The following is a 57,671-nucleotide window of genomic DNA, read 5'->3' as shown; positions in this document are numbered from 1 at the left end:
CGTCGAGCCTCTCGTCCGCGAGGCGGTCGGCGACCCGGTCGGCCTGCTCCCGTCCCTCGGGGGCGAGCTCGGGGTCGGCCTGGCCGTCCACGAGCGGGAACGGCCGGTCGGCGCGGGCCGGGGCCGAGGCGCCGTGCCTGATGAGAAGAAGCTCGGTCGCGCCGTTCGGCGCCTTGTACCGCGTCTGCCGGTACTCGACCGGCTCATCCCGCTCGTCCACGGACGGCACCCTAGACGACCGATCCGGCGCCGCGTCGAACGGGCCTCGCCTTACCGCGCAAGCCCACGGGAGGACGGCGCCCGCTACGCCAGGCGGTGGGCGAGATCGGCGAACGCGTTGCGCACGTCGGCGGTGGTGAGGAGCGTGAGGTCGTCGGCGGTGGCCCGGTCGCCGAGCTCGGCCGCCCGCAGCGCACGGCACGCGCACGCCTTCTCATACATGGAGCGGGCGAAGCGGCCGTTGCCGAACTCGTCGATCCGGCCCGTCCCGCAGACGCGCTGGAAGACGAGGGCGAGGTCGTCCAGGGCGTCGTCCTCCCAGCGGTCGCCGCCGTGCTCGGCGACGAGCTGGGCGATGCGGAGCAGTTCGTCCGGGCCGTAGGACGGGAAGCCGACGCGCACGTCGAACCGGGAGGCGAGCCCCGGGTTGGACGCGAGGAACCGGTCCATGTCGGCGTCATAGCCGGCGAGGACGACCACGAGCCGGTCACGGTCGTCCTCCGCTCGCTTGAGCAGCGTCTGCACCGCCTCCGCGCCGAACGCGTCGCCGCCGGAGTAGCCCTGGTTGCTCAGCGCGTACGCCTCGTCCACGAACAGGACGCCGCCGAGCGCCGAATCGACGACCTTGTTCGTCTTCAGGGCCGTCGCCCCGAGGTGCTCACCGACGAGGTCGGCGCGCTGTGCCTCGACCACCTCGGGACGGGCGAGGAGCCCCGCCGCGGCGAAGATGCGGCCGAGTACGCGCGCGACGGTGGTCTTGCCCGTCCCGGGCGGCCCGGTGAAGACGAAGTGGCGTGTCGGCGGGCGGGTGACGAGGCCCTGCTCCTGCCGCATCCGGGCCACCTGGAGCTGCGCGGCGATCTCCCTGACCTGCCGCTTCACCGGATCCAGCCCGATCATCGCGTCGAGCGAGCCGAGCGCCTCGTCCAGCGTCGGCGTCTCGGCGTAGCCGCGGTACCGCTCGGTGACCTCGGCGAACGCGGCCTCCACGTCCTCCGCGCGGAGGGTGACGAGGTCGTCGGCGCTGGGCGTGCCCGGCGTGCCTGACGCCGCGTCGACGACACGGACGTCCCGCGCGCGCGCCGCCGCCTCGGTCAGGGTCCGGACGAACCGTCCGTTCCCCAGTTCGTCGATGATGCCGCGCCGCTCGACCTCCTCGAAGCGCGCGGCGAGCCGCCGCCGGGCCTCCGGGTCGAGGCGGTCCTCGCGGAGCCCCGTGTGGTAGTCGGCGATCTGCAGCAGCTCGGACGGCCGGTACGACGGGAAGTGCACGCGCGTGCCGAACCGCGAGGCCAGCCCGGGGTTGGAGTCGAGGAACTCGGCCATCTGGACGTCGTAGCCGGCGAGGATGACGACCAGGTTGTCGCGGTCGTCCTCGGCGCGCTTGAGCAGCGTCTGGACGGCCTCGTCGCCGAAGCGGTCGGGCTGCCCCTCGGCGGAGTTGACCAGGGCGTACGCTTCGTCGATGAAGAGGACGCCGCCCAAGGCGGAGTCGACGAGCCGGTTGGTCTTGAGGGCCGTGGCGCCGAGGAACTCACCGACGAGGTCCGCGCGGTGGGCCTCGACCAAGGCCGGCTCCGGCAGCAGCCCGAACGCGTAGAAGATCTTGGCGAGGACGCGCGCGACGGTGGTCTTGCCCGTCCCCGAGGGGCCGACGAAGACGAAGTGCCGCATGGGCTTCTCGGTGGGCACGCCGGCGGCGGCGCGCAGGTGCGCGGCCTCGATGGACGCGGCGATCGAGCGGACCTGCCGCTTGACCGGCTCCAGCCCGATCATGTGCTCCAGTTCGGCGAGCGCGTCGGCGACGGAGATGTCGGGTGCCGCGGCGGTCCGGCGCTCGGGGGGAGCCTGGCGGTCCGGGGCCGGTGCGGACTCGGCCGCCTGCGCGGCGGCGCGCTGCTCGTGGGCCGGCTGGGCCGCCGCGGCGGCGGGCTCGTCGCCCGGTCCGCGCCGGTCGGGCCTGGTCGGCTTCCTGTCCGGCTTATCGAGACCGGGCGGGTTCTTGCGCGGGCCCGGCGGCATCGCGTCCCCCTTCGGGCTCGCCTGTTCCTGCACCCAGCCGGTCTCGTACGCCTCGGCGGGCACCGTGCGGCGCGCCCGGTCCCAGCGGTAGGCGAGGACGGCCAGGGCCGCCGCCCAGCCGGGCGCCGCGTTCGCCTCCGGCAGCAGCCGGGCGGTCGCCGCCGTCGCCACCCCCGCGGAGGCCAGGGCGAGCAGGGTGGTGCTCCACGGCGCGTACCCGCGCAGGCGGAAGGCGGCCACCGCCACGGGCAGTGCGAGCACGGCCAGGAGCACCGTCGGACTCAGGTACGACAGGTCGCCGCCGTCCGGGTAGAGCCTGCCCAGGGGCACCGACAGCGCGAGCCAGGACGCGATGACCGCGACGACCGCCATGCTCGTGGGCGAGCGCAGCGTCAGGTGGACCACGACCAGCACGACGACCGTGCCCACCGCCGCACCCGCGATCGGCCCATCGAGGACGACCGCCGCGGCGAGGGCGAGCGCGATCAGCACCAGCCCGGCCAAGAACCTCAGCCCCGGCGTGATGTGGAAGTAGCGCACCCGCAGGCGCTCGAAAAGATCCCGCGCCGCGGCGTCCTTAGCCGGGCGGGAACGGGACCTGTCGAACAAAGCCATCAAGGCGAGTAAAGCGCAGGACCGCCCGGAACGGGACTCCCCGCGCCCGGTTCCTTGGCGCCCGCCCACCCTGCCTGGGGCGGGGCCGGCCGCGCCCTGATCCCGAGACCAGGACATTTGTACTGTCCAGAAGTGGAGGTTCGAATCTGCTGCCGGGACCGGCCGAATCCGTAACGTCCGAGTCATGGAAGTCAGAACTGCGGAAACGGCCGTGCTCTTCACGGGTGCGGCCAAGAGTTACGGGACGGTGCGGGCCGTGGACGGCCTCGACCTGGGCATCGGCCGGGGGACGTCCGTGGCGCTGCTCGGCCCGAACGGGGCGGGCAAGTCCACGACGATCGCGATGCTGCTCGGCCTGGTCCCGCCCGACGCGGGGACGGTGCGGGTGCTGGGCACGGCACCGCAGCGGGCCGTGCGGGACGGCCGCGTCGGCGCGATGCCGCAGACGGGGCGGCTGATCGGCGGGGTGACCGTCCGGGAGCTGCTCGGCTTCGTCCGCCGCGCGTACGCGGCGAAGTCCGGCGGCCGGGACGTCCCGTCGCTCGCCGAGCTGATGGAGACCGCGCGCGTCACGGACCTGGCCGGGCGGCGGGCCGACCAGCTGTCGGGCGGGCAGGCGCAGCGCGTCAGGTTCGCGATCGCTGTGGCGGGCGCGCCCGACCTCCTCGTCCTGGACGAGCCCACCACCGGACTGGACATCGAGGCAAGGCGCGAGCTGTGGGCGAGCGTCCGCTCCTATGCCGAGCATGGGCGGACGATCCTGTTCTCCACCCACTACCTGGAGGAGGCCGACGACTACGCGGACCGGATCATCGTGTTCGACCGGGGCCGGGTCATCGCCGACGGGACCAGCGAGGACATCAAGCGGCGGGTCCCCGGCCGCACCGTCGGCTTCGACCTGGACGGGTCGGTGGCGGCGCTGGACGGCCTGCCGGGCGTGGTCGGCAGCGAGGTGCGCGGGCACCGTGTCCGGCTGCACACCACCGACTCGGACGCGACGGTCCTGGCACTGGCCCGGGCCGGCATGGTCCGCAACTTGGAAGTGACGGGGGCGGGCCTGGAGGAGGCGTTCCTCGCCCTGACCGAACGGAAGGAGGCAGTGCGATGATCCTGCATTACATCCGGCTGGAAATGGTGCGGCTGCTGCGCGACCCCGGTTATCTCGTGATGAGCCTGATATCGCCGCTCACGATGTACCTGGTGTTCACCAACCTCGATCTGACCGGTCGGTCCGGGCAGGCGGGAGCCGTCTACGCGATGGTGGGCATGGCGGGGTTCGGCGCAGTCGGGGCCGTGCTGAACAACGGCGTGTCCATCGCCGAGGACAAGCCGCTCGGCTGGATACGGCAGCTCCGGCTGCTGCCCCTGCGTCCGTCCGAGGTCGTCGTGGGCCGGACGCTGTGCGCGATGGCCGTCACCCTCCCGCCGATCCTCTCGATCTGCCTGGCGGGCGCCCTGGTGAACGGGGTGTCGCTCGGCGCCGCCCAGTGGGCGGCCGTGGTCGTGCTGCTCTGGGCGGGCATCGCGCCCATGGCGGTCCTCGGGATCGGCCTCGGGTACCTGCTCACCGCGCAGCAGGCGCAGATGGCGGCGCTGACCTGCTACATGGGCCTGTCCCTGCTGGGCGGCCTGTGGGTGCCGATCGCGAGGTTCCCCGGGTGGCTCCGGCACATCGCGGCGGCGACGCCGATCAACCGCTACGGGGAGCTGTCCTGGCGTGCCACGGACGGCCACGCCCCGACGCTGACCGGCGTCGTGCTCCTGGCGGCGTGGGCCGCCGCCTTCGTGGCCTTCGCCGCCTACGGCTACCGGCGCTCCGCCCGCACGCTGTGAACGGCGGCGTGGGCATACCGTGGCTTCGTGGACGCGGAGAACGGCGGTTGATCCCCTGGAAGGGCACTCCGCAGCGGCGTGTTCCCGACCTCGACCTGGAGAGTGTGGACCGCGACGGGCCCGGCGGCCACGCCTTCGTGTTCTGGCTCATCGTCCTGGTGTGGCCGCTCTGGGATCTGGCGCAGGGCCGCACCCATCCCGTGTGGCTCGCCGTCACGGCCCTGCTGGTGTTCGCGTTCCTCCACCTCGGCGTCATCCGCACCTCGTTCGACGGACGGTTCCCGCTGCGGGTCCCGACCGCGCTGCTGGTCGCCCAGGCGGGCGTCGCGTCCGCCGCGTCCCTGGGCTTCCAGGGCCGGTGGTACACGATGTTCCCGCTTCTCGGGCTCTCGGCCGGCGTCCTCGTCGGGCACCTGCCGCGGCGCGGGAGCGGCCCGGAGCTGCCGATGCTCCTCGGCATCGGCGGCGTGTCGACGCTGAGCGTCCTGGTGGGCTGGGCGGGCGGGGAGGACGGCGGCGCCCTCGCCGCGAACTGGTACGGCACCGCGACGGCGGGCGTGGTGACCGCGGTCATCCTGCGGCTGTTCACCGTCATCGGCCTGCTCCGGGACGCGCGGGAGGAGCTCGCCGAGGCGGCCGTGGCGCGCGAGCGGCTGCGCTTCTCCCGCGACCTGCACGACCTGCTCGGCCACACGCTGTCGCTGATGGTGGTGAAGGCGCAGGCCGTCCGGCTGATCGCCGAGCGCGACCCGGCGGTGGCCGCGCGGCAGGCCGCCGACATCGAGACCGTGGGGCGGCGGGCCCTGAACGAGGTGCGGCAGGCCGTCAGCGGGTACCGGGGCCGCGGCCTGGCCGCCGAGCTGGACGCCGCGCGGCTGGCGCTGGCGGACGCGGGGGTGGACGCCGCGATCCGCCGCACGGGCCCGCCGCCACCGGCCGGAACGGACGCGCTGCTCGGCTGGGCGGTCCGCGAGGGGGTCACCAACGTGATCCGGCACAGCGGGGCCGCGCACTGCGACATCACGGTCCGCGTAGACGAGGACGAGGCCGTCCTCCAGGTGAAGGACGACGGCGTGGGCGGAGCCGGTAATGACGGAGCCGTCGAAGGATCTGGTGGTCACGGGCTGCGCGGGCTGTCCGAACGGGTGGGGGCGGCCGACGGCACGGTCCAGGCGGGCCCCGCACCCGGCGGCGGATTCCTGCTCACCGTCACCGTCCCCGGCGGAGCGGCGCAGGGCGCGGGTGGACAATGAGGGACGTGATCAAGGTTCTGCTCGCCGAGGACCAGGGCATGATGCGCGGCGCGCTCGCGCTGCTGCTCGGGCTCGAGGAGGACATCGAGGTCGTCGCCGAGGTCGGCGACGGCGCGCGGGTGCTGCCGGAGGCGCTGCGGACCGTCCCGGACGTCGCCGTGCTCGACATCGAGATGCCCGGCCGCAGCGGCCTGGACGTGGCCGCCGACCTGCGCCGCGAGCTGCCCGCGTGCAGGGTGCTGATCGTCACCACGTTCGGGCGGCCCGGCTACCTGCGCCGCGCCATGGAGGCCGGGGCGAGCGGGTTCCTGGTCAAGGACGGCCCCATCGAGGACCTCGTCACGGCACTGCGGCGCGTCCTGGCCGGGGAGCGGGTGGTCGACCCCGCGCTGGCGACGGCGGCGCTGTCGGTGGGCCCGAACCCGCTGACCGACCGGGAACGGGACGTGCTGGCGGCCGCGGCCGACGGGTCACCCGTCTCCGACATCGCGGGACGACTGCATCTGTCGGAGAGCACCGTCCGCAACTACCTGTCGTCCGCGATCGGCAAGACGGGGGCGCGCAACCGCATCGAGGCGGTGGGCGCGGCGCGGCACAACGGCTGGCTCTGACCCGCGCCGTGGTTCCCTGCAGGACGGGGGCCACTGCAATGACAGGGGCCGCCACCACGACGGGGCCGCTGCCATGATGGGCGGATGCGGATCCTGCGTACCCCCGACGAACGCTTCGACGGCCTCCCGGACTTCCCCTACGAACCGCGCTACGCCGACGTCCCCACCCAGGACGGTGACGGCACGCTGCGCATGGCCTATGTCGAGGCAGGCCCGTCCGACGGTCCCGTGGTCCTGTGCCTGCACGGTGAGCCGAGCTGGTCGTTCCTCTACCGGCATGTCATGCGCGTCTTGGCGGACGCGGGGCTGCGCGTGGTCGTGCCCGACCTGGTCGGTTTCGGCCGCTCGGACAAACCCGCCGAGATGACCGACCACACCTACGCGCGCCACATCGAGTGGACGCGCTCGCTGGTGTTCGACGCCCTCGGCCTGCGGGACGTGACCCTCGTCGGGCAGGACTGGGGCGGCCTCATCGGCCTGCGCCTGGTGACCGCCCACCAGGACCGGTTCTCCCGTGTCGTCGCCGCCAACACCGGCCTCCCCACGGGCGACTTCCCGATGCCGGAGACATGGCTCAAGTTCCGCCAGTCCGTCCGCACGGCGGCCGAGTTCGACATCGCCCGCAACATCGCCTCCGGCTGCCGCACCGCGCTGTCCGACGACGTCCGCGCCGCCTACGACGCACCGTTCCCGGACGAGGCGTTCAAGGCGGGGCCGCGCGCGATGCCCGCGCTCGTCCCCGCCGAACCCGACGACCCGGAGGCGCAGCCCAACCGCGACGCGTGGGACGTCCTGCGCGCGTGGGACAAGCCGTTCCTCGTGGCCTTCAGCGACAAGGACCCCATCACCGGGGCGATGGCGCCGCTGTTCAAGCAGCTGGTTCCCGGCGCGCAGGGCATCGGGCACCCTACGATCGACGGCGCTGGCCACTTCCTCCAGGAGGACGACGGGGAACGGCTCGGCCACGCGATCGCGGCATTCGTGCGTTCTTGAGGAGCCTCCTTGACCGACCCCACCGGCGACGCCCTGCCCGGGTTCGACTCCGCCCCCTCCGGCTCCAGAGGGCTGCCCCGTGCCGCGGGCTACGGGATCGAGGACGAACTCCGGGCCGCGCGTCCGGTCACGATCGCCGGGGTCGACGAGGTCGGCCGCGGCGCCTGGGCCGGCCCCGTCGTGGTGTGCGCCGCGGTCACCGACCTGAGCGCGCCGCCCGTCCTGCCGGGCCGCGGCAAGAAGACCATCGCGCTCACCGACTCCAAGCTCCTCACCCAGGCGCACCGCGAGTCGTTCGCCGGCCTGCTGCCCGGCTGGCTCGCCGGGCACGCCATCGGCGCGTCGTCCCCCGAGGAGATCGACGAGGCCGGCATGACGGAGGCGCTGCGGCGGGCCGCCGTCCGCGCGCTGGAGTCACTGCCCGTCCGGCCCGACGTGGTCATCCTGGACGGCAAGCACGACTTTCTGGGCCGGCCCTGGCGGGTCCGCTGCGAGGTCAAGGCCGACCTCAGGTCGGTCACGGTCGCCGCCGCCTCCGTCTTGGCGAAGGTCCACCGTGACCGGCTGATGGCGGAGCTGGACGGCGAGTTCCCCGGTTACGGGTTCGCGGACAGTGCCGGGTACCCGTCGCCCGTCCACCAGAGGGCGCTCGAGGAGCACGGGCCCACACCGCACCACCGGATGTCCTGGTCCTACCTGGACGACCTCCCGCGCTGGCGGCACCTGAAGAAGCACCGGGACCCGCTCGCCGGCGAAGGACAGCTCAGCCTCCTGTGAGTCATCCCCCGCCGGCCGGGTAGGCGCCATCCACGGGAGGTACATGCCATGGATGCCGTCGTGAAGAAGCTGCTGCACGAGTCCGGCCGGACGTTCGCCGAGGAGGCCGGCATAACGCTGAAGGACCAGCCGGCGGCCTTGTTCAAGCTGCTCGTCCTGGCCAACCTGCTGAGCGCGCGCATCTCGTCGGACATCGCGGTCTCCGCCGCCCGCGAACTGTTCGAGGCCGGCGGCGGGACCGCGCGCGGGATGGGCAGGCTGTCGTGGCAGGACCGGGTGGACGCGCTCGGACGCGGCCACTACGTCCGCTACGACGAGTCCACCGCGTCCCGCCTGGGCGACACCGCCGAGATGGTCCAGGACAAGTACAAGGGCGATCTGCGGCGCCTCGCCATCGAGGCCGAACGCGACCCCGAGAAGGCGGCCGGCCTGCTGCAGGAGTTCCCCGGCATCGGCCCGACCGGCGTCGACATCTTCTGCCGCGAGGCCCAGGCCATCTGGCCCTGGCTTCGCCCCCACATCGACGACCAGGTGAAGAAGGGCGCCGAACGGCTCGGCCTGCCCACCGACCCCGGCCAGCTCGCCGGGAAGGTGCCGGAGAAGGAACTGGCCCGATTCACCGCCGCGCTCGTGCGCGTCGCCCACGACAAGAAGCTGGCGGACCAGCTGAAAGCCGCGTGACCACGCGCTCGCGGGCAAGGACGGCCGGTCAGTCTTTACCGCGCGAGGCGACCCACTCCAGGTTCCAGGCGTAGGCCTGGTCGACGGCCATCTTGCCCCAGCGCGCGCGGCCGGGCGGCGGCAGGATGAACCGCCCCTCGCGGCGGACGACCAGCTCGCCGTTCACGTTCTCGATGAGCGCCAGGACGGCGTCGCGGGACGCGTCCACGCAGTCGTCCATCCGCATGTCGATCGGCGGCGCACCCACCGGGAACAGCGTGGCGATCGCGTCCAGGCCGCGGAAGTCGTCGGCGCCGTCGTAGATCTCGGCGAACACCAGGATCCGCTTGAAGTCCTTGGTGTGGTCGAGGTTGATGTGGAGGTTCTCGCCCGACTCGATGGCCCCGGTGCGGTCGTCCTTGTCGAGCTTGATGAACGGCGCGCGTTCCAGCGCGCCCATGTCGCCGATCGCGTGGATGATGCCCTTGCGGCCGTCCTGCAGCTCCCAGAGGCAGCACAGGTCCAGGTCGAGGTCGACGCCGCGGCGGCGCTTGCCGAGCCGTCCCTTCGCGACGCCCTCGCGCGCGGTCCAGTTGAGGTTGACGCGCATGTGGCCGCCCGTCGCGCCGTGCTTGGTGAGCGACACCGACGGGGCGTTCTTCGTCAGGGAGATCTTGCCGCCCTGCTGCTGCGGCTGCGGCGGCCCGGGCGGGGGCGCGTACTGGCCGAGCGGCGGCGCGTACTGGCCGGGCGGGGGCGGCGGCGCGTACTGGCCCCCCGGCGGGGGCGGCGGGGGTGCGTACTGGCCGGGGGCCGGCGGCGGTGGGGGCGGTGGGGGCGGTACGTACTGGCCGCCGGGCGGCGGCGGGGGCGGGGCGTACTGCTGCTGCGGCGCCGGCGGAGCGGGCGGCTGCACCGGCTGCGGGGGCGCGGGCGGGGGTGCCGCCTGGCCGGGGTCGTCGACCGAGATGCCGTAGTCGGTGGCGAGGCCCGCGAGACCCGAGTCGTAGCCCTGGCCGACCGCGCGGAACTTCCATGCGCCCTGCCGCCGGTACAGCTCACCGAGGACGAAGGCCGTCTCCGTGGTGGCGCCCTGGCTGTCGAACCGCGCGACCTCCGTGCCGCCGGCCGCGTCGACCACCCGCACGTACAGGCCCTGGAACCGGCCGAACGTCCCGCCGTCCGAGGACGCCGCGATGACGACCTTCTCGATGGCGGGCTCGACCCGGTTCAGGTCCACCACCAGGACGTCCAGGACCGTCGGCCCCTGCTGCTTGCCCTCGTGCCGCACCGCGCCGGAGGCGTGCGCCGGCTGGTTGTAGAAGACGAAGTCGGCGTCCGAGCGGACCCGGCCGCTCTCGGTCACCAGGAGCGCCGACGCGTCCGCGTCCGGCACGCCGGGACCGGCCTGCCAGCCCAGCTCGATCCGCACCGAGGGAACCGGCACCGCGGTGTTGGCGCCCTTCTGCATCGACATGAACGCTCCTCATCATCTGGCCGACGTCACCAACCTATGGCGTGCCGCCCGCCCCCGCGACCTGCCATGAGAGGAGGACGCACGGCGGCGCCCCAGGGTTCCGCCGCACCGCGCCGGACGTCAGGGGATGCGGGCCGTCCACTCCGGTGTGCCGAACTTGTCGGTGACGTACTTGCGGGCCAGCCGCAGCTCGTCCTCACCCACCCGGTCGCCGGCGAGCCCGTAGCGGGTCCGGAAGTGCCCGATCATGCGGTCGATGATCTCCTCGCGGGGCAGCCCGGTCTGCCGCCGCAGCGGATCCACCCGCTTCACCGCGCTGACGATGCCCTTGTCGGAGATCTTCTCGCGGCCGATCCGCAGCACCTGCAGCATCTTCTCCGCGTCGATGTCGTAGGCCATCGTCACGTGGTGCAGCACCGCGCCAGACGCGAGCCGCTTCTGCGCCGCGCCGGCGATCTTGCCGTTGTCGGACGTGATGTCGTTCAGCGGCTGGTACCAGGCCTTGATCCCGAGTTCGCCGAGCGCGCCCAGCACCCAGTCGTCCAGGAAGGCGTAGCTCTCCGCGAACGACATGCCCGCCACCAGCGTCTCCGGCGCGTACAGCGAGTACGTGATCGTGTTGCCGGGCTCGATGAACATCGCGCCGCCGCCGCTGATGCGCCGCACGACCTCGACCCCGTGCCGCTCGGCCGCCGCGGCGTCGACCTCGTTGCGCAGCGACTGGAAGCTGCCGATGACCACCGCGGGCGACGCCCACTCCCACACCCGCAGCGTGGGCGGGCGGCGCCCCGCGCCGACCTCCTCGGCGAGCACCTGGTCGATCGCCATGTGGAGGGCGGGTTCCTGCGGCGGCTCGTGGATCAGCCGCCAGCCGTGGTCGCGCCAGTCCGACGCCCGGGTGATGGCCCGCCGCACCGCGATCCCCACGGCCTCGGCGGTGATGCCGAGCATCACCGTGCCGCGGGGCAGCCCCGCCTGGACGCGGACGCCGATCGCCTTGGCGTCCAGCGCGGCGGGCAGCCCGTCGAGAACGCCGTTGATCGCGTCCAGGGCCGCGTCAGGTTCGAGGAAGAAGTCGCCGCTGATCCTGGGGTTGCGCAGGAGACCGTCAACGACGTCGATATCCGCGACCACGAGCTTGCCACCGGGGACCTTGTACTCACCGTGCATCACATACACGTGAACCCGCCGGCCGCATGCACCATTCCGTGGGTTCAACGGCGCAGGCCGTAGGGCATCGTTAAGGGACGGCATTGCAGGGAGGGACGGTTCTGGTGAGCAACCTCGATGTCCGGCCCAAGCCGGTCCAGTGCGGCGGGCGCGACGACGTTGCGGGAGGGCCCGTCCACGAGCTGCTGCCGCCGCGGCGGGTCCCGCTGGGCGAGAGCACGGTCGTCCGGAGGCTGCTGCCCAGCCTGGGACGGCGGATGGTCGGCGCATGGTGCTTCGTCGACCACTACGGGCCGGACGACATCACCGACCAGCCCGGCATGCAGGTACCGCCGCATCCGCACATCGGACTGCAGACGGTGAGCTGGCTGCACTGCGGCGAGGTCCTGCACCGCGACAGCCTCGGCAGCCTGCAGACCATCCGTCCGAGGGAACTCGGGCTGATGACGGCGGGGCGGGCCATCTCCCACTCGGAGGAGTCGCCGCGCGCGCACTCCCCGATCCTGCACGGAGCCCAGCTGTGGGTCGCGCTCCCGGACGTCCACCGGCACACGGAACCCAACTGGGAGTACCACGCCGACCTGCCCGTGGTCAGCGCCCCCGGCTTCGCCGCCACCCTCCTCTTGGGCGAACTCGACGGCGCCACCTCTCCGGGCACGACGTTCACCCCCATCATGGGTGCGGACATCGCCTTGGAGGACGGCGCCGCCGTGCGCCTACCGGTCGAACCCGACTTCGAGTACGCGGCACTCACCATGTCCGGCGTCCTCGACATCGACGGCGAGCAGGTGGAGCCGGGCTCGATGCTCTACCTCGGCTGCGGCCGCCGCGAGCTGCCGGTGCGGGCCGCCGACGGACCGGGCGGCTTCGTGCTGCTGGGCGGCGAGCCCTTCGAGGAGAAGCTCGTGATGTGGTGGAACTTCATCGCGCGCGCCGGCGAGGAGATCGCCCAGGCCCGGGAGGACTGGATGACGGGCGGCCGCTTCGGCACAGTGGAGGGCTACCACGGCGCCCGCCTCGCGGCGCCCGCCATGCCGCCGACGCGCCTGAAGCCCCGCGGCCGGACGCGCTGACCTACGGCAGGCCCGCCTCATGGCGGACGGGGAAGTTCACCGAGTTCGCGATGAAGCACATCTCGTGGGCCTTCTCATGCAGTTCGGCGGCCCGGCTCGCCTGCCCGGGGTCGGCCAGCGTCACCCGGGGACGCAGGACGACCTCCTCGAACCGTCCGCCGCCGTCCGCCGTTTCGACCATCACGCCGCGCGGCCGGTCCTCGTACCCGGTCACCACGACCTTCTCGACGGCGCACAGATGGAGAAACCACAGCATGTGGCACTGCGCCAGCGAGGCGACGAGCAGTTCCTCGGGATTCCACCGCGCCGGGTCGCCCCGGAAACCGGGGTCCGAACTGCCCGCGATCGGCGGCTTGCCGTCCGCACGAACCTCGTGCGCCCGCTCATAGTCCCGGTATGAACTCGTCCCCGACCCGGTGTTCCCCGTCCAGGTCACCGACACTTCGTACTGATGGCTTCTCACCCGCCGACAATAGCCCCCACCTGCGACGTTAGCGATATGTCGGGGCAGGCCGTCATACTCTCCGTCTGACCGGGCCCCCGTTCCCCGCGCTGAAGGAGTCGACCGCATGCGCTCTCGGCCGCTCTACGACGTTGTGGCAGTCCTCGCGCGGCTCGGCGTGGGCATCATCTTCATGGCGCACGGCTGGCAGAAGATCGAGGCGGGCATCACCGCGACCGGCCGCTCGTTCGACGACCTCGGCGTGCCGCTCCCCACCGCCGCCGCCGTCTACTCCGCGTTCGTCGAACTGCTCGGCGGCGCTGCCCTCATCGCCGGACTCGGCCTGCCCGTCACCGGCGCCCTGCTGTTCATCGACATGGCGGGCGCGTTCATCTTCGTCCACGGCGACCAGGGCCTGTTCGTGGTGGACGGCGGAACGTTCCGCAACGGCTACGAACTCGTCGTGGCCCTCGGCATGGCCAGCCTCGTCTTCGCCGCGGGCGGCGGCGGCCGCCTCACCGCCGACCAGTGGATCATCGGCAAGCGCAGGCATGCCTCGGACACCGCCGACGACGAGGAGGACGCCGCGAGCTTCGTGGAATCCCTCCGCCAGGCCGAGTCGAAGCCCCCGAAAAAGCCCCGCCGCGCCGCGAAGCCCTCCGTACCCGAACCAGCCGAGCCCCAGGAGAAGCCAGCCGCCGAAGGCTTTGGCGACGACCTCCTGGTGGCAGGCCGCCGCAAGACCGGCCAACGCCGCCGCTCTTCGACCACCCAGCCGATCAAATCCCCCGCCGACGAGAAACCCGCATCCCCCTGACGCACGTCCGCAGCCGCGCACCCCGGCGAGGGCGAGCGAACCGGGTGGCGAGCGCCCGCCGCCGCCGAACCGGTCGGAGGACGCCCAGCGAGTCACTTCTCCACGATGCCCTTACGCCAGGTGGGGTGTGCCGGCTTCCAGCCCAGTTCGCGCTTGGCCTTGGCGTTGGACGCACCGCGCAGTTCGGTCATGAGCACGACGCCCGCCTCTCCGGCGGCCAGCCGTCCGACGAACCGCGGCACGCGCATCGGCTTCTTGGCGCCCAGCATCTCCGCCAGTTCCGGCAGCCATTCGGCGACCGGGGCGGGGTCGTCATCGGCGATGTTGTAGACGCCGCGGTCGCCGTTCTCCACCGCTGCGACCGTGGCCTCCGCGGCGTCGGCGACGTGGACGAACGACCACACCCCGCCTCCGTCGCCGACGACCGGGAACTTGCGCTTGCGGATCATCTCGATTTGCTCGGAGTCCGGCGCCATGGAGGTGCCGGGTCCGTAGAACGCGCCGTAGCGCAGCACGATCCCTTCGATCCAGGAGGCGTCCAGCACGGCCTTCTCCAGATGCTGGACCGCGGCGATCATCGAGGCCATCGGGGCGACCGGTGAGGGGTCCAGGGGATCTTCTTCGTTCTTGACCTTCCCGCCGGTCCGGGTGTACGTGAACGCGCCGTTGCTCTGGGCGACGAACCGTCGCACTCCGGCGGCGCGCGCGGCCGCGAGCAGGTTGTCGGTGCCCTCGATCCGCAGCTTGTCGGTTGCGGCGAAGCTGCGTTCGAAATGGCGGGTGTCCACGTGCCCGATGGCGGTCAACTGGTTGACGATCACCTCTGGGGCCGCCTGGCGCACGGCCTCCTCGACCTGGGCGCGATCGAGCACATCGGCGGTGACCGGCACCGCGCCCAGCCCCTCCGCCGTGGACTTGGCGGAATCGCTGCGGACCATGGCGAACACCTCGTGTCCCGCCTCGATCAGACGAGGCAGGAGTTCCCTGCCAATCGCTCCGGTCGCTCCTGCCACCAGCACTTTCATTGTCGGCTTCCTTGCTCTCGGGTTCGAGTTCGCCACTTGAACCGGATGGCACGCCGATTGCTGACAGGAGTCGGACATGACGTACGTCACACCATGAAGAGAGGCTCCCCACGGTCGGCCGCCGCCCACTGCCCGGTCGCGCGTTCGAGCTTGTCAGGGTTCGCCTGGGTACGGCAGGCGGCGATGCCCTCAGCTGTGACCTCCAGGCACATGACGGCGACGACCCGGCCCTCCACCACGGCCACAACGGCGGGTTCGCCATTGGCGACCCAGGCGTATATCGCGGACGAGCCGCCGACAATCGCGCGCTTGGCCTCGGCGGGCTTGAAAAGGCCCCTCACGAACTTCGCCACCGCGACGGCTCCCTCGAACGCCTTGGTGCGTGCCGGGACCTTCCCACCGCCATCGCCGATGGAGATGGCGTCCTTGGTGAGCAGGCGTACGAGCTCATCGGTCCGACCGCTGGTGGCCGCCGCGAGGAACTCCTCCACAATCCGATGGGCGGCGGCCTTGTCGATTTCGTTGCGGACCTTGCCGTACGCGACACGCTTCTTGGCACGGTGGAAGATCTGCTGGCTCGCGGCCTCGGTGATGTCGAGGATCTCGGCGATCTCCCGGTGCGGATAGTCGAAGGCCTGCCGCAACACGTAGACGGCCCGTTCGTTGGGCGACAGCCGCCCCATGAGGGTGAGGACCGCGTACGACACCGATTCGCGCTGCTCGGCGGTGTCGGCCGGGCCGAGCATCGGGTCCCCTGCGAGCAGCGGCTCCGGGAGCCATCGCCCCACATAGGTCTCGCGGCGTGCCCGCGCGGAGGCGAGCTGGTTGAGGCACAGGTTCGTGAGTACCTTCGTCAGCCAAGCCTCGGGGACCTCGACGCGGTCGACGTCGGCGGCCTGCCAGCGCAGGAACGTGTCCTGCACGACGTCCTGCGCCTCGTCCGCGGAGCCGAGGAGACGGTAGGCGATGGCCTCCAGACGGGGCCTCGCCGACTCGAACCGGTCGACGTCATCCACCGTCAAAGGCATAGCCTGATCATAGTCTTCCGCAGCACCTCCGGCTGGTCAGGGCCCTTCTCACGGACCGAGACCATCCGGACGACCACCATGCCCAAGGGGAACCGACCATGGCCGGTTCCCCTTAGGCATCTGGCAGTTCAGCCGGAGTCGATCAGACCGCTATTTCAGCGGACAAGGACTCGCTGGTTCTCAGCTGCAGCCGCTGGTGGAGCCGCAGCCTTCGCAGACGTAGCAACTGCCCGCCGGCCGCATCTTGGTGCCGCAGGTGAGGCAGAGCGGAGCGTCGGCGGTGCGGCCCTGGCGGCTCTCGATCGCCTCCATGGACGAGTGCGCCTCGGGCGCGGGGGCCGGTGCCGGGGCGGCCGGCCTGGTGATCGCGGCGGACTGGGCGAGCGACTCGTGGTCGACCTCGTCCTCGGCGTGCAGGGCGGCCGGGTCCTCGCCGTTGGCCTGCATCGCGCGCTCCCCGGCGGTGAAGATGCCGAGTTCCGCGCGGTCCTCGTACGGGAGGTGGTCGAGCGCCAGGCGGCGGAAGATGTAGTCCATCACCGAGGTCGCCATGCGGATGTCGGGGTCGTCGGTCATGCCGGCGGGCTCGAACCGCATGTTGGTGAACTTCTCCACCCACGTCTCCAGCGGGACGCCGTACTGCAGGCTGATGGAGATCGCCATGGAGAAGGCGTCCATCACGCCGGCGAGCGTGGAGCCCTGCTTGCCGAGCTTAAGGAAGACCTCGCCGACGCCGTCGTCCGGGTAGGACGAGGCGGTCATGTAGCCCTCGGCGCCGGCCACGGAGAACCGGGTGACGGTCGCGGGACGCTGCTTCGGCAGCCGCCGGCGGACGGGACGGGGGGCCAGCGTCTCCGCCGGCTCCTCCTTCTCCTTCTTGCCGGCGACGGAGAGGGGCTGGCCGACCTTGCAGTTGTCGCGGTAGATCGCCAGGGCCTTCAGGCCGAGCCGCCAGCCCTCGAAGTACACCTTCTCGATGTCCTCGATGGTGGCCTTCTCCGGCATGTTGACCGTCTTGGAGATCGCGCCGGACAGGAACGGCTGGACGGCCGCCATCATCCGGACGTGACCCATCGGGCTGATCGCCCGCTCGCCCATCGCGCAGTCGAACACCTCGTAGTGCTCGGGACGCAGGCCGGGGGCGTCCACCACGTGGCCGTGCTCGGCGATGTACTCGACGATCGCCTCGATCTGCTCCTGCTGGTAGCCGAGCTTCTCCAGCGCGCGCGGCACCGTGTGGTTGACGATCTGCATGGACCCGCCGCCGACGAGCTTCTTGAACTTCATCAGCGCGAGGTCGGGCTCGATGCCGGTGGTGTCGCAGTCCATCATCAACCCGATAGTTCCAGTGGGCGCGAGTAGCGAGGACTGGGCATTGCGGTAGCCGTACTTCTCGCCGGCCTTGAGGCAGTCCGCCCACTGCTTGGCGGCGGCGGCGTGGAGGGCCTTGTCCGTCTCGTCCAGCGGGCGGATGCCGTCGTTGGCGGCGGCGTGCTTGCGCATCACCCGCTTGTGCGCCTCGGCGTTGCGGGCGTAGCCCGCGTACGGGCCGACGACGCCGGCGATCTCCGCCGACCGCTTGTAGGCGACGCCCGTCATCAGCGACGTGATCGCGGCGGCGATGGAGCGGCCGCCCTCGGAGTCATAGGCGTGCCCCGTCGCCATCAGCAGCGCGCCCAGGTTGGCGTAGCCGATGCCGAGCTGCCGGTAGTCGCGCGTCGTCTCGGCGATCTTCTCCGTCGGGAAGTCGGCGAAGGTGATCGAGATGTCCATCGCCGTGATGATCAGCTCGGTGAGCTTCACGAACTTGGCGATGTCGAACGTGCCCGCGTCGGTGAGGAACTTCAGCAGGTTGATGCTCGCGAGGTTGCAGGACGAATTGTCCAGACTCATGTACTCCGAGCAGTTCGCGACCACGAACCCGCTCACGATGTAGGAGTGGTTGCGGGGCTCGGTGAGGTTGTAGGTGGTCTCGAAGCCCTGGGACTCGCGGGACACCATGCGGACCGAGAGGTCTTTCTTGTAGCGCTTCGTCGTGTCGAGGATGCCGAGCAGCGCGTCCTGCTTGGCCTGCAGGCCGAACCCGACCACCGCTGCGAACTCCACCATGCCCTGGCCACTGACCCGCAGGTCGAAGCTCGGCCCATTCGACCCGTAGGTCGCCTCGCTTCCGTCCTTACGGGTGTAGCGGAAGCTCTCCTTCTTGAGCCCCGTCCGGTAGATCCGCCCGGAGATGCCCAGCGACGCGAGCAGTTCCTGGACGCCGAGGAGCAGTTCCTCGGACCGGCTGCCGAGCCCGACGTACCGGGTGCCGTTCTCCATGCTGACGACGCACCCGTCCGCGTCGAAGAGTCCCTGGAGAAATGCCACGAGTTCCGCTTCCGGCGCCTCGTAGACAGCGGCCGGGACGATCTTCTCGGGGGCCTTTCCGTCCGAGACGCCGAGAGCGCGGAGGAAGGCGCGGAATGCCTCGTGACCCACGCGAAGCTGCTGCGTACCGTTCGCCTGGACGCTGGGCTTGCGCTCGCTACCGGTGATGCGACGCAGGAGCGCCTCATGCCTCGGCATCACGGTCTCCTGCTCCCGCTCAGTGCCGTAGACCGTGATCGCGCTGACATCGGTGACACACCCGTCACCTGTCAGCCACCCAAGGTAGTGGGCGAATTCCTCATCCCACTTCTCCGGCAGTTCCAGCGCGTGCCGGGACGCTGCCGCCTGCGCCGCATGGAGCGCGGCCACGGGCATCTCACCCGTCGCCCCCGTCCGGCTCGCGCGGTGGAAGGACCGGACGACCCGGTCGGCCCCGGTCAACTCCTCAGCGTGCACCCAGCCTCGGTTGGCCGTCCAGACACGGTGACCCGGGGTGCAACGCAGCCGCGAGCCGTCCGAGAACCGCAGTTCGAGGATCTCGTTGGTGCCGGTCACCATGTAGCGCACCGGGTCCGTCGCGACGATACGGTCCTGCGCGTCGGACTCGGAGGTCACGTCGTTGGTGTAGATCCCGTAGGTCTCCCCGATCGCGGCGCGGCGCACCATGTCGCCGATGCGGACCAGGCCCTTGTCGGTGACCACCCGCTGGTCTGCGGGGAAGCACGGGTTGGACGCGGTGATACGTCCGGTTTCGGGGTTGGTGTGCCAGTCGTTGATCGTGTCGTCGTACTGGATGCCGGGGTCGGCGCACTCCCAGGCGGCCTTCGCCATGAGGCGGAACAGGTCCTTGGCCTTGACGGTCTCGATGACCTCGCCGGTCATGCGGGCGCGCAGCCCGAACTCGCCGCCGGACTCGACCGCCTGCATGAACTCGTCCGAGACGCGGACGGAATTGTTGGCGTTCTGGTACTGGACGCTGCCGATGTCCTTGCCGCCGAGGTCCATGTCGAACCCGGCGTCCCGCAGCGCGCGGATCTTGTCCTCCTCGCGCGCCTTGGTCTGGATGAACTCCAGGACGTCGGGGTGGTCGACGTCCAGCACGACCATCTTCGCGGCGCGGCGGGTCGCGCCGCCCGACTTGATCGTCCCTGCGGAGGCGTCGGCCCCGCGCATGAAGGAGACCGGGCCGCTGGCGGTGCCGCCGGAGGAGAGCAGCTCCTTGCTGGAGCGGATGCGGGAAAGGTTCAGGCCGGCGCCGGAGCCGCCCTTGAAGATGACCCCTTCTTCCTTGTACCAGTCGAGAATCGACTCCATCGTGTCGTCCACCGACAGGATGAAACACGCGCTCACCTGCTGCGGGGACTTCGTGCCCACGTTGAACCAGACAGGGGAGTTGAAGCTGAAGAGCTGGTGGACCAGGGCGTACTTCAGTTCGTGGTCGAAGATCTCGGCGTCCTCTTCGGAGGCGAAGTAGCCCTCCCTGACGCCGGTCTCGGTGTAGACCCGCACCACGCGGTCGACGAGTTGCTTCAGGCTCCATTCCCGCTGCGCGGTGCCCACCGCGCCGCGGAAGTACTTGGACGTGACGATGTTGACGGCGTTCAGCGACCAGAAGTCGGGGAACTCGACGCCGCGCTGCTCGAAGTTCACCGAGCCGTCGCGCCAGTTGGTCATGACGACGTCACGACGCTCCCAGCGCATCTCGTCGTACGGATGCACGCCGGGCGTGGTGAAAATGCGCTCGACCTTCAGCCCTTTGCGGCCCCCCTTGCCGCGCCGCGCCGCCGAGCCGCTCACCGTCTCCGTCATGGCCTTCCCCCTTCTCGGGCCCTCCCGCCGGACCCTGCTCAGGAACAACTCCGCCGCCGCACGGGTCATGCCCGCGCGGAGGCGCCTCCAATGTGCTGATGTGTGGTGCCGGAACCGTCCCTTACCGGGACGGGCCGGGCTCCCCCGAGGAACCGGCCTTCCGCAGTGCTTCGATCTCCTTGGCGAAGTCGTCCAGCGACTCGAAGCTCCGGTAGACCGAGGCGAATCGCAGATAGGCGACCTCGTCGAGTTCGCCGAGCGGCCCCAGGATGGCGAGGCCGATCTCGTGCGAGGGGATTTCCGCGGATCCGGACGATCTGATCGCCTCTTCGACCCGCTGTCCCAGCTTCGCGAGCGCATCCTCGTCGACCGGGCGGCCCTGGCAGGCCCTGCGCACCCCGGCGATGATCTTTTCCCGGGAGAACGGCTCGGTGACCCCGCTGCGCTTGGCCACCATCACGAGCACATTCTCCTGTGTCGTGAATCGCTTGCCGCATTCCGCGCACGACCGGCGCCGCCGAATGGCGCCGCCGTCGTCGGTGGAACGGCTGTCGATCACTTTGGTGTCAGGGTTGCGGCAGAACGGGCAGTGCACGCTCGATCCCTCCCCTGACGTAAACGAGTTACACCGATGTGAGTGCCATATATAGGGAATCACATCGATGTGACTACTAGATGTTGTGGTCCAACCGTACGACTCGACGCAGGCGTTCGCAACCTGATCCGGGGTCCCAGGAGTCACATCCGACGCGTCCGCGCAGGTCACCTCCCGCGTCCCCGATTTCGTCCCGGGCGTGTCGTCACGCACCGTCCGCCGCCGTCACAGATCACCTGGTCGGACGCACTATCGCCCCGGCCCGGGGCAGACCGCCGGCGGGCCCGGCCGCAGGGCGGGCGGCTGTCAGCCGGCAGGGAGGCGGATCTCCTGGCCGGGCCGGACGGTCGGGTCGCCGCCCAGGCCGTTGAGGTCCAGGATGCGCTGGACGGTCCAGCGCGGGTCGGCGCCGGGGTCGGCTGCCGAGGCGATGCCCCAGAGCGTGTCGCCCGGCTCGACGACGACCGTCCTGGCGGGACCGGACGTGCCGCGATGGTCGTCGCGAGACCCCGCGAAGGCGCCCGGCCCGACGGTGAGCCAGAGGGCCACGAGCGTGACGGTGGAGGCTAAGGCGACCAGGACGGCGCGGCCGCGGCGGGTCAGGCGGATCGGGGGGCGGTCACTGTGCGGTGAACCGGACATCTCTCCCCTCCTCGACGTCGAATGAATTTTCGATCGAACGCCTGTACGATGTTCTACCAGGGGGCGGCCGGAAAAAGCGAGTACATCTTCGAACAATTGTTTGATCATTAGGCCGGGACGCGATAGCGTCTCATGACAAGGAGTGACCGATCGAGGCGCCCGGGAGGCGACGAGCGATGAGCAAGGTCCGGGAGCTGCCCGACGGCCCGATGGACGAGACGGGCCTGACGCAGCGGCAGCGCATGGTGCTGGAGGTGATCCGCGACTCGGTGCAACGCCGCGGATATCCGCCCTCCATGCGCGAGATCGGCGAGGCCGTGGGGCTGACCAGCACGTCCAGCGTGTCGCACCAGCTCCGGTCGCTCCAGCGCAAGGGCTTCCTGCGGCGCGACCCGAACCGGCCGCGCGCGGTCGAGGTGCGGGTGCCGGGCACGACGCCGGTGCGCACCGACGAGGAGGCCTTCGAGGCGGCGGGGGGCCAGCCGGCCTCGACGCAGCCCGCGCCCGCCTACGTACCGCTCGTCGGCCGGATCGCCGCCGGTGGCCCGATCCTCGCCGAGGAGGCCGTTGAGGACGTGTTCACGCTGCCGAAGCAGCTCGTCGGCGAGGGCACCCACTTCCTGCTGAAGGTCACCGGTGACTCGATGATCGAGGCCGCGATCGCGGACGGCGACTGGGTCGTTGTCCGCCAGCAGCCGGTGGCCGAGCAGGGCGACATCGTGGCCGCCATGATCGACGGCGAGGCCACGGTGAAGACGTTCAAGCGCCGCGACGACGGCCATATCTGGCTGATGCCGCAGAACTCCGCCTACGAGCCGATCCCCGGCGACGAGGCGTCCGTCCTGGGCCGCGTCGTCGCGGTCCTCCGCAAGATGTAGGACGAGCACTCCGAGACGGCCGCCGGACGAGTCCGGCGGCCGTCTCGGCTATGCCCTCATCAACGGACGGTGATGAGGGAGCAGTCCCCGCGCCCGCGGAAGGGGCGCGGGGGGCTCGTCAGCGCTTGGGGACGATGTTGACGATCTTGGGGGCGCGGACGATGATCTTGGCGATCTCGGCGCCGGCCAGGGCGTCCTGGATCTTGGGCGAGGCCAGGGCCTTGCGCTCCAGTTCCTCGTCGGCGATGGCCGGCGGGACCTCCAGGCGGTCGCGGACCTTGCCGGCGACCTGGACGACGCAGGTGACCGACTCCTCCACCAGCAGCGCCGGGTCGGCCGTGGGCCAGCCCGCGCGGATCACCGGGGCGGTGCGGCCCAGCAACTCCCACGCCTCGTCGGCGGTGTAGGGGGCGAACAGGGACAGCAGGATCGCGATCGTCTCGGCGGCCTCGCGGACGGCCGGGTCGGCGGCGCCGGGCCCGGAGTCGATGGCCTTGCGCGTCGCGGTGACCAGCTCCATGATCCGCGCGATCGCGACGTTGAACCGCTCCGTCTCGACCAGCGTGGTCGCCTCGTCGACGGTGTGCGCCGTGACGCGGCGCAGCGCCGTGTCGCCCGTGGTGACATCGGCGTCGACCGGCGACGTCACCTCGGTGGCGATGCGGTGGACGCGGGACAGGAACTTCGACATGCCGTGCGGGGACACGTCCGCCCAGTCGATGTCGTCCTCGGGCGGGCCGGAGAACAGGATCGCCAGCCGGACGACGTCCACCCCGAACTCGCCGATCTGCTCGCCCAGGTCGACCCCGTTGCCCAGCGACTTCGACATCGCCTTGCCCTGGTTGATCACCTGGCCCTGGTTCAGCAGCCGCGTGAACGGCTCGGTGAAGTCGACCATCCCCATGTCGTACAGGACCTTGGTGAAGAACCGGCTGTACAGCAGGTGCAGGATGGCGTGCTCGACGCCGCCCGTGTACTGGTCGACGGGCATCCACCTGCGGACCTGCTCGACGTCGAACGGGCCGTGCTCGTAGCCGGGCGAGCAGTAGCGGAAGTAGTACCAGGACGAGTCGACGAACGTGTCCATGGTGTCGGTGTCGCGCGTGGCGGCGCCGCCGCACTTGGGGCACTCGGTGTTCACCCAGTCGGACGCGGCGGCCAGCGGCGAGGTGCCCTTGGGCGCCAGGTCGGCGCCGCGCAGGCCCTCGGGCAGCGCCACCGGCAGCTGCTCGTCCGGGACGGGCACCTCCCCGCAGGACTCGCAGTGGACGATCGGGATCGGGCAGCCCCAGAACCGCTGCCGGGACACCAGCCAGTCGCGCAGCCGGAAGTTGACGGAGGCGCGGCCGGTGCCGCGCTCCGCCAGGATCTCGGTGATGCGGGCGATGCCGTCGGCCTTGGTCAGCCCGTCGATCGGCCCGGAGTTGACGATCGCGCCGTCGCCGGGGGTGGCGACGCCGGTCTCGGCGGGGTCGGGCAGGCCGGTCTCGACGACGACGCGCACGGGCAGGCCGAACTTCAGCGCGAAGTCCAGGTCGCGCTGGTCGTGCGCCGGGACGGCCATGATCGCGCCGTGCCCGTACTCGGCCAGCACGTAGTCGGACGCCCACACGGGCAGCCGCTCGCCGTTGACCGGGTTGACCGCGTAGCGGCCCAGGAACACGCCGGTCTTCTCGCGCTCGGTGGACAGCCGCTCGATCTCGCTCTCCCGCGAGACCCCCTCGCGGTAGGCCTCGAACTCGGCCCGGTGGTCGGGGTGGCAGATCTCCTCGGCCAGCGCGGCGTCGGCGGCGACCACCATGAACGTGGCGCCGAACAGGGTGTCGGGACGGGTGGTGTAGACGGTGACGGGCTCGTCCCGTCCTTCGATGACGAAGTCGACGTCGGCGCCGGTGGAGCGGCCGATCCAGTTGCGCTGCATCAGCAGGACGCGCTCGGGCCACTTGCCCTCCAGCTGCGCCATGTCGTCCAGCAGCCGGTCGGCGTAGTCGGTGATCTTGAAGTACCACTGGGTCAGCACGCGCTTCTCGACCAGTGCGCCGCAGCGCTCGCAGTGCCCGCCGACGACCTGCTCGTTGGCCAGGACGGTCTGGTCCTTCGGGCACCAGTTGACGTGGCCGCCCTTGCGGTAGGCCAGTCCCCGCTCGTAGAAGCGCAGGAACAGCCACTGCGTCCACTTGTAGTACTCGGGGTCGGAGGTGTGCAGGCGGCGCGACCAGTCGAAGGACGGCGCGTACCGGTGGAAGGAGGCCGCCTGCGTCTCGATGTTGGCGTACGTCCATTCGGCGGGGTGCGAGTCGCGCATGATGGCGGCGTTCTCGGCGGGCAGGCCGAAGGAGTCCCACCCAATAGGGTGCATGACGTTGTAGCCGCGCTGGAGCCAGTAGCGCGCGGGCACGTCGCCGATGGCGAACGCCTCCGCGTGCCCCATGTGCAGGTCACCGCTGGGGTAGGGGAACATGTCCAGCGCGTAGCGGCGCTCGGTGCCGGTGTCCTTCTCGTCGGCCGCGAACGGGTCGAGCTCCGCCCAGCGGGCCTGCCACTTGTCCTGAACCGCCCGTGGGTCGTAGTGCTCGTCGCTGCTCACGCTTACAGACTCCGCTTCGTGCTGCTGGACTTCGTGCTTCCGGGTCAGGGGCCGTCCGCCGACATGAAACGGCCCCTCGCACAGGAGGGGCCACCACGCTGACGTCAGTGCGTCAACGTGGTCGTTCGAGGAGCAGCCTGGCTGACATACATCAAGAGTAGCGCAGCCGCAAGCCCTTCCGCCGGTATTTGGCCCCGGCCGGGCCCCGCCGGCGGGAGGGTCGGCTGAAACGGCACGTCAAAGCGCCGGAAAAGTTGGCTTTCCGACGACCCCGGGCGGCAGGATGTGCGGAACCGTTCGTAGACTCGGCGGTAACTAACCGGCCGGTCACCTTTTCGCGCGAGGAGTGCCATGCTCAACCTGTCCGTGCTGCTGGAGGACGCCGCCCGGGAGACGCCCGACCGGGACGCCGTCGTGTTCGGCGACCTCCGGCTCTCCTACGCGTTCATCGACTCGGTCGCGAGCCAGGTCGCGAACCTGCTGCGGGCGCGCGGCATCGGACCGGGCGACAAGGTGGCGCTGTCCAGCCCGAACCTCCCCTACTTCCCGATGGTGTACTTCGGGGCGCTCAAGGCGGGCGCGGTGGTCGTCCCGCTGAACGTCCTGCTCAAGCCGCGGGAGATCGCCTACCACCTGGGCGACTCCGAGGCGAAGGCGTTCTTCTGCTTCGAGGGGACGCCGGAACTGCCGCTCGGCGAGATGGGGCACGCCGGCTTCGCGCGGGCGGACGCCTGCGAACACTTCTTCCTGCTGCCGGCGAACCCGGCGGCGACCGAGTCCCCGGTCGAGGGCGCGGAGCTGTTCTGGGCCGCGCTCGCCGGGCAGCCGAGCACGTTCGGCAGCGCGCAGACCAGCCCGGACGACACCGCCGTCATCATCTACACGAGCGGGACGACGGGCCAGCCGAAGGGCGCGGAACTCACGCACAGCAACCTGCTGTCGAACGCGATGGTGGACGACACGCTCTTCTACCGGACGCTGCACGACACGTCGCTGGTGACGCTGCCGCTGTTCCACATCTTCGGCCAGACGTGCGTGATGAACGTCGGCTTCTACCGGCGCGGGACGCTCGTCATGCAGCCGCGGTTCGACGCCAAGCAGGCCGTCGAGCTGATGGTGAAGGAGAAGGTCAACATCTTCGCGGGCGTCCCGACGATGTACTGGGGGCTGCTCACCGACGACACGTCCGCCGAGGACATCGCGGCCATCAAGGAGAACCTGCGGGTCGCGGTGTCGGGCGGGTCGGCACTGCCGATGGAGGTCCTCAAGGGGATCAAGAGCAAGTTCGACGTGGACGTCCTGGAGGGCTACGGCCTGTCGGAGACGTCGCCGGTGGCCTCGTTCAACCGCCCGGACCGCCCGACCAAGCCCGGCTCGATCGGCCTGCCCGTCTGGGGCGTCGAGATGAAGCTGATCGACGACGACTGGAAGGAGATCGAGGGCGAGGGGCCCGGCGAGATCGCCATCCGCGGGCACAACATCATGAAGGGCTACTACGGCCGGCCCGAGGCGACCGAGTCGTCCATCAGGGACGGCTGGTTCCGGACCGGTGACGTGGCCCGCCGCGACGAGGACGGCTACTACTACATCATCGACCGCTCCAAGGACATGATCATCCGGGGCGGGTACAACGTGTACCCGCGGGAGCTCGAAGAGGTCCTGATGACGCACCCGGAGGTGTCGCTGGCCGCGGTCGTGGGCGTCGAGCACCCCTCGCACGGCGAGGAGATCAAGGCGTACGTGATCCGGACGCCGGACGCCACCGTGACCGAGGACGAGCTGGTCGCGTGGGGCAAGGAGCAGTTCGCCAACTACAAGTACCCGCGGATCGTGGAGTTCCGGGACGAGCTGCCGATGACCGCCACCGGCAAGATCCTCAAGCGCGAGCTGCGCTGACTGCGCTGACCGGGGCCGGGGCCCGGGGCCTCAGCGGACGCTGAGGTCCTGGGACCCGACGACGCGCAGCAGCTTCATCGCCTCGTGGGACGGCGTCCCGGGCGCGGTGGTGTAGAGGACGACCCGCTGGTCGCGTTCGGGGACGTACAGGACGTCGCAGTGCATCTCCAGCTCGCCGACGACGGGATGCCTCATGAGCTTGCGGCTGCCGCGCCTGATCCCGACCTCGCCCTCGTCCCACAGCCGGGCGAACAGCGGGCTGCGGGCCGCGACGTCGGCGACGAGTTCGGCGATGCCGGGGTCGCCGGGATACCGGCCGGACGACGCCCGCAGGTCCGCGGCCAGCTCGCGCGCCAGCTGCGTCACGTACTCGTCGGTGCCGTACCGCTCGATGGCCGGCCCGGTGAACAGCCAGCGGACGACGTTGCGGTCGCGGGGCGCCATCGCCGCGAAGTCGGTCATGAGCGCCGCGGCCAGCGGATTCCAGGCGAGGATGTCCTGCCGGGCGTTCAGCACGTAGGCGGGCGTGTCGTCCAGCCGTTCGAGCAGGTGCAGGATGCCCGGCGGGACGTCCCGCGAGGGCCCGTGCGGCGGGTCCGGCTGCTCCCCCGCCAGGTTGTAGAGGTGACCGCGCTCGTCGTCGGTGAGCCTCAGCGCGCGTGCCAGCGCACCGAGGATCTGCCTGGACGGATGGGGCCCGCGCCCCTGCTCCAGCCGGATGTAGTAGTCCACCGACATGCCGGCCAGCTGAGCGATCTCTTCGCGGCGCAGGCCGGGGGTGCGGCGCCGGGGCCCGCCGGGGAGCCCGACGTCGGCGGGCTGGATGCGGGCGCGGCGGGAGCGCAGGAACGCCGCCATCTCCTTCCGGTCCATGCCCTCCAGCATGTCCGACGGCGCGGCGGCGGCGCCAGGCCGAGGGTGGTACGGCCGGTCCCAGCCTCGGCCGGTCTCTCCTCATCGCCGGCGCCGCCGAGAAGCCTGGACGGCATGACGACACGAATCGCACTCATCACCGGAGCCAACAAGGGCATCGGCTTCGAGACGGCCCGCATCCTCGGCGCCGGCGGCATCACCGTCCTGCTCGGGGCCCGTTCGGCCGAGCGCGGCGAGCGGGCCGCGGCCACGCTGGAGGCCGCGGGGATCGACGCCCGTTTCGTCCGGCTCGATGTCACCGACCCGGAGACCGTCGAGGCCGCCGCCAAGCTGATCGACGCCGAGTTCGGGCGGCTCGACATCCTGATCAACAACGCCGCGATCACGACGACGGACGCCGCCGACGGCGGGCGCTCGTGCCCGCCGAGCCGGACGGCCCCCGACCTGGTCCGGACCGCGTTCGAGACCAACGTGTTCGGCGTCGTCGCGGTCACCAACGCGATGCTGCCGCTGCTGCGCCGCTCCCCCGCCGGGCGGATCGTCAACGTCTCCAGCGGACTCGGCTCGCTCACCATGCACAGCGACCCGTCCAGCGCCGTCCACGGCGTCAACCTGCTGCCGTACAACACGTCCAAGTCCGCGCTGAACGCCGTCACCGTGGCCTACGCCAAGGAACTGGCCGGCACCTCGATCACGGTGAACGCCGCCACGCCCGGCTATTGCGCGACGGACCTGAACGACCACGCCGGGGACCGGACGCCGCAAGAGGGGGCGTCCGTGATCGCGGGGGTGGCCGTGCTCGGCGAGGACGGCCCGACGGGCGCGTTCCTCGCCGAGGACGGCCGGCTGCCCTGGTAGATCAGCGCGTGGTGGTCGGCCTGTGGTGGTGGCCCGTGGTGGTCAGAACGTGTAGGGCAGGCGCTTGATCCCGTTGATGAAGTTGGACTCCAGCCGGTCGGGCTCGGCGGCGGCGCGGATGTCCGGCGTCCGGCGCAGCAGCTCGCGGAACATCACGGTGATCTCGCGCCGGGCCAGGTGCGCGCCGAGGCAGAAGTGCGGCCCGGGCCCGCCGAACCCGACGTGCGGGTTCGGGTCGCGCAGGATGTCGAACTTGTCCGGGTCGGTGAACACGGACTCGTCGCGGTTGGCCGACCCGTAGTAGAGGACGAGCTTGTCGCCCTCCTTGATCTCGTGCTCGTTGAGCATGGTGTCGCGGGTCGCGGTGCGGCGCATCCAGATGACCGGCGACACGTACCGGACGATCTCCTCGATCGCGCCCGGCATGCGGCCGTCGAAGTCCTCGGTGAGCAGGGCCCGCTGGTCGGGATGGCGGGTGAACAGGTCGAGGCCGTGCGCGATGGCGTTGCGGGTGGTCTCGTTCCCGGCGACGACCAGCAGGATGAAGAACGAGCCGAGCTCCTGGTCGGTGAGCGACTCGCCGTCGACGTTGGCGTTCACCAGCGCGGAGATGAGGTCGTCGGTGGGGTTCTCGCGGCGCTGCCGGCCGAGGTCCTCGACGATGCCCTTGAGCGTCTCGCCCGCGCCGAGCAGCGCCATCGCCATTTCCTCGGCGTTGTCGGACGGGATGAACTCGGCGTCGTTTCCGGCGAGGATGACGTTGGTGGAGTCGAGGACCGTCCGGTAGTGCTCCTCGCCGATGCCCATCAGCCCGCAGATGATCCGCAGCGGGAGCCGCGCGGCGACGTCCGCGACGAAGTCGCCGGTGCCGCCGCCGGCCGCCATGTTCTCGACGATCTCCCCGGCGACGGACTCGACCTTGTCCTCGAACCGCTCGATCATGCGCGGGGAGAACGCCCGGGACACGATCCGCCGGATCTTGGCGTGCCGGGGGTCGTCCATGCTGATCATGGAGCCGAAGTACTCGTGCATGTCGCCGGGCATGTCCGGGATGCTGATGGCGCCCTTGCCGGAGCAGAAGTCCTGCGCGCGGCGGGACGCCTCGACGATGTCGGCGTGCCGGGTGAGCGCGTAGTAGCCGGGGCCCTGCGGCGCGATGACGATGTCGGGTTCCTCGAAGTGGACCAGCTCCGGGTGCCGGCGCAGCGCCTTGAACGCGTCGTGCCGGTACTCGTGCGGCCGCCGCCAGAAATCCCAGTCCGTCAGGTTGATGTCCTCGACCTTGAGCACGCGCCCACCACCTAAATCACTTTCCGAACCCGATTCGGTTTACATGCAGCCTCTCAAAGTAAAGCTGCACGTGCACACTGATCCGGGCGGTGACCCGCCTCACATTAACCGTGCCGGGCCCCGGGACACCCCCGGAGCCGACATTCCGGTCACATCCGTGCCCACGCCTCCGTCAGGACGGAACGGAGGATCTGCTCGATCTCGTCGAAGTGCCCCTGGTCGCAGACCAGCGGCGGCGCCAGCTGGACGACGGGGTCGCCGCGGTCGTCGGCGCGGCAGTACAGGCCCGCCTCGTAGAGCGCCTTGTCGAGGAAGCCGCGCAGCAGCCGCTCGCACTCGTCGTCGCCGAACGTCTCCCGCGTGTCCTTGTCCTTCACCAGCTCGATGCCGTAGAAGAAGCCGTCGCCGCGGACGTCCCCGACGATCGGCAGGTCGAGGAGCCGCTCCAGCGTGCCGCGGAACGCGTCCCTGTTGCGCATGACGTGGCCGGTCAGGTCCTCGCGCTCGAACAGGTCGAGGTTGGCCAGCGCCACGGCCGCCGCCACCGGGTGACCGCCGAAGGTGTAGCCGTGCGCGAACATCTCGGTGCCGTGCCTGAACGGCTCGAAGAGGCGGTCGGTGACGAGCATGCCGCCGAGCGGCGCGTACCCGGACGTCACTCCCTTGGCGAAGGTGATGATGTCGGGCGTGAAGCCGAAGCGCTGCGCGCCGAACATCGTGCCGAGCCGGCCGAACGCGCAGATCACCTCGTCCGACACCAGCAGGACGTCGTGCCGGTCGCAGATCTCCCGGACGCGCTCGAAGTAGCCGGGCGGCGGCGGGAAGCATCCGCCGGCGTTCTGCACCGGCTCCAGGAAGACGGCGGCGACGGTGTCGGGGCCCTCGAACTCGATGGCCTCCTCGATGCGGCCGGCGGCCCACCGGCCGAACGCCTCGGGGTCGTCGCGGTGCTCGGCGGCCCGGTAGATGTTGGTGTTCGGCACCCGGAACGCGCTCGGCACGAGCGGCTCGAACGGGGCCTTCAGCTCGGGCAGCCCGGTCAGCGACAGCGCGCCGTGCGGGGTGCCGTGATAGGCGACCGCGCGGCTGATCACCTTGTGCTTGGCCGGCTTCCCGGTCATCTTGAAGTACTGCTTGGCGAGCTTCCAGGCGCTCTCGACGGCGTCGCCGCCGCCGGTGGTGAAGAAGACGCGGTCCAGGCCGGCGGGCGCGAGGCCGGCGAGGCGCTCGGCCAGCTCCACCGCCTTCGGGTGCGCGTACGACCAGATCGGGAAGTAGGCCAGCTCGGCGGCCTGCTTGGCGGCGGCCTGCGCCAGTTCCTCGCGCCCGTGCCCGGCCTGAACGGTGAACAGGCCGGACAGCCCGTCCAGATAGCGGCGGCCGGCCGAGTCGTACACGTACGGGCCGTCCCCCCGGACGATCATGGGGATCTCGCCGCCGGCCTGGGATCCCGAGTGGCGCGCGAAGTGCATCCACAGATGGTCGCGGGCCGCCCTCTGCATCGCGTCGTGCTGCTGGCTGGTCACGTCCGGCTCCATCATCACGCTTCCCTCAGTGCGATTGATCCAGTCGTCATGATGCTAAGTGAGCACGGAATCCGCTGTAAATAGCTAGTCTCACACCGATATCCGAAGGTTAGCCGACCCGGCCGCCACGTCCGCCCGGCCGCCGGGTAGCGTGCGCCGCGAACCCGAGGAGGCGGACATGAGCGACTTCACGACCGGATCGGTCACGGCGAACGGGCTCGACTTCGGATACCTCGCGGCGGGTCCTCCGGACGGCCCCCTGGCGCTGCTCCTGCACGGCTTCCCCGACTCGCCGCACACGTGGCGGCACCTCATGCCCGAACTCGCCGCCGCCGGGCACCGCGCCGTCGCGCCGTTCATGCGCGGGTACGCGCCCACGTCCGTCCCGGACGACGGCGCCTTCCAGACCGGCGCCCTCGCCGCCGACGCCGTCGCCCTGCACGAAGCGCTCGGCGGCGGCTCGGACGCCGTCGTCATCGGCCACGACTGGGGCGCGTTCACCGCCTACGGCGCCGCGAACGTCGCGCCCGAGCGGTGGCGGAAGGTCGTCGCCATGTCCGTCCCGCCGATGTCGGTCATGGGGACCGCCTTCTTCGAGTACGAGCAGCTCAAGCGCTCGTTCTACATCTTCGTCTTCCAGACGCCGCTGGCCGGGATGGCGCTGAACCGCGCCTTCGTGGAGGGACTCTGGTGCGACTGGTCACCGCCGGACGGCCGCGTCCGCACGGAGGACGTCGACCACGTCATGGAGTGCCTCGCCACGCCCGCCAACATCGAGGCGGCGATCGGCTACTACCGCGCCATGCTCGACCCGTCCCGCCTCATCGCACGGTACGCGGCCGAGCAGGAGGCCGCCTCGGCCATCGGCGAGCTGCCCGTCCTCTACCTGCACGGCACCGAGGACGGCTGCCTCGGCGCCGATGCGGTAGACCTGGACAGCGTCCGCGCGGCCCTCCCGCCCGGCTCCCGCGCCGAGCACGTCCCCGGGGCCGGCCACTTCCTCCAGCTGGACGACCCGGAGGAAGTGAACCGGCGCATCCTCAGCTGGCTGACCTGATCAGGTCGGCGGCCCTTTCGCCGATCATGATGGCGGGGGCGTTGGTGTGGCCGCGGGTGATCTCCGGGAGGACGGAGACGTCCACGACGCGGAGGGCGTCGATGCCGCGGACGCGGAGGTCCGGGTCGACGACGGCGTCGTCGTCGGTGCCCATGCGGCAGGTGCCGGTGGGGTGGTACAGGGTCTCGGAATGGCCCCGGACGTACTGGGCGAGGGCCTCGTCGTCGTCCGGGCCGACGTACGGGTCCATGGGTTCGCCGACGTAGGGCTTGAGGGCGTCGCCGGACAGCAGCTCGTCGGCGTAGCGGAGGCCGTGGACGAGGCGGCGCAGGTCGCTCTCGCCGGTCAGGTATCCCGGGTCGATGGACGGCGCCGCGGACGGGTCGGCGGACGCGAGCGTGATCCGGCCGGCCGACTCGGGCCGCAGCAGGACGACGCCGAGCGTCACGCCGTGCTCGGTCGGCGGAGTGAGGCCGTGCGCGACGAACGGGGCGGGCGCGAAGATCAGTTCCAGGTCGGGCGCGGGCTGCGACGGGTCGCTGCGCAGGAAGACGACCGCCTCGCCGACGTTCGAGGTGAACGGGCCGCGCCGGGCGAGCAGGTAGCGGACGACGTTCGGCAGCGACTCGGCGCCCGCGAGCGTGACGTTCTTCGGGCAGTGCCGGACGACGCCGGCGGACAGGTGGTCCTGGAGGTGGCGGCCGACCTCCGGGCGTTCGAGGACGGTCTCGACGCCGACGCCGCGCAGGTGGTCGGGGTCGCCGATCCCGGACAGCATCAGCAGCTGCGGCGAGCCGATCGCGCCCGCCGACAGGACGACCTCGCGGCGGGCGACGACGCGCTCACCGCCGTACTCGACGCCGGTCGCGCGGCCGTCCTCGATCAGCACCTTCGAGACCTGCGCGCCCGTGACGACCGAGAGGTTCGGGCGCTTGCGCGCGGGACGCAGGTACGCGTCGGCGGTGCTGCACCGCCGGCCGCGCCGCTGGCTGACCGGGGTCTGCGCGTACCCCTCGTTGGACGGTCCGTTCAGCTCGGGCAGCCGGGTCAGGCCGGCGGCCTCGCACGCGGCGAGGAACGCGCGGGTCGTCTCGTTCGGGCTGCGCTGCTCGGAGATCGTGACGGGACCGGACGTCCCGTACACGTCGCCCTCGTTGCTGCCGACGCGGCCCTCGGCCCGCTTGAAGTACGGCTCGACGTCGGCGTACGACCAGCCGGGCACGTCCCAGCCGTCGTAGTCGGCGGAGTGGCCGCGCACCCACATCATCGCGTTCAGCGAGGAGGAGCCGCCGAGCATCCGGCCGCGCGGCCAGTACAGCTCGCGGCCGTCCAGCTCGGCCTGCTTGGCGGTGGTGAAGTCCCAGTCGTACTCGGTCTTGAAGAGCTGGGCGAACGCCGCCGGGACGTGGATCTCGTTCTTGTCGTCCGGGCCGCCCGCCTCCAGGAGGGCGACGCTGACGGACGGGTCCTCCGACAGCCGCGCGGCCAGGGCGCAGCCCGCGGATCCGGCGCCGACGATGACGTAGTCGTAGTCCATGAGGGCCTCCGCGCTCTCCGGGCCGCGACACCCGGCCCGTCAGTGTCTGCTTACCACCGGCTCGGCGCCGCGTCCATGGTCAGGGCGGTTCGCCGAACGGCGGCACCTGGGCCGGCGACAGGTCCGTCCGGATCCGGACGTGGCGGACGGCGTGCCGCCACCGGCCGCCCTCCACGGCGGCGTCCCCGCTGAACTCCACGACGACCTCCGGCTCGGTCCGCACGTAGCGGATCGGCGGGTGCGCCCCGTACAGGCCGCCGGCGAACCCGGCGGGCAGTTCGGGCGGCCACGGATGGTCCGGTCCGGCGTGCTTCAGGACGGCGGCCAGGCCGGTGCGGGCGGACGGCGCGAGCGGGGTCGTCCGCGCGACGACGCGGAGCCGGCCCCCGGCGTCGTAGCGGCCGAGGATCAGCGACTCGGGCGCCCGCCGCGTCCCGGTCACCCCGCCGACGACCGCCTCGGCGGTGACCCGCCGCTTCACCTTCCACCAGCCGCGCCGTCCCTCCCGGTAGGGGCCGTCGGCGTCCTTCACGACCAGGCCCTCGATGCCCTGGCCGGCGAGGGCGTCGAACCAGAGCCGCGCCTCCTCCACATCGGACGTCTGCGGTGTGCCGATCACGCGCGCGCCGGGGTCGTCGCCGCCGAGCAGGGCCTCCAGGACGGCGCGCCGTTCGCTCAGCGGCTTCGGGCGCAGGTCGGCGCCGTCCGATTCGAGGACGTCGAAGACCACGTAGTGGCAGGGTTCGGCGCGGGCGAGTTCGGCGCGGCGGCGCCCCGCCACGTGCCGGCGTTGCAGCGCGCCGAAGTCGAGCCGGCCGTCCGGCCCCCAGCGGACGATCTCGCCGTCGGTGACGGTGCCGGGCGGGAGCCGCTCGCGGACGGCAGGCACGATCTCGGGGAACGCCTCGTTGAAGGCGATGCCGCGGCGGGACCACAGGTGCACGGCGCCGGCGTCGTCCACCATCGCGACCGCGCGGAACCCGTCGAACTTCGGCTCGTACCGGCAGCCGCCCGGGCATGCCTGCGGCGGCGGGATGCGGTCGATCGTCGCGGCCAGCATCGGCTTGACCGGGGACCGGATGTGCATGGCCTCCCGTCCCCCGCGCTCGCTGCTCGTGATCATGGTCTACCCAGGCTGACCTGCGACGATATCGGGGAAGATGAATGTTGACCGGCGGGAGGCCAGTTCGGGAGACGCCGGATCGGGCTGACCGCGTTTCTAGCAGCGCTAGCGATTGTGGCAACGCTATGCTAGCGTCATTCCTGTTCCTAGCATCGCTCGCATTACGGAGACCTCATGCTCACCGCCACCGCCTACACCCTGGCCACCGTGCTCGCCCTCTTCGTCGCCTTCATCGGCGCACAGTTCCTGATCTCCCCCCAGGCGGCCGCAGCCGGCTACGGCGTCCCCGGCAAGCCGGACGGCGACGCCGCCTACCTGGAGATCAAGGGCCTGCGCGACCTGACCTTCGGCATCCTCGGCCTCGCCCTGATCGCCTTCGCCGGCGCCCACGCCGCGGGCTGGTACATGCTGGTCGTCGCGCTGGCGCCGCTCGGAGACACGCTCATCGTCCTGCGGCACGGCGGATCAAAGGCCGTCGCCTTCGGCATCCACTTCGCCACCGCCGTCGTCGTCCTGGTGAGCGCCGCCCTGCTCTTCGCCGTCTGATCCATCCATGCCGAACACTCGGGGAGTGACCATGTCGTTGATCTCACCGGACTTCGACGAGTCCGTGATCGTCCGTTCCGCCGAAGCCGACGTCGTCGGCCGCGCGCCCACCACCATCCGGTTGCTGGCCGACAGCAGCTCGACCGGCGGAGCGCTGTCCACGCAGCGGGTCACCCTGAACGCAGGCGCGGACGGGGCGCGGCCGCACCGCCACGACGGGTCCGCCGAACTGTTCTACATGCTGGACGGGACCGCGCAGCTGCTGTCGGGCGAGCAGGTCGTCACCGCCGGGCGCGGCGACCTCGTCGTCGTCCCGCCGGGGCTCGCGCACGCCTTCGCCGCCGCGCCCGGCGAGGACGCCGACATCCTCATCGTCATCACGCCGGGCGTCGAACGGTTCGAGTACTTCCGGCACCTGGAGCGCATCGCCTACGGGAAGGTGCCGCCCGAAAGCCTGCTGGACGTCCAGGAGCTCTACGACACCTACTTCCTCAGCAGCCCCGCCTGGGACGACGCCAGGCCGTGAAACGGCGACGAGCCGGCCGGAACGTCCGGTCGGCTCGTCTTCGTTGCGGGAGCGGTTCCGCCGTCACGAACCCCAGTCGGGACGCAGCGGCATGTCGCTCGTGCCGTCGTCGTGCAGCTTCACGCCGAGCGTCTGGTGCAGCTCGATCCAGTTCTGGGCGAAGCCGAGGACGCAGCCCGCCATGTAGACGCGCCACACGCGGGCGGTGCCCTCGCCGACCTCGGCGACGGCCTCGTCCCAGTGCTCGTCGAGGTTCCTGCACCAGGCGGTCAGCGTGCGGGCGTAGTGCTCACGCAGGTTCTCCTGGTGCCGGATCTCGAATCCGGCGTCGTTCATCTGCATCTGGACGTAGCCGGGCCCCTCCAGCTCACCGTCCGGGAACACGTACCGGTTGATGAACCCGTTCTCCTTGCGGGACGGGGCCCTGTTGTCCGGACGCGTGATGGTGTGGTTCAGCATCCGCCCGCCCTCGCGCAGCTTCCCGTACAGGAACGAGAAGTAGGACGGGAGGTTCGCCTTGCCGATGTGCTCGGTGAGGCCGATGGAGCTGATCGCGTCGAAGCCGGTCTCGGTCACGTCCCGGTAGTCCATGTGCCGGACCTCGGCGAGGTCGGACAGGCCCCGGTCGGCGATCGCCTTCTGCGCCCACTCGGCCTGCTGCTTGGACAGCGTGACGCCGAGCGCCTTGACGCCGTACTCCTTCGCGGCGTGCATCACCATGCCGCCCCAGCCGCAGCCCACGTCCAGCAGCCGCATCCCCGGCTTCAGGGCGATCTTCTTCGCGACCAGGTCGTGCTTGTTGAACTGCGCCTCCTCCAGCGTCGCGTCCTCGTGCGGGTAGCACGCGCACGTGTACGCCATGGAGGGGCCGAGCACCCACTCGTAGAAGGTGTTGGACACGTCGTAGTGGTGCGAGATGGCCTTCGCGTCCCGCCGCTTGGAGTGCCGCAGCCACGACGGGATGCGGCTGAACGGCGCCTCCTGCGGGGGCGGGTCCGGCCTGCGGGAGACGGCGGCGCGCAGCAGCGGGTCGCCGAGGACCCCGCGGAGGATCCGCGCCTTGTCACGCGGTGTCACGTCGCTCAGCACCTGCTGCATCGTCGTCAGCGCCTCGATCATGTCGCCGTCGACGTCGATCATGCCGGTGACGTAGGCGCGGGCCAGGCCCAGCGCACCCGGCGAGTGCAGCAGGTACGACACCGCGTGCGGCGAGCGCACGTCGAACCGGATGTCCGCGCCCGGCACCCCCGCCCGCGATCCGTCGTACGCCGTGAACTCCACTGGCGCCTCAGCCCCGGCGAGCCGCTCGAAGACCCTGGCCAGCGTCATCTTGTTCCCTCCTGTCTGTCCGCCCAGGCCGGTACCTGCCGGCCCGTTGGGCTCCCCCGATACGGCGGGCGCATGGTCAGCGTCCGCGCACGCACTTGTCGTAGAGGTCGAGCAGCCGCTCGCCGGGGTCGTACCGCCCCTTGAGCCGCCGGTAGCTCTCGCCGTCGTAGTAGCGCCAGAACTCGTCCCTGCCGTAGAAGGCCGTGGAGTAGAGCGACTTGTGCCCGTCGAGAGCCGCGACCTTCCGTTCGATGAGCCGGTTGTGGTACTCGGGGATCTGGCCGGGCGGAATCCGGACCGTTCCCCAGAAGCCCGCGTTCACGTACGTGCGGCCGACCTCCAGCGGGTACAGCGGCCACCGCTCCTTCGCACGCAGCGGGCACAGCCAGATGGGGCTCATGCCGACCTTGTCGTGGAAGAACTCCAGGAACTCGGGCAGCCGCTCGACAGGGACCTCGATGTCCTGGATGACGTCCTCGCGCGGACGCAGCCCGCGCCACCGCTCCGCGCGCGCGACGACGTGGTAGCGGCGGTCGTAGGCGACGAGCTTGCGGTACACGTCGGAGCGCTTGTACTTGTCGGGCCAGAGCCGCCGGACGGTCGGGTTCTGCACGCCGAACGCGCCCGAGCACCAGAACCAGTCGGTGTCCCAGCGCCAGATGTAGTCGCGCACCGTCAGGAAGTCGACCGACCGCTCCTGGATCGACCGGTAGTAGATCTGCTGGCCGGTGTAGTCGGACGTGTACGGCGCCGAGTCGGTGAAGAAGCCGAGCGTGATGTACTGCTCGCCCGCGCTGAAGACCGTCCCGTCCAGGAAGTCGACGGACTCGCCCTCGAACGTCCTCGACTCGGTGATCTCGCCCATGGCCTTGGCCAGCTCGGCGGCGTCGCTGAACCGCAGGTGCCGGAGCCGGACGTACGGGCCGACCGGCCGCAGCTCGATCTTCAGCCGCAGCGTGTAGCCGAGCGTCCCGTAGGAGTTCGGGAACCCGTAGAAGAGGTCGGCGTGCTCGTTGTCGCGCGTCGCCGTGACGATCTCGCCGCCCCCGGTGAGGACCTCCATCTCCAGGACGCCCTCGTGCGGCAGCCCGTCCCGGAACGACGTCGACTCGATGCCGAGCCCCGTCACCGCCCCGCCGAGCGTGATCGTCTTCAGCTGCGGGACGACCGTCGGCATCAGCCCGTGCGGCAGCGTCGCGTCGACGAGGTCCTCGTAGGTCGTCATGCCCTGGACCTGCGCCGTGCGCTCCCCCGGGTCGACGCTCAGGACCTTGTCGAACCCGGACACGTCCAGCCCGGGCGCCGCCGACGGGTCGCGCCACCGGAACAGGTTCGAAGTCCGCTTCGCCAGCCGCACCGGCGTGCCCGCCGGGATCGCCTCGTAGGACCGCTTCAGCGCCTCTACCGCGCGCTGGTGATCGCCCTTGACCGCAAGCTCCGTCATCCACCCCTCCCGGACACAGTTAATCGATCATCCTATGCACGGTCCACATAATTCGGACGTTGCAGGAGTCACAGGCAGGGAGAGGAATAAGCACACAGGTGTACACATCGGCGTCGTTTTCGTCTCCTGGAGGCGACAGAACCGCTACAGGGCGGCCACGTCAACCTTTCCCCGAAGGCGCATGCCGACAAACACCGGTCACTTCACCAGACGCAGAATCCACGGGTAGCGGAACGTCTGGCCTGTCAGCGCGAACACCGCGGCGACCACCGACAGCACCCACGCGACCGCATACACGACGCCGCCGATCCCCAGCGTGACGATCGTGAGCAGCAGCAGCGTCACCTGGAAGTTCACCGCCTCCGCCGCCTGCCGCCGGACGTACTCCGACCGCTTGCCGCTCACCAGCATCAGCACGAGCGGCCCGACGAAGAGCGTCGGGACCGCGACGGCGTGGGCCGCCGCGGCGAGCATCCGGTCCTCGCCGGTCTCGGCCGGAGTGACCGCCTCCCGCCGCACCGGCACCAGGTCACGGGTGACGGCGCCCAGCTCGTTGTACGTCCTGGCGGTGATCGCCAGTTGCACGCGCATGTCGAATTCGTCCTCATCGAGGCGTCCCTCCGCGTACGCGTCCTGGAGCCGCTCGATGACCGGCTCGCGCTCGGCGTCCGAGACCCTCAGATCCCCGCTGCTGTTCATACCTCCATGCTGGACACGGCCACCGCCCGACGGCCATCAGGGAAGACCCTGAGCCGCCCCTGAATCGTCCCGGTGGACCATCCTGCGGCCGGTCTGCCCGTACTCCTTCCCTGGGACGAGCCTCCCGCCGTACAGCTCCGACACGGTCACGAACACGTACCCCTCGGCGGCCAGCCGGTCGATGATCTTCGGGACGGCGCCCACCGTCGTCGGGTGGATGTCATGCATGAGCACGACGTAGCCGGGCTTCACGGCCTTGAGCACCCGCTTCCGCACGTACTCGGTGTCGCGGTGCTCCCAGTCGAGCGGGTCGACCGTCCACAGCACCTGAGCCAGCCCCATCTCCCGCGTGATCTTCGTGAGCCTCGCCGACATCGACCCGTACGGCGGCCGGAGCAGCACCGGCGTGACCCCGGACGCCCGCCGGATGGCGTCCTGCGTCCGCGTCAGCTCCGACAGGACCTTCTTCTTCGAGCCGCTCGCGAGATCCGCATGCGTGTAGCTGTGGTCGCCTAGCTCGTGCCCCGCCTCATGCTCCCTCCGGACGAGCTCCGGATGCTTCACGACGTTCTCCCCCACCAGGAAGAACGTCGCGCGGACATGCCTGGCCGCGAGGACGTCCAGCAACTTCGCGGTGCTCTCCGCCGGGCCGTCGTCGAACGTCAGCGCCACGCACTTCACCCGCGAGCAATCCGGTGGCGGCTCGGGTTTCGGCTTCGGCCTGGGTTTCGGCACCGGCTTCGGCGCGGCGACGACCCCCACCTCCCCAGAAATCGGGGACAACGTGCTCAATCCCCCGAAGATCGCGACCGCGAACACCACCGCGGCCCCCCGCCGGACGAGGTCGAGCCCGTCCATCAACACCCCCGCTGCCGTTCCCCCCGAAGCCCGGCCAGTCTAGGGCTCAGGCCCTTGCCCGCCGGGGATCCCGGCGCTGTGTCGGGAACCGGCGCCGCCGAGTTGTCGTTATCGTCGTACACCGCATCCGCACCAGACGACGGGGTAGGCGATGAGGTTCCGGGACCGGTTCGGGATCCGCAAGAACCGCGGGTCCACGGTGACAAGGCTCGACCGCGAGGCGACCGACACCGACATCGAGGCACTGATCGCCTTCGCTCGGTCCCGCCGCGGCGTCGAGTTCTTCGTCGAGCCGGAGACCTTCGCCACCGACACCACCGCCGTCGCCGTCGCGCACGACGGCGAATGGACCCGCCGCCGCGTGGGATCCCCCAAGGTCATCGGCAAGGTGGCCCGCGACCTGCGCCTCCCCATCTACGACGTCCAGATAGTCGGCTACCCGCCGCGCATGCGCGCCTGGAACGCCCGCAACACCGACCGGCGGATAGACCCGGGCACCCCCGGCCAGGCCGTGGCCCCCTGACCCTCCCCACTAGCCGGCCTTCCGGGGGTGGTCATAGGCGGCGGCCAGGTCTTCGGAGGTCATGCGCAGGCGGAGTTCGGAGGGCGGGATGCCGGCGTTGACGACCTCGCGGAGTATCGCGGCCATGGAGTAGGCGGGGTCGGCGTCCAGGGCACGCTGGAGGGCCACGTTGGCCAGGCCGCCGTCACCGGCGGAGTAGGCGGCGAAGGCGAGGAGGGACGCGGGGGCCGGCGCGTAGGGCTCCTCGACGCGGCGGAGGATGTCGCGCCAGAAGGCGATGTCGGCGGCGGGGGCCTCCTCGTCTATGCGGATCCAGGCCTCGTCGCGGAGGCGCAGGTCGGTGAGGAGTAAGCCGAGCCAGGCGACCTCGTCGTCGGTGGGAGCCATGCCGGTGCGGGCGTTGGCGAGCAGGGAGAGAAGGAAGGCGAGGTCCTCGTCGGGGGTGCGGTCGCGCGCGAGGCGGCGCTTTTCGGCTCGGGCGGTCGCCTCGCGCATGGCGGTGCGGGCGAGGTCGTCCAGGGGCTGGACGGAGCGGACGAGTTCGGCGCGGTCGGCGAGGGCGACGTGGCCGGCGTAGGTCGCCTGGGCGGCGACGACGCTGGCGGAGCTGTCGTACGGGACACCTTCGGGCGGGCAGCAGGCGTCGTCGCAGGTGAGCGACCACCAGCGGCCGTCGCCGACGCGGATCGCCTCGGCCGCTGGCACGCCGGCGGCGGCCAGGGCCTCGCGCATGGGGCCGGCGGACTCCTCGACCTCGGCGGCCGGGCCGTAGCCGAGGAGGAGGGAGCGGGCGAAGCCGTTGGCGGCGAGGACGGCGGCCACCCGGCCGGCGGCCCCGACGGCCCCGACGGCCGGTAAGTCGAGCCGGATCGCGCATGTGCCGCGGTCGCGGCCCCCGAAGCCGATCACGACGAGGCTGCGGGACGGATGGAAGCCCAGCAGGTACGGGACGGCCGCGATGGCGTCCTGAGCGGTGCGGATCACGAGAGGTGCCATGCCGTCGACGCTCGCAGGGCCCTCGGCCGCCCGGTGGCGGAACGCAAGACTGTGGATAACTCAAGGTGACGGGCAGGCCCGTGGAAGGCAGCTACTCCCTGTGGATAACTCCGCGGCGGGCGCGGGTGTCGGCCGAGGGCGGTAGCGTTGGGCGGCGTGCCCACCCCTGATCTGCTGACCGGCAGCGATACCCAGATTCCGGACACGGCGACCTTGCTCGCCGCGGCCGTCGCGTCCATCGGGGGCGCCGAGCGCCCGGGTCAGGTCGAGATGGCGCTCGCGGTGGAGAAGTCGATCGAGTCCGGGGAGCATCTCGCGGCGCAGGCCGGTACGGGGACCGGCAAGTCGCTCGCGTATCTCGTGCCCGCGATCCGGCACGCGGTGGAGAAGCAGACGACGGTGGTGGTGTCGACCGCGACGATCGCGTTGCAGCGGCAGCTCGTCGACCGTGATCTGCCCCGGCTGGCGGAGGCCCTCGGGCCGATGCTCGGGACGGAGCTGAAGTTCGCGATCCTGAAAGGGCGCCGCAACTACCTGTGCCTCCACCGTGTGCAGACGGGGGTGCCCGAGGAGGAGGACGGGCCGAGCCTGTTCGATCCGCAGCAGATGTCGTCGCTGGGGCGCCAGGTCAAGCGGCTGAACGAGTGGGCGGAGGAGACCCGGACCGGCGACCGGGACGAGCTGGTGCCCGGGGTGAGCGAGCAGGCGTGGCGGCAGGTGGCCGTCACGGCGATGGAGTGCCTCGGCGCGCAGCGGTGCCCGCACGGGACGGAGTGCTTCGCCGAGCTGGCCAGGGCGGAGGCCGGTGAGGCGCACATCGTGGTCACCAACCATGCGCTGCTCGCCATCGATGCCCTGGAGGAGTTCCAGGTCCTCCCCGAGCACGATGTCGTCGTCGTGGACGAGGCGCACGAGCTGGTCGACCGGGTCACGTCGGTCGCTACCGGGGATCTGAGCGCGGCCGGGGTCGAGACCGCCGCACGGCGTTGCGGGCGGCTGATCGAGGAGGCCGTCGCAGATCGCCTGAAGGAGGCCGCGGAGGGATTCGGCGTCCTGCTCGAAGATCTGCCGCAAGGGCGCATGGACGTCCTCCCGTCCGCTCTGGGCAACACGCTCGCGGTCGTACGGGACGCCGCGCACGCCTGCATCACGGCGATCGGGCCGGAGAAGAAGGACTCGGACCCCGGTGACATGGCCGCGCGCAAGGCCGCACGGTCGTCACTGGGGGAGCTGCATGACACGGCCGTGCGGATGCTGGAGGCGTTCCAGCCGGAGATGGCGCAGCGTTTCGACGTGGTGTGGGTGGAGAAGCCGTTCGTCCAGGACGGCCGCCCGAAGCGTCCGCCGGCGCTGCACGTGGCGCCGATCGGGGTCGGCGGCCTGCTGCGGACCACGCTGTTCGAGCAGCGCACCGCGATCCTGACGTCGGCGACGCTGACGCTGGGCGGGTCGTTCGAACCGCTCGCGCGCCAGTGGGGTCTGCCGCCGCTGGACGAGAAGGGTCCCCGGGACGCCAAGACCGCCGCCGAGGGGCTCGCGCAGACCGCGACGGAGAAGGGCGAGCAGACGGGCGAGCAGACGGAGGTCGTGTGGTCCGGGCTGGACGCCGGCTCGCCGTTCGACCACCCGAAGGCGGGCATCCTGTACGTCGCGCGGCATCTGCCGCAACCCGGACGGGACGGCCTCGCCGACGCCTACCTCACCGAGATCACGGAGCTGATCGAGGCGGCGGGCGGCCGCACCCTGGGCCTGTTCTCGTCGATGCGGGCCGCGCGGCAGGCCGCCGACGAGCTGAAGGACCACCTGTCCCATCCGCTGCTGTGCCAGGGCGAAGACTCGACGTCCCTGCTGGTCAAGCAGTTCGCCGAGGACGAGCGGACCTGCCTGTTCGGCACCCTGTCGCTCTGGCAGGGCGTGGACGTCCCCGGCCCGTCGCTGCAGCTCGTCATCATGGACCGCATCCCGTTCCCGCGCCCGGACGACCCGGTCTCGTCGGCGCGGTCGCGGGCGGTCGCGGCGCGCGGCGGCAACGGCTTCATGGCGGTGGCGGCGACGCACGCGGCACTGCTGCTCGCGCAGGGCGCGGGACGCCTGCTCCGGTCGATGGACGACCGCGGCGTCGTCGCCGTCCTCGACCCGCGCCTCGCCACCGCCCGGTACGGCGGCTTCCTGAAGAACTCGCTCCCGCCCTTCTGGGCCACGACCGACCCGGCCGTGGCCCGCGGCGCCCTCCGCCGCCTCGACACGGCCGCGACAGAAAACCCTGAAACACCAAAACCCTGAAACACCCGCCCGTGCACCACGGGAGCCGCGACCACGGGCACGTCCCGCAGCCGACACACCGGCTCCGTGGCGGGCGCCGGGGTGGGCGCCAGGGTGGGATGGGTCAGCGGCGGTAGGTGTTGAGGAAGTCGCCGATGCGGCCGACGGCGTCCTCCAGGTCGTCGGCGTACTGCAGGGTGACGACGCGGAAGTGGTCGGTGGACGGCCAGTTGAAGCCGGTGCCCTGCACGACGAGGAGCTTCTGCTGTTCGAGCAGGTCGAGGGCGAACCGCATGTCGTCCTCGATCGGGTACATCTCCGGGTCGAGGCGCGGGAAGACGTAGAGGGCGCCCTGGGGCTTGACGCAGCTCACGCCCGGCAGGTCGTTCAGCAGCTTCCACGCGCGGTCGCGCTGCTCGCCGAGCCGGCCTGTCGGCAGGACGAGGTCGTCGATGCTCTGGTAGCCGCCGAGCGCGGCCTGGATGGCGTGCTGGCCGGGGACGTTCGGGCAGAGCCGCATGTTGGCGAGGATGTCGAGGCCCTCGATGTAGGACTCGGCGTGCTCCTTCGGCCCGGACAGGACGACCCAGCCCGACCGGAACCCGGCGACCCGGTAGTTCTTCGACAGCCCGCCGAAGGTGAGGCACAGCAGGTCGGGGGCCAGCGACGCGATCGGCACGTGCTCGGCGTCGTCGTAGAGGATCCGGTCGTAGATCTCGTCCGCGAAGATGATCAGGTTCCGGCGGCGGGCGACCTCGACGATGCGGGTCAGGACCTCGCGCGAATAGACGGCGCCGGTCGGGTTGTTCGGGTTGATGATGACGATCGCGCGGGTCCGGTCGCCGATCTTGGACTCGATGTCGTCCAGGCTCGGCTGCCAGCCGTCGTCCTCGTCGCACAGGTAGTGGACGGGCGTCCCGCCGCAGAGTGAGACCGACGCCGTCCACAGCGGGTAGTCGGGCGCGGGGATGAGGACCTCGTCGCCGTCGTTGAGCAGCGCCTGCAGGGTCATGACGATGAGCTCGGACACGCCGTTGCCGAGGTAGACGTCCTCGACGTCGATGCCGCTGACCCCGTGGTCCTCGAAGCGCTGCACGATGGCGCGGCGCGCGGGGAGGATGCCCTTGGAGTCGCTGTAGCCGTGCGCCTCCGGCAGGTTGCGGATCATGTCCTGGAGGAGCTCGGGCGGGGCCTCGAACCCGAACGGGGCCGGGTTGCCGATGTGCAGCTTGAGGATGTGGTTGCCCTCGTTCTCCAGCTGCTTGGCGCGCTTGAGCACCGGTCCCCGGATGTCGTAACAGACGTTGGTCAGCTTGCCCGACTGGTTGACCTGCATGGACTCACCATAACCGCGGACGGTACGCGACACGCGCGCCACCCCGCCGCGCCCGTGGCCAGGGCCGGACGCCGCGCGCGCCCCGATCCCCCGGCCGCGGGGGAGCCGGGGGAACGGGGACGGCGGGCGTCACGGCGCGGATATCGCGGACAGGATCGCCAGGCGGGACGCGCGCCGGGCGGGGCGGATCGCGGCGAGGGCACCGGCGATCGCGCCGACGACCGCGATGACCCCGAGGGTGGCGGGAGACGGCGCGAACGGGTTGCCGAGGGCCGTGCCGAGGCCCCAGCCGAGGAACACGCCGAGGCCGAGTCCGCCGCCCGTGCCGAACAGCGCCACGATCACCGATTCCCAGCGGACCATCGACCTGATCTGCGGGCGGGTCGCGCCGACCGCGCGGAGCAGCCCGAGTTCACGGGTCCGCTCGTGGACGGCGAGCGACAGCGTGTTGGTGATGCCGAGCAACGCGACCACGATGGCGAGGATGAGCATCCCGTAGACGACCGTGATGAAACCGGCCATCTCCTCGGTCTGGGCGGTGACGAACTCGTCCCGCGACTGGACCTCGGGTGCTCCGTACGGCTTGGCGAGCGCCGTCAGGGCCTGCCGGGCGGACGCGACCGACGCACCTGGGGCGAGTTCGACGAAGGCACGGGTGTCCAAGGGCTGCTCGGTGTGCGCGTCCCATACGGTGCGCGGGACGAGGTAGTCGCCGGTCAGGTCGGTGTTCTCGTAGACGGCCCCGACGGTGAGCTTCTGCGAGGTGCCGTCCGCGAACGTCACGCCGACCGGGGTACCGACGTGCCAGTCGTTGCCGTCCGCGACCTTCGCCGACACGGCGAACGCGTCGCTCAGGGCGCCGTCCCTGACGTCCAGGTCGAGTACGCGACGCAGGCTGGACGGGTCGGCGACGCTCACGGTGGACGGTGAACCGTCCACGCGCATGCTCCCCGTGCCGAGCCCCGCGACCGCGCTCACCTGCGGCAGCTTCGCCGCGTCCTGGACGAGGGCCGTGCTGAACCCGCCGGTCTCGTTGTTGCCGGCGTTCACCACGATCGGGCCCTTGAACGACCCTGCGACACCGTCCTCCAGAGACGCGCGCAGCGACCCGATGAACACCGTCATCAGCGTGACGACCCCGACGCCGATCATCAGCGCGGTCGCGGCGCCGGCGGTGCGGGCCGGGCTGCGGGACGCGTTGTCGCGGGCGAGCGTCCCGGGCACGCCGCGCAGCCGCGCCGCGGGCCCGCCGACGAGCGCCGCGACCGGACGGGCGGCGACCGGCCCCAGCACCACCATCGCGACGACGGTCACCAGAGCGCCCGCGGCCGCCATCGCCATCTGCCCGGTCACCGCGCCGAAGACGACGGTCCCGGCGGCGACCGCCGCGAACACGCCGCCGACGATGAGCCGGGTCTCCGACGGGCGGGACGCCTCGGCCGCCACCTCGCGCAGCGCGGCCAGCGGCGGCACCCGCGACGCCTTCAGCGCCGGTCCGAGCGCCGCGACCAGGGTGACCAGCAGCCCGACCGGCACCGCGATGAGGACCGAGGTGGCGGCGACGGTGAGACCCTCCATCGCGATCCCGATCCGGAACTGCGTGAACAGCTGCCGGAGCAGGGCCGCGAACCCGAGCCCGCCCGCGAGCCCGGCGGCGGTGGCGGCGCCGCCGACCACGAGGGCCTCGAAGCCGACGATCGTGACGACCTGCCGCCGGCCGGCGCCGAGGGCGCGCAGCAGCGCCGACTCGCGGGTCCGCTGCGCCATCGTGATCGCGAACGTGTTGTGGATCGAGAACGCGGCGACGAGCAGCGCCACCCCGCCGAACGCCGCCAGGACGATGCGGAACACGCGCAGGAAGCCGCTCTCGACGAGGCTCATGCCCTCCTCGACCTGCGCCTTCCCGGTGACGGCCTCGGTCCCGGCCGGCAGCACCGGCTCGATGCGGGACGCCAGTTCGCGCTGGCCGACACCGCCGTCGGCGCGGACGGCGACGCCGCTGATGCGGTCGGTCCCCTTCGCGACGTACTGGCGGGCCCCGGCCAGGGAGAACGCCGTGAACGACGTCTCGCCGAAGGCGTCCTCGTCACCGAACCGGCTGATCCCGACGACCGTCACCGGGACCTTCTGCGGCGTGAGCACCGCCGTCCGGTCGCCGACCTTGAGGTTCCCCTCGTCGGCGAACATCTTGTTGACGACGACCTCGTCCGCCGCGCGCGGCGCCCGTCCCGACACGAGGTGATACGGGTTGAGCTCAGGGTCGGTCATCCAGTTGCCGGCAGTCCGGGGGCCGCGCGACTGGATGGTGGTGCCGTCCTTGGCGAGCAGTTGCCCCGACCCTTGGATGGTGGGTTCGGCGTTGGCCACGCCGTCCACCTGACGGACCTTGTCCAAGACGGATGCGTCGATCTGCCCGCGTGCGCCCCACGGCGCATCGCTCACCTTGGTCGCGTTCCGTACGGTCACGTCCGTGTGCCCGTACGCCTTGGAGAAGTAGCCGTCGATGCTCGCTGCGAGCGTGTCGCCGAGGACGAGCGTTCCGGTCAGGAACGTCACGCCCAGGAAGACCGCCATCAGGGAGCCGGCCATCCGGCGCTTGCGCCCCCACAGTTCCTTGAAGACGAGCCCGATCATCGGTGGTCCCCCAGTCCCCGCATGCGGTCCAGGACCCGGTCGGGCGTGGGGGCGTCCATGACGTCGTCGATCCGGCCGTCGGCGAGGAACACGACCGCGTCGGCGTGCCCGGCGGCGACCGGATCGTGGGTGACCATCGCGACGGTCTGGCCGAGGTCGTCCACCGCGTTGCGGAGCAGCGCCAGGACCTCGCCGCCGGTGCGGGAGTCGAGGTTGCCCGTCGGCTCGTCCGCGAACACGATCTGCGGGCGGGTGACCAGCGCGCGCGCCAGCGCCACCCGCTGCTGCTGACCGCCCGACATCTCGGACGGACGGTGCGACAGACGGTCACCCAGTTTCAGGACGCGGACGACGGTGTTCAGCCATTCCGGGTCCGGGTTCGTCCCCGCCAGCGTCAGCGGCAGGAGGATGTTGTCGCGCGCGGTCAGGGTCGGGATCAGGTTGAACGCCTGGAACACGAACCCGATGCGCTCGCGCCGGAGCCTGGTGAGGCGCCGGTCCGACAGCGTCCCGAGCTCCTGGTCGCCGACGTAGACCTTCCCGGACGTCGCGTCCTCCAGCCCGGCCACGCAGTGCATGAGCGTGGACTTGCCGGCGCCGGACGGGCCCATGATCGCGGTGAACCGCCCGGCGGGGAACTCCACGGTGACGTCGTCGAGCGCGCGCACCGCCATGGCGTCGGACCCGTACACCTTGCCGAGGCGGACGGTGCGGGCGCCGCCGCCGGGTTCGCTGATCGTTCGTCTTGCTTCTGCTGCGTTTCCCATGCCCCGGATCGTGGCCGCGCGCCATGCCTTCCGTCGTCGGGCGGGGAGAGGCATCCTCGCTGCTCCCCCGGACGCACCCGGCCCCGTTCCGGCTACGTCCCCCGCAGTACTCACGGAGATCAATAAGACTCGATGTCCAATTGTGACCGGGGCAACATACATGCAGGCTTGCTTGCTTGTTTGTTCGCTCGTACCGTCCTACCCATGGCAGTAAGCAGCCGCCGACGTCACCGCCACGGGCCGTCCGGGCGCCGCACGCAGCAGGAACGCCGCTCGCGCACGCAGGCCAGGCTCCTGGAGGCGACCATGGAGTGCCTGGTCGACCTCGGCTGGTCCAGGACGTCCACCACGGAGGTCGCCCGCCGCGCCGGCGTGTCGCGCGGGGCGCAGCAGCACCACTACCCGACGAAGATGGTGCTCGTCGCCGCCGCGCTGGAGCACCTGCTGGAGGCGCAGCGGCTGGCCTACGAGACGGCTTTCGCGGTGCTGCCGGCCGAGCGGCGCAACGTCTCGGGCGCCCTCGACCTGCTGTGGGAGGTGTTCCGCGGCCGTCCGGCCAAGGCCCTGATGGAGCTGGCCGTGGCCGCCCGCACCGACGACGAGCTGCGGCCGCTGTGCATCGACCTGAACGAGCGGGTCCTCCAGGTGATCCTGGAGACGTTCGAGCGGCTGTTCCCGGAGAACACGCTGCCCCCCGATTTCGTCCCGACGATGCTGCGCGCCTTGTTCGCGATGTTCGTCGGGCTCTCCATACAGAACGCGCTGGACGACGACGCGGCGGGCCACCAGGCCGCCGTGCTCCGCCAGGTGAAGGACGTCGCGCAGCTGATCGTCCCGCAGCCCGGCACCCCCGCGGGCGGGCCCATGCCCGACACGCCCGCGGACGCGTCGTCCGAGCGGTAGTCCACCCCGACCAACGACCCAACCTCCTGCAATACCGCCGGCCCGCCCTCCGCATGAGCCGGCCGCAGCACCCCGAGGGAGCGCCCCACATGCCGAAAGCCCCCACCGACCTCGCCAACGAGCTCCGCGAACAGGTCAAGGACAAGAAGTCGTACCTCGGCGTCATCGACCGCCTGAACAAGGCGTCGGTGGAGAAGCACTGGGAGGCCTACGCCGACATCCCCTGGGACGACCCCGAGTTCACGGTCGACAAGAACGACCCGCGCTGGGTCCTGCCCCAGTTCGACCGGCTCGGCGAGACGGACTGGTACAAGTCGCAGCCGCCGGAGATCCAGGCGCAGATCGGGCTGTGGCGCGTCGCCACCGCGATGAAGATCGGCCTGCAGTTCGAGAACCTGCTGAAGCGCGGGCTGCTCAACTACGCCTACCGGCTGCCGAACGGGCGGCCCGAGTTCCGGTACGTCTACCACGAGACCACCGAGGAATGTCATCACGGGATGATGTTCCAGGAGTTCGTGAACCGGACGAAGATGCCGATCCGCGGCATGCCGCGCTCGCTGAGCCTCATCGCGCAGGCCGCGCCGTGGATCCCGCTGGTCAGCACCGAGATGTTCTTCGTCTTCGTGCTCGGCGGCGAGGACCCCATCGACTACGTCCAGCGCAAGTCCCTCAAGGGCGGGCACATCAAGCACCCGCTCGAAGAGACCATCATGAAAATCCACATCGCGGAGGAGGCCCGGCACATCTCGTTCGCCCGGCACTACCTCAAGCACCGGGTGCCGAACATGAGCCCGGCGCGCCGCCGGATCCTCGGCGTCGCGACCCCGATCGTGCTCGGCGTGATGGCGCGGATCATGCTGTCCCCGCCCGGGCCGATGGTGCGGCACTTCAACATCCCGAAGGACGTCGTCCGCGCCGCCTACAAGAACGAGGTGTCGCAGGCGGAGATCTCCAACTCGGTCGGGAAGATCCGCGACCTGATGGCCGAGCTGAACGTGGTCGGCCCGGTGAACAAGCGGGTCTGGAAGGCGTTCGGCATCTGGGACGAGCCCGGCGCGCGCCGCGCCCTTGAGGCTCCCAAGGCCGCCTGAGCATGGCCGGCAGGCAGCGGGGCCCCGCCGTGGTGACGCCGGCGGCGGGGCCGGGCGGCCCGTACAAGGTCGTCGTCGTCGGGACGGGCTTCTCCGGTCTCGGCATGGCGATCGGGCTGAAGAAGGCCGGCGTGCACGACTTCGTCGTCCTGGAGAAGGCGGACGAGGTCGGCGGGACGTGGCGGGAGAACACCTACCCGGGCTGCGCGTGCGACATCATGTCGCTGCTGTACTCCTACTCGTTCGAGCCGAAGGCCGACTGGTCGCGGATGTTCCCGAAGCAGGCGGAGCTCCTGCAGTACATCAAGGACATCGTCGACAAGTACGACCTGGGGCAGCACATCCGGTTCAACGCCGAGGCGACCGGGGCGGAGTACGACGACGCCACCGACACCTGGCGGGTGACCGTCAACGGCGGCGAGATCGTCCGGGGACGGGCACTGGTCGCCGGGATGGGGCCGCTGCACCACCCGAGCATCCCCGACCTGCCCGGACTGGCCGCGTTCGAGGGGAGGACGTTCCACTCCGCCGAGTGGGACCACTCCTACGACCTGACCGGCAAGCGGGTGGCGGTGATCGGGACGGGCGCGTCGGCGATCCAGTTCGTCCCGCAGATCGCGAAGCGCGTCCGGCGGCTGACGGTGTTCCAGCGGACCCCGCCGTGGATCCTCCCGAAGCCCGACCGCCGGGTTACCGGCGTCGAGCGGACGCTGTTCCGCCGCGTCCCGCTCGTCCAGCGGGGGTACCGCAACGGCATCTACCTGATGCAGGAGAGCTTCGTCCTCGGGTTCAAGAACCCGAGGCTGCTGAAGGCGGCCAGTTCGCTCGCGCGGCTGCATCTCGCCCGGCAGGTCCCCGACCGGGACCTCCGCCGCAAGCTGACGCCCGGCTACACGATGGGCTGCAAGCGGACGCTCGTGTCCAGCGACTACTACCCGGCGCTGATGCGGCCCAACGTGGAGCTGACCACCGAGGGCATCGCGGAGGTCCGCGAGCACTCGATCGTCACGCGGGACGGACGCGAGCACGAGGTCGACGCGATCATCTTCGGCACCGGCTTCCACGTCACGGACGCGTTCGACGGCGCGCACATCGTCGGCCGGAACGGGCTGAAGATCCAGGACGCGTGGAAGGACGGCATCGAGGCGCATCTCGGCGTCGCGGTCGCGGGCTTCCCGAACCTGTTCCTGCTGCTCGGCCCGAACTCCGGGCTCGGCCACAACTCGATGATCTTCATCATCGAGGCGCAGGTCCGGTACGTACTGCAATGCCTGGCGATGCTGGACGCGGCGGGCGGCGCGCGGATCTCGGTGAAGCCGTCCGTCCAGGACCGGTTCAACCAGTGGGTGCAGCGCAGGTCGGAGGGCGCCGTCTGGGTCTCCGGCGGCTGCGACAGCTGGTACCTCGACCGGAACGGCGTAAATCGGGCGGCCTGGCCGGCGTCCACACTGAACTTCTGGCTGCGCACCCGCAGGCTGAACCCCGGCGATTTCCAGATCGAGCGGCGGGACGGCGAGCGCGGTTTTGTCGACGCCTGAGTATCGGCGGGGACCGCCCAGCCCGTAGAATCCCCCGTAATTGAACTTCAAATCCAATTAGCCACCGCGGGCCGGGTCCACTCCCCTCCGGACCCGGCCCGCGGTTCATCGAGTGGAGCGCGCAATGAGCATCGCGATCGTGACCGGAGGCGCATCCGGCATCGGCCGTGCGATCGCCACGTCCCTGGTGGCGCGCGGCGACACCGTCGTGGTCACCGACATCAACGCCGAGGGCGCCGCGAAGGTCGCCGACAAGCTGAACACCCTCGGCAAGGGCAAGGCGACCTCCGCCGCCCTGGACGTCACCGACGCCGACGCCGTCAGCGACCTCTACAAGGGCGTCAAGGCCGACCACGGACGGCTCGACCTCGTGTTCAACAACGCCGGCATCGCGATCGGCGGCATGGCCGAGGAACTCACCCTCGACCACTGGAACCGCGCGATCGACATCAACCTCAAGGGCGTCGTCCACGGCGTCCACGCCGCCTACCCGATCATGCTGGAGCAGCGCAGCGGCCACATCGTGAACACCGCGTCGCTGGCCGGGCTCGTCCCGATGCCGATCGGCATCCCCTACACCGCCACGAAGCACGCCGTCGTCGGCCTCTCCCTCGGCCTGCGAGCGGAGGCGGCCGGGCGCGGCGTGAAGGTCAGCGTCGTCTGCCCGTCCTTCGTCGACACCCCGCTCCTGCACAACGTCAATCCGGACCTGCCGGAGACGGCGCTGAGCGGCGACGCGACCGGCGACATCGCCAAGGCGTCCCCGCGCCTCTACACGGCCGAGAAGCTGGCGCGCGACATCATGCGCGGCGTCGCGAAGAACCAGGCGCTCATCGTCTCCCCGGCGCACGGCCGGATCGCGTGGCGCGGCGTCCGCCTCAACCCGGGCGCCGCCGTCCGCGTCGCGCAGATCGCGGTGAACCGCATCCGCTCCGAGAAGTGACCCCGGTCAGGCGGTGGCACGCCGGATGACCAGCAGTGCGACGTCGTCCGCCGCCTGCTCGCGGCCGATCATCGCCGCCATGACCGCGGCGCCGACGTCCTCGGGCGGGCCGGCGGACACCGCCTCGCACAGCCGGTCGATGCCGGAGTTCAGCGAAGCCCGCCGCCGCTCCACCAGGCCGTCGGTGTAGAAGCACAGCACGGCTCCCGGCGGAAGCGTGATCGTCACCGTCCGCCGGGGGATCTCGGTGTCCATGCCGATGAGGACGTCGGGCTTGGCGTCGACCGTCCAGGCGGGCTGCCCGGGCACCGCGATCACCGGCGGGAGGTGACCCGCCGACGACAGCCGGATGCGCTCCAGCCCCGGATCGCACACCGCGTACAGCACGGTCGCCGTCGCGTCGGGCTCGAAGTGCTGCATCTTCCGGTCGAGCCTGTGCAGCGCCTCGGCGGGGTCGGCGGCCTCCAGCGCGTAGGCCCGCAGCGCGCTGCGCATCCGCCCCATGACCACGGCGGCCGAGAGACCGTGCCCGGCGACGTCCCCCATGACGATGCCGATCTCGCCGGACGGAAGCGTGAACACGTCGTACCAGTCCCGCCGACATCGGCCTTGCCGGGACGGTAGCGCGCGGACATCTCGGCACCGGGGATGTCCGGCAGCGCCGTCGGCACCAGGCTGCGCTGCAGTTCCAGGGCACCGGCGCGTTCGGCCCGGCTCTGCAGCGAGTGCACGGCCATCGCGGCACGGGAGGCGGCGAGCTGGAGGAACTCGGTGTCGTCCGCGGTGAACCGGCGCGCCGCGAGCGTCCCGACGTGCAGGACGCCGACCAGCGTGCCGCCGCTGATGAGCGGCACGCCGAGCAGGGACCGGAGCCCCCGCTGGACCAGCAGCGGGTTGAACACGCCGGCGGTCGGCACGTCCGGGATGTAGACGGGCCGCAACTCCGCCGCGACACGTCCGGCGAACCCCTGGCTCACCGGGACGTGGGCCGCCTGGGTGACCTCCTCCTCTATGCCCTTCGCGGCCGCCGCCACGAGGAGCCGCCGCTGCCGGTCGAGGAGCAGGACGACGGCGGTGTCCGCGTCCAGGATCTGGCGGACGCGTTCGAGCAGGGTGTCCAGGAACTCGTCCACGCCCATGTAGGCGAACGCCTCATCGGTGATCGCCAGGACGTTCTCGAGCTTGCGAGCGGCGTCCTGCCCAGAATCCGTGGACTTCTCCAACTTCCCACCCATGAGTGTGATATTTGCCGTCCTGCAACTAACCTAACCTCGGTCACAACCCCGATCGAGCCGGTGACGGAGATCACAACCCGGTAGGGCCCGCAAAACGACCGGCATAGGCTGGACGACGTGGAACGCATCCTGGTCAGCTCCTGCCTTGCGGGGCGGCCCGTCCGCTACGACGGGGCAGCCAAGCCGGTAGAAGTCGACCTCTTCGAGCGCTGGCGCCTTGAGGGACGCCTTGTACCATTCTGCCCCGAAGTATCGGGTGGCCTAACCGTTCCACGCCCGGCTGCCGAGATCGTCGGAGGCGACGGCGGCGACGTCCTCACCGGAACGGCCCGCGTCCTCACCGGCACCGGCAAGGACGTGACCGCCGAATTCCTCCAGGGCGCCCGCCTGGCCCTGGCGGCGGCGCAGCGCTCCGGCGCTCGCACGGCCCTCCTCAAGGAGGGCAGCCCGTCCTGCGGCACCCACCGCATCTACGACGGAACCTTCACCGGTGCCGCGTCCCCCGGCACGGGCGTGACGACCGCCCTCCTCCAACGCTCCGGCATCACGGTCTTCAGCGAAGCCGACCTGGACGCCGTCCAAGCCCACCTGACGGCCCTGGAACACTGACCTGCTTCTGCCGTCCGCCCCCACATCGCCCACGCCAAGGCTGCGACGTGCCGGGCCGACGCCATGACGACCGGGCGGCACAGTCGGCGGCATGACGCTCACTCAGCCGGCCAGGCCCCACCGGATCGACGGCGGCACCGAGGGCTGACCTGGTGAGTCCGTCGATCTGCTGCTCGACGCCGCTGAGGCTGAGGTAGCGGACGGTATACACCTCGATGCCGGACGGAATACGCCCGCGTCCGCCGCAGTGATCCGCCCCACGCGCCGGGGCCGTCCCAAGGTGCACATCCTCGGCGACTCCGTCCCGGAGGGCGAGGCACTGCCCATCACCGCAACGTCCGAGGCCAATGGCGTCGCGTTCCAGTCAGCCACCTTTCATCGGCGGCGGAAACTCGCCGGACTGGTCTCGGGCAAGAACTCGAGCACTTGCCACAGCCAGAGCTTGGTGGAGCAGACACCACCATGAGGTGCTGCACTGAGTGACGCCGGGTGATGAACCTGGAACACTCGCGAGAACCAGCGTTCGGTGGAGCCAACCGCGCCATGAGCGCCTGCACTGGGTTTCGTGGCGTCGAGATACCGGGGCCTCATGCCAGCAGCGGCGCGGTATGGAGTCCGCTCGATGACCCGCCCGCCGACAGTAGTCCATCGGCGGGCGAGTGCGGTGGTCGAGCCGTCCGGTCAGCTCAGATCGTGGAATCCCGCTTTGATGGCACTGATGAACGTCCTCCAATGATCCGGTCCGAGGACCAGCGCGGGCTCCGCCGGCGCCTTGCTGTCCCTGATTGCGATGCCGGTTCGCAGACCGGCGGTCTCGACGCAGTTACTGGAGCCGTTGCTTCGGGAACTCTTACGCCACCTGGCACTGGCGAAAGCAGGACGGTTCATCCATGTCCTCCTTGTGTGACCGTCCGCCTCCTACCCTCCTCACCCGCATGACTCCAGACGCCTTTTTTTGGACACTCCAAACCCGGTACGCGGCCGATCCGAACCATCCTGAAAGGGCTCTGCGGGGTATAGGCCGGTACCCGCATCGATGTCGGGAGAAGGTTCACCCCCCCCCGGGAAGCGTCCTTCGGGCGCGACCATTGATCGTCAGGTATCGAAGGGCTGGGACGTGCAGTTGCGGCTTTGGCGCCTGCGGGTGCCATGCGCGATCGCGGTCGCGGACGAGGCCGAGTCCGGGCGGCCTTGACGGTCGGCGTGTCGCAGTTGGCACAGTTGCACCGGGTCCAGACGGCGCGCATGGGCGGACCATTCCGGCGCGGTCTGCTCAGGGGTTGCGCCGAGGCCGTTCACTAATGGTTCAAGCCAGGCTGCTCGGTGCTCGTGGCGATCGGTCAACTGCTCGCGGGGATCGGTGCCGGGGGCGGTGTCATAAGTGTACGGATTGGCGGGTGCACAACACCGATCTGGACGGGAATGCTGCGGCGGCTGCCCAAGATCCCCGGGTTGCTTGTCGCCGCCCCCACCCAATACTCGACCCGGCTCGTCGTCGGTCTGCTGGCGTCCTGGTGGCCGGCCGCAGTGGTGCTTGTCGGTTGCCCCGGACATCAGCCGCCCGCCATGCCAACGGCAGTGACGCGGCCGACCGCCAAGATCCGCTGTCGGTGGGGCTACCAGCCGGTCACCGGCTAGCGGGTCTGGACGGGTTGCCGCGGGCGGGGCTGGTGAGTGAGGACTGAGTTGTGTGTCCGCCCGGCAGCGTCCGCGCCGGCCAGGGGTGCTTGTGCTCGGGCGGGCAAGGAGCGGTGTTCATGCCAGGCGTGCGGTGCACGCCGTCGACGCAGGCATGTCCGGCATTGGTCGCCCGGAGTGGTTGATCGTGCCGCTCCAGCCGGGTAAGTCCGCACTATGACCGGTGTGCCCCGCAAGGCCAGTTGTCCAGGCGCCGCTGGGGCTGCGGCATCCCGCGCGCATGGCGGTTCTAGCGGGTCCGCCAGCGGGCCAGGCGGATGAGTTGGCAGAGCCCGCGTCCGACGCCCGCCTGATGCCGCGACGGGAGCGCACCGTGGCACCGGTGATATCGCGGCCCACCCGGCCCAAGACGCGACACGATCACGAGCGCGCGGGCCGAGCCACCCGGGTCGGCAATGCGTGCCGGGTCCTTCTTCGTCGGGATTGATAATCGTCGGGAAATGAGGAAGGGCCCCGCCGTGTCGGCGGGGCCCTTCCGTAATATGAGTCCGGCGGTGTCCTACTCTCCCACACAGTCTCCCATGCAGTACCATCGGCGCTGAAGGGCTTAACTTCCGGGTTCGGGATGGGACCGGGTGTTTCCCCTTCGCCAAAACCACCGAACGCCTCAACGCACCACCCCCACACGCGGCGGGGTGGGCAAGTCGACGTCCGAGCGACCAGGCTCGGTATCCTTTT

At 70.9% G+C, this 57,671-nt stretch carries 48 protein-coding genes, 1 rRNA gene and 1 pseudogene (1 of these 50 running past the window's edge); 22 read left to right on the top strand and 28 right to left on the bottom strand.

Features of this window, described 5'->3' with window-relative positions; all coding sequences use genetic code 11:
* Together AL2_RS21240 and AL2_RS21235 are read right to left on the bottom strand one after the other, a co-directional pair.
* Positions 1–220, bottom strand: partial view of a histidine phosphatase family protein gene (locus AL2_RS21240; protein ID WP_067636113.1) — the beginning only. The gene continues 476 nt to the left of window position 1, outside the view; the window shows 220 of its 696 coding nt (coding positions 1–220); its start codon is at positions 218–220; its stop codon lies off the left edge, out of view.
* 83 nt (positions 221–303) lie between these two features.
* Positions 304–2,856, bottom strand: coding sequence for an AAA family ATPase (locus tag AL2_RS21235; protein WP_174550868.1), 2,553 nt, complete (start codon positions 2,854–2,856; stop codon positions 304–306).
* Positions 2,857–3,040: 184 nt separating this feature from the next.
* On the opposite strand from AL2_RS21235, the gene AL2_RS21230 reads away from it, so the two are divergent.
* From AL2_RS21230 to AL2_RS21200, 7 genes are all read left to right on the top strand, one after another.
* On the top strand, positions 3,041–3,964 hold the full coding sequence (locus AL2_RS21230) for an ABC transporter ATP-binding protein (protein ID WP_067636087.1): 924 nt from the start codon (positions 3,041–3,043) through the stop codon (positions 3,962–3,964).
* Positions 3,961–4,689, top strand: a complete 729-nt coding sequence (locus tag AL2_RS21225; protein WP_067636085.1) for an ABC transporter permease — start codon at positions 3,961–3,963, stop codon at positions 4,687–4,689. Before AL2_RS21230 ends, AL2_RS21225 begins: the two co-directional genes overlap by 4 nt.
* 47 nt (positions 4,690–4,736) lie before the next feature.
* Positions 4,737–5,942, top strand: coding sequence for a sensor histidine kinase (locus AL2_RS21220; RefSeq protein ID WP_083946746.1), 1,206 nt, complete (start codon positions 4,737–4,739; stop codon positions 5,940–5,942).
* Between the two features lie 5 nt (positions 5,943–5,947).
* Positions 5,948–6,553, top strand: coding sequence for a response regulator transcription factor (locus AL2_RS21215; RefSeq protein ID WP_067636110.1), 606 nt, complete (start codon positions 5,948–5,950; stop codon positions 6,551–6,553).
* 84 nt (positions 6,554–6,637) lie between these two features.
* Entirely contained in the window at positions 6,638–7,546 is a 909-nt protein-coding gene (locus AL2_RS21210) for a haloalkane dehalogenase (RefSeq protein ID WP_067636083.1), read from the top strand.
* 72 nt (positions 7,547–7,618) lie between these two features.
* Positions 7,619–8,323, top strand: a complete 705-nt coding sequence (rnhB, locus tag AL2_RS21205) for a ribonuclease HII (RefSeq protein ID WP_067636109.1) — start codon at positions 7,619–7,621, stop codon at positions 8,321–8,323.
* A 48-nt stretch (positions 8,324–8,371) separates the two neighbouring features.
* On the top strand, positions 8,372–9,004 hold the full coding sequence (locus AL2_RS21200; protein ID WP_067636079.1) for an HhH-GDP family DNA glycosylase: 633 nt from the start codon (positions 8,372–8,374) through the stop codon (positions 9,002–9,004).
* A 28-nt stretch (positions 9,005–9,032) separates the two neighbouring features.
* On the opposite strand, the gene AL2_RS21195 is transcribed toward AL2_RS21200, so the two are convergent.
* Together AL2_RS21195 and lplAB are read right to left on the bottom strand one after the other, a co-directional pair.
* On the bottom strand, positions 9,033–10,460 hold the full coding sequence (locus tag AL2_RS21195; protein ID WP_067636078.1) for a TerD family protein: 1,428 nt from the start codon (positions 10,458–10,460) through the stop codon (positions 9,033–9,035).
* Between the two features lie 120 nt (positions 10,461–10,580).
* Positions 10,581–11,630: a lipoate-protein ligase LplAB gene (gene lplAB, locus AL2_RS21190; RefSeq protein WP_067636076.1), complete on the bottom strand. Its 1,050-nt coding sequence runs from the start codon at positions 11,628–11,630 to the stop codon at positions 10,581–10,583.
* Between the two features lie 104 nt (positions 11,631–11,734).
* On the opposite strand from lplAB, the gene AL2_RS21185 reads away from it, so the two are divergent.
* Positions 11,735–12,703, top strand: a complete 969-nt coding sequence (locus tag AL2_RS21185) for a pirin family protein (RefSeq protein WP_067636075.1) — start codon at positions 11,735–11,737, stop codon at positions 12,701–12,703.
* Position 12,704: 1 nt separating this feature from the next.
* Here AL2_RS21185 and AL2_RS21180 read toward each other — a convergent pair whose 3' ends face one another.
* The gene (locus AL2_RS21180; RefSeq protein ID WP_067636074.1) at positions 12,705–13,166 is read right to left on the bottom strand and encodes an OsmC family protein; all 462 of its coding nucleotides are present in this window, start codon (positions 13,164–13,166) and stop codon (positions 12,705–12,707) included.
* A gap of 106 nt (positions 13,167–13,272) precedes the next feature.
* Between AL2_RS21180 and AL2_RS21175 the strand changes: the two genes are divergently transcribed.
* On the top strand, positions 13,273–13,962 hold the full coding sequence (locus tag AL2_RS21175) for a DoxX family protein (RefSeq protein WP_067636073.1): 690 nt from the start codon (positions 13,273–13,275) through the stop codon (positions 13,960–13,962).
* A gap of 92 nt (positions 13,963–14,054) precedes the next feature.
* On the opposite strand, the gene AL2_RS21170 is transcribed toward AL2_RS21175, so the two are convergent.
* From AL2_RS21170 to AL2_RS21150, 5 genes are all read right to left on the bottom strand, one after another.
* Entirely contained in the window at positions 14,055–15,077 is a 1,023-nt protein-coding gene (locus AL2_RS21170; protein ID WP_210748548.1) for an NAD-dependent epimerase/dehydratase family protein, read from the bottom strand.
* Positions 15,074–16,015: an RNA polymerase sigma factor SigJ gene (sigJ, locus tag AL2_RS21165; protein ID WP_067636067.1), complete on the bottom strand. Its 942-nt coding sequence runs from the start codon at positions 16,013–16,015 to the stop codon at positions 15,074–15,076. The genes AL2_RS21170 and sigJ overlap by 4 nt, the downstream gene beginning before the upstream one ends.
* A 180-nt stretch (positions 16,016–16,195) precedes the next feature.
* Positions 16,196–20,194 (bottom strand): vitamin B12-dependent ribonucleotide reductase, encoded by a 3,999-nt coding sequence (locus AL2_RS21160; protein WP_067636065.1) that lies wholly within the window; start codon positions 20,192–20,194, stop codon positions 16,196–16,198.
* A 121-nt stretch (positions 20,195–20,315) separates the two neighbouring features.
* Positions 20,316–20,789: a transcriptional regulator NrdR gene (gene nrdR, locus AL2_RS21155; RefSeq protein ID WP_067636063.1), complete on the bottom strand. Its 474-nt coding sequence runs from the start codon at positions 20,787–20,789 to the stop codon at positions 20,316–20,318.
* A gap of 306 nt (positions 20,790–21,095) precedes the next feature.
* Positions 21,096–21,431 carry a LysM peptidoglycan-binding domain-containing protein gene (locus AL2_RS21150; protein WP_067636060.1) on the bottom strand — a complete coding sequence of 112 codons (336 nt, stop codon included), beginning with the start codon at positions 21,429–21,431 and terminating at the stop codon, positions 21,096–21,098.
* A 176-nt stretch (positions 21,432–21,607) separates the two neighbouring features.
* On the opposite strand from AL2_RS21150, the gene lexA reads away from it, so the two are divergent.
* Positions 21,608–22,309, top strand: coding sequence for a transcriptional repressor LexA (gene lexA, locus AL2_RS21145; protein WP_067636058.1), 702 nt, complete (start codon positions 21,608–21,610; stop codon positions 22,307–22,309).
* A 118-nt stretch (positions 22,310–22,427) separates the two neighbouring features.
* On the opposite strand, the gene leuS is transcribed toward lexA, so the two are convergent.
* The gene (leuS, locus tag AL2_RS21140) at positions 22,428–24,896 is read right to left on the bottom strand and encodes a leucine--tRNA ligase (RefSeq protein WP_157438280.1); all 2,469 of its coding nucleotides are present in this window, start codon (positions 24,894–24,896) and stop codon (positions 22,428–22,430) included.
* Between the two features lie 351 nt (positions 24,897–25,247).
* Here leuS and AL2_RS21135 point away from each other — a divergent pair, with 351 nt between their 5' ends.
* Positions 25,248–26,792 (top strand): long-chain-fatty-acid--CoA ligase, encoded by a 1,545-nt coding sequence (locus tag AL2_RS21135; protein ID WP_067636053.1) that lies wholly within the window; start codon positions 25,248–25,250, stop codon positions 26,790–26,792.
* Between the two features lie 30 nt (positions 26,793–26,822).
* On the opposite strand, the gene AL2_RS21130 is transcribed toward AL2_RS21135, so the two are convergent.
* Positions 26,823–27,665 carry a helix-turn-helix transcriptional regulator gene (locus tag AL2_RS21130; protein ID WP_067636051.1) on the bottom strand — a complete coding sequence of 281 codons (843 nt, stop codon included), beginning with the start codon at positions 27,663–27,665 and terminating at the stop codon, positions 26,823–26,825.
* A 114-nt stretch (positions 27,666–27,779) separates the two neighbouring features.
* Here AL2_RS21130 and AL2_RS21125 point away from each other — a divergent pair, with 114 nt between their 5' ends.
* Positions 27,780–28,523 carry an SDR family oxidoreductase gene (locus tag AL2_RS21125; protein ID WP_067636048.1) on the top strand — a complete coding sequence of 248 codons (744 nt, stop codon included), beginning with the start codon at positions 27,780–27,782 and terminating at the stop codon, positions 28,521–28,523.
* 42 nt (positions 28,524–28,565) lie between these two features.
* Here the strand turns inward: AL2_RS21125 and AL2_RS21120 are convergent, their stop codons facing one another.
* Complete coding sequence (locus AL2_RS21120; protein ID WP_067636045.1) at positions 28,566–29,813, bottom strand: cytochrome P450; 1,248 nt, start codon at positions 29,811–29,813, stop codon at positions 28,566–28,568.
* Between the two features lie 149 nt (positions 29,814–29,962).
* Positions 29,963–31,351, bottom strand: coding sequence for an aspartate aminotransferase family protein (locus AL2_RS21115; protein WP_210748551.1), 1,389 nt, complete (start codon positions 31,349–31,351; stop codon positions 29,963–29,965).
* 166 nt (positions 31,352–31,517) lie between these two features.
* Here AL2_RS21115 and AL2_RS21110 point away from each other — a divergent pair, with 166 nt between their 5' ends.
* Positions 31,518–32,396 (top strand): alpha/beta fold hydrolase, encoded by an 879-nt coding sequence (locus AL2_RS21110; protein WP_067636043.1) that lies wholly within the window; start codon positions 31,518–31,520, stop codon positions 32,394–32,396.
* Here AL2_RS21110 and AL2_RS21105 read toward each other — a convergent pair.
* Entirely contained in the window at positions 32,380–33,933 is a 1,554-nt protein-coding gene (locus AL2_RS21105; protein ID WP_067636041.1) for a GMC family oxidoreductase, read from the bottom strand. The two genes, AL2_RS21110 and AL2_RS21105, sit on opposite strands and share 17 nt — an antisense overlap.
* 79 nt (positions 33,934–34,012) lie before the next feature.
* A complete protein-coding gene (locus AL2_RS21100; protein WP_245666797.1) occupies positions 34,013–35,056 on the bottom strand; it encodes an ATP-dependent DNA ligase in 1,044 nt (347 codons plus the stop codon).
* A 174-nt stretch (positions 35,057–35,230) separates the two neighbouring features.
* On the opposite strand from AL2_RS21100, the gene AL2_RS21095 reads away from it, so the two are divergent.
* Entirely contained in the window at positions 35,231–35,602 is a 372-nt protein-coding gene (locus AL2_RS21095; RefSeq protein WP_067636039.1) for a DUF4267 domain-containing protein, read from the top strand.
* 31 nt (positions 35,603–35,633) lie between these two features.
* Positions 35,634–36,128, top strand: coding sequence for a cupin domain-containing protein (locus AL2_RS21090; protein ID WP_067636105.1), 495 nt, complete (start codon positions 35,634–35,636; stop codon positions 36,126–36,128).
* Positions 36,129–36,191: 63 nt separating this feature from the next.
* Here the strand turns inward: AL2_RS21090 and AL2_RS21085 are convergent, their stop codons facing one another.
* The 4 genes from AL2_RS21085 to AL2_RS21070 all read right to left on the bottom strand — a co-directional run bounded on the left by AL2_RS21085 (position 36,192) and on the right by AL2_RS21070 (position 40,458).
* Entirely contained in the window at positions 36,192–37,457 is a 1,266-nt protein-coding gene (locus tag AL2_RS21085; protein ID WP_067636037.1) for a class I SAM-dependent methyltransferase, read from the bottom strand.
* Between the two features lie 76 nt (positions 37,458–37,533).
* On the bottom strand, positions 37,534–38,901 hold the full coding sequence (locus AL2_RS21080; RefSeq protein ID WP_067636035.1) for an FAD-binding oxidoreductase: 1,368 nt from the start codon (positions 38,899–38,901) through the stop codon (positions 37,534–37,536).
* 198 nt (positions 38,902–39,099) lie between these two features.
* Complete coding sequence (locus AL2_RS21075) at positions 39,100–39,600, bottom strand: DUF1707 and DUF4870 domain-containing protein (protein ID WP_067636033.1); 501 nt, start codon at positions 39,598–39,600, stop codon at positions 39,100–39,102.
* 36 nt (positions 39,601–39,636) lie between these two features.
* Positions 39,637–40,458, bottom strand: a complete 822-nt coding sequence (locus tag AL2_RS21070) for a polysaccharide deacetylase family protein (RefSeq protein ID WP_083946747.1) — start codon at positions 40,456–40,458, stop codon at positions 39,637–39,639.
* A 151-nt stretch (positions 40,459–40,609) separates the two neighbouring features.
* Here AL2_RS21070 and AL2_RS21065 point away from each other — a divergent pair, with 151 nt between their 5' ends.
* A complete protein-coding gene (locus AL2_RS21065) occupies positions 40,610–40,981 on the top strand; it encodes a hypothetical protein (RefSeq protein WP_067636029.1) in 372 nt (123 codons plus the stop codon).
* Between the two features lie 9 nt (positions 40,982–40,990).
* On the opposite strand, the gene AL2_RS21060 is transcribed toward AL2_RS21065, so the two are convergent.
* Positions 40,991–41,977 carry a DUF4192 domain-containing protein gene (locus AL2_RS21060; RefSeq protein WP_067636027.1) on the bottom strand — a complete coding sequence of 329 codons (987 nt, stop codon included), beginning with the start codon at positions 41,975–41,977 and terminating at the stop codon, positions 40,991–40,993.
* A 156-nt stretch (positions 41,978–42,133) separates the two neighbouring features.
* Here AL2_RS21060 and AL2_RS21055 point away from each other — a divergent pair, with 156 nt between their 5' ends.
* Positions 42,134–44,260, top strand: coding sequence for an ATP-dependent DNA helicase (locus AL2_RS21055; RefSeq protein ID WP_245666795.1), 2,127 nt, complete (start codon positions 42,134–42,136; stop codon positions 44,258–44,260).
* A 103-nt stretch (positions 44,261–44,363) separates the two neighbouring features.
* On the opposite strand, the gene AL2_RS21050 is transcribed toward AL2_RS21055, so the two are convergent.
* The 3 genes from AL2_RS21050 to AL2_RS21040 form a co-directional block, all read right to left on the bottom strand.
* Positions 44,364–45,575, bottom strand: coding sequence for a pyridoxal phosphate-dependent aminotransferase (locus AL2_RS21050; protein WP_067636024.1), 1,212 nt, complete (start codon positions 45,573–45,575; stop codon positions 44,364–44,366).
* Between the two features lie 129 nt (positions 45,576–45,704).
* Complete coding sequence (locus tag AL2_RS21045) at positions 45,705–48,209, bottom strand: ABC transporter permease (RefSeq protein WP_067636022.1); 2,505 nt, start codon at positions 48,207–48,209, stop codon at positions 45,705–45,707.
* Positions 48,206–48,976 carry an ABC transporter ATP-binding protein gene (locus AL2_RS21040; RefSeq protein ID WP_067636020.1) on the bottom strand — a complete coding sequence of 257 codons (771 nt, stop codon included), beginning with the start codon at positions 48,974–48,976 and terminating at the stop codon, positions 48,206–48,208. Before AL2_RS21040 ends, AL2_RS21045 begins: the two co-directional genes overlap by 4 nt.
* 204 nt (positions 48,977–49,180) lie before the next feature.
* Between AL2_RS21040 and AL2_RS21035 the strand changes: the two genes are divergently transcribed.
* From AL2_RS21035 to AL2_RS21020, 4 genes are all read left to right on the top strand, one after another.
* Complete coding sequence (locus tag AL2_RS21035) at positions 49,181–49,879, top strand: TetR/AcrR family transcriptional regulator (RefSeq protein WP_245666793.1); 699 nt, start codon at positions 49,181–49,183, stop codon at positions 49,877–49,879.
* Positions 49,880–49,968: 89 nt separating this feature from the next.
* Positions 49,969–50,970: an AurF N-oxygenase family protein gene (locus AL2_RS21030; protein ID WP_067636017.1), complete on the top strand. Its 1,002-nt coding sequence runs from the start codon at positions 49,969–49,971 to the stop codon at positions 50,968–50,970.
* Positions 50,971–50,972: 2 nt separating this feature from the next.
* Positions 50,973–52,508, top strand: coding sequence for a flavin-containing monooxygenase (locus AL2_RS21025; protein WP_083946742.1), 1,536 nt, complete (start codon positions 50,973–50,975; stop codon positions 52,506–52,508).
* Between the two features lie 124 nt (positions 52,509–52,632).
* Complete coding sequence (locus tag AL2_RS21020) at positions 52,633–53,451, top strand: SDR family NAD(P)-dependent oxidoreductase (RefSeq protein WP_067636016.1); 819 nt, start codon at positions 52,633–52,635, stop codon at positions 53,449–53,451.
* Positions 53,452–53,457: 6 nt separating this feature from the next.
* On the opposite strand, the gene AL2_RS38635 is transcribed toward AL2_RS21020, so the two are convergent.
* Positions 53,458–54,033, bottom strand: a complete 576-nt coding sequence (locus tag AL2_RS38635; protein ID WP_245666791.1) for a PP2C family protein-serine/threonine phosphatase — start codon at positions 54,031–54,033, stop codon at positions 53,458–53,460.
* Positions 54,034–54,236: 203 nt separating this feature from the next.
* Positions 54,237–54,590 (bottom strand): annotated as a pseudogene (locus tag AL2_RS40135) (GAF domain-containing protein); the annotation flags it as partial.
* A 213-nt stretch (positions 54,591–54,803) separates the two neighbouring features.
* Here AL2_RS40135 and AL2_RS21010 point away from each other — a divergent pair.
* Positions 54,804–55,295 (top strand): 2-thiouracil desulfurase family protein, encoded by a 492-nt coding sequence (locus AL2_RS21010; RefSeq protein WP_067636010.1) that lies wholly within the window; start codon positions 54,804–54,806, stop codon positions 55,293–55,295.
* A gap of 681 nt (positions 55,296–55,976) precedes the next feature.
* On the opposite strand, the gene AL2_RS36585 is transcribed toward AL2_RS21010, so the two are convergent.
* Both AL2_RS36585 and rrf read right to left on the bottom strand, forming a co-directional pair.
* The gene (locus AL2_RS36585; protein WP_083946741.1) at positions 55,977–56,183 is read right to left on the bottom strand and encodes a DUF397 domain-containing protein; all 207 of its coding nucleotides are present in this window, start codon (positions 56,181–56,183) and stop codon (positions 55,977–55,979) included.
* A 1,296-nt stretch (positions 56,184–57,479) separates the two neighbouring features.
* Positions 57,480–57,596, bottom strand: a 5S ribosomal RNA gene (rrf, locus tag AL2_RS21005).
* Positions 57,597–57,671: the final 75 nt, after the last annotated feature.

It is taken from the genome of Actinomadura latina NBRC 106108 (genome assembly GCF_001552195.1).
Classification (GTDB): Bacteria; Actinomycetota; Actinomycetes; order Streptosporangiales; family Streptosporangiaceae; genus Spirillospora; species Spirillospora latina.
This window is presented reverse-complemented; position numbering and strand designations above follow the sequence as displayed.

Bases quoted from the DNA above. Each gene is read 5' to 3' on its own strand.
- AL2_RS21225 (WP_067636085.1), top strand. From the start codon at position 3,961: ATGATCCTGCATTACATCCGGCTGGAAATGGTGCGGCTGCTGCGCGAC.
- lplAB (WP_067636076.1), bottom strand. From the start codon at position 11,630: ATGCACGGTGAGTACAAGGTCCCCGGTGGCAAGCTCGTGGTCGCGGAT.
- AL2_RS21090 (WP_067636105.1), top strand. From the start codon at position 35,634: ATGTCGTTGATCTCACCGGACTTCGACGAGTCCGTGATCGTCCGTTCC.
- AL2_RS21050 (WP_067636024.1), bottom strand. From the start codon at position 45,575: ATGCAGGTCAACCAGTCGGGCAAGCTGACCAACGTCTGTTACGACATC.
- AL2_RS21230 (WP_067636087.1), top strand. From the start codon at position 3,041: ATGGAAGTCAGAACTGCGGAAACGGCCGTGCTCTTCACGGGTGCGGCC.
- AL2_RS21030 (WP_067636017.1), top strand. From the start codon at position 49,969: ATGCCGAAAGCCCCCACCGACCTCGCCAACGAGCTCCGCGAACAGGTC.
- AL2_RS21160 (WP_067636065.1), bottom strand. From the start codon at position 20,194: ATGACGGAGACGGTGAGCGGCTCGGCGGCGCGGCGCGGCAAGGGGGGC.
- AL2_RS21200 (WP_067636079.1), top strand. From the start codon at position 8,372: ATGGATGCCGTCGTGAAGAAGCTGCTGCACGAGTCCGGCCGGACGTTC.
- AL2_RS21100 (WP_245666797.1), bottom strand. From the start codon at position 35,056: ATGATCACGAGCAGCGAGCGCGGGGGACGGGAGGCCATGCACATCCGG.
- AL2_RS21095 (WP_067636039.1), top strand. From the start codon at position 35,231: ATGCTCACCGCCACCGCCTACACCCTGGCCACCGTGCTCGCCCTCTTC.
- AL2_RS21075 (WP_067636033.1), bottom strand. From the start codon at position 39,600: ATGAACAGCAGCGGGGATCTGAGGGTCTCGGACGCCGAGCGCGAGCCG.
- AL2_RS21210 (WP_067636083.1), top strand. From the start codon at position 6,638: ATGCGGATCCTGCGTACCCCCGACGAACGCTTCGACGGCCTCCCGGAC.
- AL2_RS21235 (WP_174550868.1), bottom strand. From the start codon at position 2,856: ATGGCTTTGTTCGACAGGTCCCGTTCCCGCCCGGCTAAGGACGCCGCG.
- AL2_RS21045 (WP_067636022.1), bottom strand. From the start codon at position 48,209: ATGATCGGGCTCGTCTTCAAGGAACTGTGGGGGCGCAAGCGCCGGATG.
- AL2_RS21195 (WP_067636078.1), bottom strand. From the start codon at position 10,460: ATGTCGATGCAGAAGGGCGCCAACACCGCGGTGCCGGTTCCCTCGGTG.
- AL2_RS21110 (WP_067636043.1), top strand. From the start codon at position 31,518: ATGAGCGACTTCACGACCGGATCGGTCACGGCGAACGGGCTCGACTTC.
- AL2_RS21150 (WP_067636060.1), bottom strand. From the start codon at position 21,431: ATGTCCGGTTCACCGCACAGTGACCGCCCCCCGATCCGCCTGACCCGC.
- AL2_RS36585 (WP_083946741.1), bottom strand. From the start codon at position 56,183: ATGAACCGTCCTGCTTTCGCCAGTGCCAGGTGGCGTAAGAGTTCCCGA.
- AL2_RS21130 (WP_067636051.1), bottom strand. From the start codon at position 27,665: ATGGACCGGAAGGAGATGGCGGCGTTCCTGCGCTCCCGCCGCGCCCGC.
- AL2_RS21080 (WP_067636035.1), bottom strand. From the start codon at position 38,901: ATGACGGAGCTTGCGGTCAAGGGCGATCACCAGCGCGCGGTAGAGGCG.
- AL2_RS21035 (WP_245666793.1), top strand. From the start codon at position 49,181: ATGGCAGTAAGCAGCCGCCGACGTCACCGCCACGGGCCGTCCGGGCGC.
- AL2_RS21135 (WP_067636053.1), top strand. From the start codon at position 25,248: ATGCTCAACCTGTCCGTGCTGCTGGAGGACGCCGCCCGGGAGACGCCC.
- sigJ (WP_067636067.1), bottom strand. From the start codon at position 16,015: ATGCCTTTGACGGTGGATGACGTCGACCGGTTCGAGTCGGCGAGGCCC.
- AL2_RS21105 (WP_067636041.1), bottom strand. From the start codon at position 33,933: ATGGACTACGACTACGTCATCGTCGGCGCCGGATCCGCGGGCTGCGCC.
- AL2_RS21020 (WP_067636016.1), top strand. From the start codon at position 52,633: ATGAGCATCGCGATCGTGACCGGAGGCGCATCCGGCATCGGCCGTGCG.
- AL2_RS21065 (WP_067636029.1), top strand. From the start codon at position 40,610: ATGAGGTTCCGGGACCGGTTCGGGATCCGCAAGAACCGCGGGTCCACG.
- lexA (WP_067636058.1), top strand. From the start codon at position 21,608: ATGAGCAAGGTCCGGGAGCTGCCCGACGGCCCGATGGACGAGACGGGC.
- AL2_RS21070 (WP_083946747.1), bottom strand. From the start codon at position 40,458: ATGGACGGGCTCGACCTCGTCCGGCGGGGGGCCGCGGTGGTGTTCGCG.
- AL2_RS21125 (WP_067636048.1), top strand. From the start codon at position 27,780: ATGACGACACGAATCGCACTCATCACCGGAGCCAACAAGGGCATCGGC.
- AL2_RS21025 (WP_083946742.1), top strand. From the start codon at position 50,973: ATGGCCGGCAGGCAGCGGGGCCCCGCCGTGGTGACGCCGGCGGCGGGG.
- AL2_RS21175 (WP_067636073.1), top strand. From the start codon at position 13,273: ATGCGCTCTCGGCCGCTCTACGACGTTGTGGCAGTCCTCGCGCGGCTC.
- AL2_RS21115 (WP_210748551.1), bottom strand. From the start codon at position 31,351: ATGGAGCCGGACGTGACCAGCCAGCAGCACGACGCGATGCAGAGGGCG.
- AL2_RS21040 (WP_067636020.1), bottom strand. From the start codon at position 48,976: ATGGGAAACGCAGCAGAAGCAAGACGAACGATCAGCGAACCCGGCGGC.
- AL2_RS21085 (WP_067636037.1), bottom strand. From the start codon at position 37,457: ATGACGCTGGCCAGGGTCTTCGAGCGGCTCGCCGGGGCTGAGGCGCCA.
- AL2_RS21060 (WP_067636027.1), bottom strand. From the start codon at position 41,977: ATGGCACCTCTCGTGATCCGCACCGCTCAGGACGCCATCGCGGCCGTC.